This window comes from Rathayibacter sp. AY1A5, from assembly GCF_002930875.1.
Taxonomy (GTDB): Bacteria; Actinomycetota; Actinomycetes; order Actinomycetales; family Microbacteriaceae; genus Rathayibacter.
The window spans coordinates 55,654-110,876 of record NZ_PSTM01000002.1; the positions used below are offsets into that span (position 1 = coordinate 55,654).

Sequence of the window (55,223 nt, forward strand, 5' to 3'; positions counted from 1 at the left end):
TCTTCAAACTGGTTCCGACCCGTGACGCGGGGGCTCTTCGGACGACTCTGCGCGACGAGCAGCAGGCGGGCAGGGACCACGTCGAACGCTGCGCCGAGCTGCTGACCTGGGAGCTGACCACCTGTCGCGAAGGAGCCGACGGCCGGACGCCGGTGGTGGTCGGCATGGGCGACGCCGCGTTCGAATGGCTGTCGGGCACAGGACCGGACACCCGGATCGCCGAAGCACTGGAGAAGGCTCTCGGACCCGACGCCCGGTCGTTCGTGAGGAGGATGCCCCACTACACGTTCGGATCGGCCACCAACCACGAGAGGACGACAGCGCTGACCCGCATCCTTCGGGAGGTTCTCGACGACCTCTGAATCCGCGGCTGATGCTCTCGCTGGTCGCGACTGCTGCCGGACTCCGGGGTCCCGACGCCCTCCTGCGGTCCGCTGCCGACGCCTCGTGGTCGTGGTCCCGGGTGGAGGGAGAGGGCGCCCGGGCGAGGTCGTCCGCTCAGGCCGCGGGAGTCGGACGCGGAGGCGCCGTACTGCCGCGTTCGACGATCTCAGGGCCGAGGAGGCGCACGACGTACGCCTCCTCGGTGTCGGTCGCGCCTTCGATCCGGCGGACGAGCTGACGCACCGCCATGCTCCCGAGCCGGTCGGGTGCGCTCTCCACGAAGGAGTAGGGGAGCGAGAAGGTGCGCGCGAACTCCTCCGAGAACCGGCCGAGCACGGAGACGTCCTCCGGGCTCCTCGTGCTCCGCGCTCCCAGAACGCTCGGAAGTGCCGCTGCGGCCGCCTCGTTGTTGACGAGCAGCCCCGTCGCCCGCGGGTGCGCGTCGAGCAGATCTCCGAGCGCTCGGCCGACGTCCGGCTGGGTGGAGGGCGCGAACGACGTGTGCAGTCGGATGCCGTGGGCGTCGGCGGCCTCGAGAGCGGCGTCCTGCAGGCGCCAGACGTAGGCGCCGCCGCGATCGACGACGTGCTGGGGCGGGGACACGAGCACGAGCTCCCGATGCCCGAGGGCGTGGAAGTGCTCGATCATCGCGCGACCGGTCTCCTCGAAGTCGAGGTCGAAGACGTCGACGCCGGAGCAGTCCCTCGGCAGGCCGACGAGGGCGCCGGGCTGCCGGGCGTTGCGCAGGATGTCCAGCCGCGGATCGTCCACGGCGACATTGAGCAGGACGATCCCGTCGACCATGCGGGAGTCGCTGATGCGTCGCAGTGCGCTCGTGCCGTCCGCGTCGGTGACCAGCAGGATGTCGTATCCGAGCTCGCGGGCCATGTTCGAGACGCCGAGGGTGTACTGCAGCATCGCGGGGGCGAACTCGTCCTCGAGGAACTGCGCCAGCAGGCCGATGACCCGGGTCTGCGAGGTCGCCAGCGATCGCGCGCCCGCGTTGGGCGTGAACTCCAGGCGACGAGCCGCAGCGAGCACTCGTCGGCGCACTTCGGCCGAGATCGGGCGGTTGCCCGAGAACGCGTAGGACGCGGTGCTGCGGGAGACGCCCGCTTCGCGGGCGACGTCTGCGATGGTGGCCACTGTCGTTCTCCTCGGAGGCTGTCGGACGGCGAGGACCGGTCGGACTGCTGCCGGCTCTCCGCTCAGGTGCAGGAGAGCACGCGGCGGTCGCACCTCATGCTCCTGCATCCAGGGGCCGCTGCCGGTCCGGGTGGGGGGCGCCCCAGCTGCGCCCAGCCTGCCGTGGCATGCCCCGCACACGCTCGAGGCGCCCCGTACGGATACGGGGCGCCTCGAGGTCCGGGTCAGTTCAGGGTGAACTGGACGGTGGTGGTGTTCCCGGCGACGTCGTGGACGACCATGGTGTTGGCACCCTTGACCGCGCCGAAGACGCCCGGCTTGATGAAGTTCACGTCGGACCACGCGTTGTCGGTGAGATCCTTCACGCGACCGTTGATGACCGCCCTGTCGATCCTGCCCGCGTCGTACAGCTTGAAGCTCACCTGGTCGTAGACGCCCTTCTCACCGGTGGTGAAGGAGGGCTCGGTCTTGACCGTGGCCGTCGGCGCCGTGCTGTCCAGCGTCACCGCGAAGGTCTTCGTGGGCGCGATGTTGCCCGCGAGATCCTCCGCGTTGTACTTGACGGTGTAGTTCCCGTCGGGCAGCTGCACCGTGGCCGAGTGCGATCCGGTCCTCGCTCCACCGGCGACCGGGGACTGCGTGCTCGTGACGAGCTTGCCGTCCTTGTAGATGTTGGCCACGATGCGCTTCAGTCCGCGGTCGTCCGTCGCGTCGACCTGGACGGCCAGTGCGGAGAAGGGGCCCGCCGTGGTGGGCGACACCAGCGTGACCGCCGGCTTGGTCGTGTCGGCGACGGCGACCGGCGTGAGCGTCCAGAACCGGTCGGCGGTCTGGGCGTCGGTCGCGGTGCTGGTGGTGGCTCCGTCGGTTCCGAGCACGATGGTCCCGTTCCGGTTGTTCCCCGAGGAGTCCTGGAGCGCGGCTCCGGACGCCTCGTCGAACGCGTACTGCGCGACGGTGCCCGCCGCCGCCCGGCCGCCGGCCAGAGCGGCCACGTCGGCCGCGGACAGCGCCCGGTCGTAGACGGCGAAGTCGTCGATCGCGCCGTCGTAGGCCGGGTCCCCGTACTGCGACTTGCCCAGGTAGTTCCGGTTGGTGTTCCCGAGAGCCGACGGCTTCACCGTCATGTTCGGGTTCGTGGCGACGACCGTGCCGTTGAGGTACATCGTGCCCTGCGTGCCCGAGACGGTGACGACCACGTTCGACCACTGGTTGAGCGGGAAGTTCTGACCGCCGTAGGTCAGTCGCTGCTCGCCCCCGGCGCCGGTGTTCGTGATGGCGAACCGCGGTCCGGCGCCCCCGGCGTTGAGGGTGAGGAACATGTTGACGTTCTGGCCCGTGCCGAAGTCGAAGACGCGGGAGTAGTTCGTCAGCGACGCAGGCTTGATCCAGGTCGAGACCGACCAGTCGCCGGTGAGTCCGCTGACGATTCCGCTGGGGAGCGACCCGTACGACGCCGTCTTGCAGAAGTCCAGTGCCGTGCCGAACCTGCCCGGCTGGCGGGCTCCGCTGACCTGGCAGTTGGAGGTCGGTGCGCCGTCGGACCACTGGATGACCGCAGCGCCCGCGTCCTTGCTCAGGTTGAGGACCCCGAGCGTCTTGCCCGTCGCGTAGTTCGCTAGGCGGACCTTCCCCTTCCCGTCGGGGATGAGCTGCCACAGCTGCTCGTCTCCGCCGTTCGCGTCGGCGATCACCGCGGCTGCTCCGTTGGACGTTGCGGCGCCGGCGATGGTCAGGGCGCGTCCGCTGGGCGTGTGGATGACGCGGTAGAGGCCCTGGCCCGCTGCCGTGATCCTCCACGCTTGTCCGGTCGAGGTCGCGGAGTCGGCCTGGACGACCGGCGTCCCGTTCGCGGTCGCGCCGCCCTGCGTGGCGAGCTGCAGACCGGAGTTCGCGTTGTCCACGGTGTAGTCGCCCGCCAGGCTGGTCGGGCTCTTCTCCGGGGTGACGATCACCTGGTAGCCGTAGGTCGGGTTCATCACGATGGGCACCGTGATCGATCCGTCGCTGGCGACCTCGTAGGTCGTGTTCGAGATGGTGACCGGGCCGTCGGTCTTCACCGTGCGGCCGTAGGAGGCGGTGAAGTCCACCTGGACGTCGACCTTCGAGCCGAGCGACAGCTCGTCGAGCCCGTTGACCTTGATGGACGTGGCTCCGGTGTTGCCGCCGGCGATGACGCGCACTTCGTCGCCCTCGTCGCTGACGGAGGCGGCGCCGTCGAGCGGGCTCTCGTTCGACGGCGGCGTGGTGGTCACCATCTGGCCGCTCATCTGGGCGTACCAGGTGTAGAGCCAGTACGCGCCGTTGGGGTCGCCGTTCCGTCCGGTGAGGAGGTCGCCCAGGGCGCCCGACTGGTTCCAGAACGGGAGCTCGGCGCGGGTGATCCCGTAGCGCTCGAGCTTCGCGATGTAGCCGACCAGCGGGCCGGACAGGCCGACCTCGGCGGGTGCCGCGTACTCGGTGATGTCGATGGGCGGCTCGGGGAGGTCGAGGTCGTCGAGGATGGCCCGGACCTTCTCGACGTCGCCCTTGATCTTCGAGGAGCGGATCAGCTCGTGCCACTCGAGGACGTCCGGGAGGGTGTCGGTCGCCTTCGCGTGCTCGTAGAACGCGCGCATGTTCGTGATGTTGTCGGAGTAGGCGGGGCCCTGGATCGGCATCTCGGGGTCGAGGGTGCGGATCAGACGGTAGGTCTCGGTCCAGAGATCGAAGAAGGAGCCGTTCGACGCCTGCCAGGTGATATCGGGCTCGTTCCAGATGGCATAGGCGACGATATTCGTCTTGCCGGACGCCTGGGTGTCCTGGACCATCTTCTCGACGGCCGGGAGCCAGGAGGCCTTGTCGTATCGATAGGGCCAGCCGGGCAGGTAGTCCACCAGGCGGACGACGACGCCCGCACCGGCCGACTTCGCGGTGTCGGCGACCGACAGGGCGTCACCGGTCGGCTGCTGGGTGCCCCCCTCGGGCTTCTGCACGAAGGTGTGCGGCTTGATGGGAAGGATCTTGTCGAGGGACGGGACGCCGGCGCTCGCCAGTCCGTACAGGGACCCGCTGGCCATGTGAGTGACGGGACGGAAGGGCTGGTCGGCCTCCACGACGAGCGTGGCTGCGGCTCCGGGTGCCGCTTCCGCGGGAGCGCCCACGGCGAGGACGCTCCCCGCTGCGACGACCGCCGCTGAGACGACTGCTGCGAGGACACGACGCCCGCGGATCCGACGGCGCTGTCGCCGGTCGGCATCCGTGGGAGGCGTCTCGCGTAGAGCGATGGATCTGTTCATCTGCTGTATCTCCATTGATCGAGCGATTGGTCGAACCTGTCCGCACAGTGCTGCATAGATCATCGAACCGGTTCGATGTGGATTAAAGCATTAACTGGCCGAGGCCTCAATACCTCTGAGCTGTTCGAGCCTTTCGCGCCTGATGCGACATGATGCGTTCGTATCTTTCCGACACCTCTGCACCAGAAGTTGCGAAAGCTTATGAGCAGGACCGCGAGTGACGCGGGAAAGAGCTGTCGACGGCGTCTTGTCCTGGGCGCGCGTCCCACGGGGGAGGACCGTGCGGGAGCGGATCCTGGCTGGGCCGCATCGTCGAAGGTTTCGGCCCGGTCCGTTCACCGGGGCGGGGTCGAAGGAGAAGCCCCTCCGCCGCGACGAGCGGCAGAGCAGCGACCCTCAAGCGGTTCGGACCTCTACCGTTGCACCCGTGCCCCTTCTTCTCGCCGGCCTGCTGTCGTGAGAGCGTTCGTCGCCTGGGTCGAGCACCGCCAGATCCCGCTCTACCTCGCCGCGATCGCCGCCGGCGCCGCTCTCGGACTGCTGCTGCCCGCCGCGCACCACCTCGAGGTCGCGATCGAACCGGTCCTCGCGCTGCTGCTGTTCGCCACGTTCCTCGGGGTCCCGTTCGCCGCGATCGCGCGGTCTCTGCGCGACGGCCGCTTCCTCGTCGCGGTCGGGGTGCTGAACTTCGTCGTCGTGCCGCTCGTCGCCTACGGGCTGTCCCGATTCGTCGCCGACACTCCGGTGCTGCTGTTCGGGGTCCTCCTGGTGCTCCTGACGCCGTGCATCGACTACGTGATCGTGTTCGCCGGGCTCGCCGGAGGGGCGTCCGACCGGCTGCTCGCCGCCGCACCGCTGCTGATGCTCGCGCAGATCCTCCTCCTCCCCGTGTATCTGCTGCTCTTCATCGGTCCTGCGGGGGTGGCGGTGGTCGACGCCGGTCCGTTCGCGCGGGCATTCCTGCTGCTGATCGTGGTGCCGCTGTCCGCGGCCGGGCTGGTGCAGGCCCTGGCGCGCCGACACGTGTCCGGCCGGATCGTCGAGTCCACGATGCTCGGGCTCATGGTGCCGCTCATGACGGCCACGCTCTTCACCGTCGTCGCCTCCCAGTCCGGCGCCGTAGCCGCCTCGGCCGGCCGGCTTCTCGTCCTCGTCCCGCTCTACGCGGGATTCCTCGTGGTCATGACCGCTCTGGGGCTGGGTGCTGGACGCGTCTTCCGACTCGACGTGCCCGCGACGCGCGCCCTCGTGTTCAGCGGCGCGACCCGCAACTCGCTCGTCGTGCTGCCCCTCGCACTCGCGCTCCCGGCACCGCTGTCGCTCGCGCCCGTCGTCGTCGTCACGCAGACCCTCGTGGAACTCGTCGGCATGGTCGTCCTCGTCCGACTGCTCCCTCGGCTCGCCCGAGACCGAGCAGTGCGGGCCGGCCCGGTCTGACGCGGACTCACCAGCGCCCGAGACGACTCGGGCCTGCAGAAGGGTCGCCCGGGGAGTCGCCCGGGAGGTGCTCGCTGGTCAGTCCTTCTCCGGTCTGCCCGCAGTCCCCGCGTCAGCGGGCTCATCGGCCGGGGCGACAGGAGCTGCGGACTCGACCGCGGTGGGCTGGACCTCGGCTGATCTCGCATTCCTGGCGGCGAGGCGCTTCTTCTGGGACTTGCCGGTGCTGAACGGGCTCACCCACAGCCAGGAGAAGCGCCGCAGCGACTGGAAGATGAACAGCGACGCCCAGAGGGAGAACACCGTCAGGGCGACCGGGAAGACCGTCGCCGGAAGGGGCGGGACATTCGTCTCGCCGAGCAGGGGGACGAATGCGACGACGACCGCGATCACGAAGAGGTGCAGGAGATAGATCTGGAAGCTCTGCTGCCCCATGGTGACGAAGATCTTCAGTGCGCGGACCTTGACGAGGTACTGGGAGCCGGCGATGCCCGCGATGATCGCGACCGAACTGGCGATCAGGATGACGCCCGGAATGCGGTTGGCGTCGAAGGCGACGATCACCGCGATGATGCCGAGGTAGGCCACCGCGAGCGCGAGCGCCTGCCAGAGCTTCACGCGAGCGGCGAAGCGGTAGAACGTGCGGGGGATGAACATCGCCACGAGGAAGAAGATGAAGTTCTGGAGCACCCGGTCCCAGCCGATGTTGTCGGTGTCCAGCAGGCCGGTGGTCGTCGCCGCGACGGCCAGCAGCCCGGCCACCGAGAGCTGGATCCATCGGGGCACCTTGCGGATCAGCCAGGCGAGGATGCTGAAGATCGCGAGAGCCCAGATGAACCAGTAGCTGCTCGACGGCAGGATGGGGAGCACCAGCACGTTGAGCGGGTCCGTCGGCGAGGTCGCCTCCGACCGTGAGAACGGGACGATGAGGTAGAAGACGACCCGGATGAACGACCACAGCAGGTAGAGGTACACCAGCGCGAGGACTCTGCGGCGCCACAGTTCGGCGAACGTCCACGTCAGCATCCGGGCGGCCGTGAGGCCCGCGATGAAGAAGAACACGGGCATGGGGAAGTAGAGGAGCACGGTCCGGAGCTTCGGGACGTACCCCGCGAGGTCGAAGAATCCGAGGAACAACGACGAGTGGTAGAGCACGACGAGGCTGATCGCGACGCCCTTGGCGAAGTCGATCCACTCCCGCGACTCGGGGCGCTTCACCACGGCGCCGGTCGCACTCGACCCGGTCATCCGCCGCTCCTCGCGTGGGCGCACACGGCGCGATCACTGTTCACCGATTGCTGCGGATCCATTGAGCCCCCAAGATGTCGAATTCGAACCGGATGCGAATGAGCCCCCGGTTCATTCCCCGTACGGGTCCTGAGAGTACGGGAAAGTTTCCGATCACGGACGAGCCGATGGAGTATCGAGGCGGCAAGGGAAGTCCGGACGCCTCGCCGCCGCCTGTCCGCGGAGATCGCCCGTCCGATCCCGGAGTCGCTCGGTGGATCGGGACGGGCGGCGGAGGATCGCAGACGAATGGACCGTCGAGAGACCCGCAGACGGCGCTTTCGTCCAGCCCCGGGGGTCGCGGACCCGAAGAACGAGACGAAACCGGCGTGCGGCCAGGACACCTCGACCTCTCCGGCATACTCCATGACGTGAACGACGCCACCACCGCCCCCAGTCTCGACGGCCGCGAGTTCGTGATGACCTCCTCGACCAACAGCGCGGTCGACCCGGAGTCGCCGTCGCGGTTCCACTACTCCGAGCGCGACGGAGTGGTCTGGGGCGACTACGTCGGCGACACCGTGACCTTCGGCCGGTTCGTGGGCACGCGCACGGGTGACGCCCTGCAGGTCTCGTTCGTGCACCAGCTGATCGACGGCGGGACCGTGGTCAGCGGCACCGGCGGCAGCCGCGTCGAGCTCGACGGGGAGGGCCTGCTACGGCTCGTCGAGGAGTTCGAGATCGACGGCGACGACCACGTCAGCATCTGCGTCGAGGTCTGACGCTCAGCGCGCCGCGTCGCGGCCGTTCCCGGCGGTGGTGAACCGCGTCATGCCGAGCCGGTTCGTCGATCCGGAGCGGTCGGGGATGTCGGAGGGCAGCAGGTAGGCCTTGCGCACCACCTCGTCGAGCACGACGACCGAGACCACCGACTTCACCTCGGGCCGGGCCGCGACCACGCCGGTGACGAAGTCGTGCACGCCGCCGATGTCGAGCGAGCGGACCAGGAGCATCGCGTCGTGCTCGCCGGTCGTGATGCAGCAGTACTCCACGTCGGGCATCTGGAGGATGCCCTCGCGGAACCGGTGCCACGACTGCGGATGCACCGTCACGAACACCAGGGCGCAGACGTCGAGCCCCACCTTCCCCGGATCGACCAGGGCCGAGAATCCGGTGATGACGCCGGATGCGGTCAGCTGCTCGACCCGGTTGTAGACGCTCGCCCGCGAGACGTTCACCCGCTCGGCCAGGGCGGACATCGAGATGCGCCCGTTCTCGCGCAGGACGGCGAGGATGCGCAGATTGAGGTCGTCGAGCCCGCCCGCGCTTTGTCCAGCGACCGCACCGGCGGCCGGATCGGTGATCGACATAATCCACTCCTTCGTCGCTGCGGGCGGCAGTTCGTCCACGATAGCGGCCCTCTGGAAACGGAGTGCGTCGCGATGTGCCATCGTTTCGCAACACGTCCAGCCGAACCCTCGCCAGGAGGCCTCCATGGTTGTCCGCTCCACCCGCACCCCGCGCTCCGCCCCGACGCGAGTGGTGATCGCCGCTGCGGCGGTCTCCCTCGCCCTTCTGGTGGCGGGCTGCTCCTCGGGCCGCGTCGACACCGCCGACGGCAGCAGCGCGACGCTCACCATCAACAAGGCGTTCGACCTCAAGACCGCCGACCCGGGCCGCATGTACGAGCCGACCGGCCAGATGGTCGACAAGGCGCTCTACGAGACCCTCCTCACCTTCGAGGGCGGCGACGTCTCGCAGGTCGTCGACGGCCTCGCGAGCCTCGAGCAGGCCGACGACGCGAAGACCTTCACCCTCACCCTGAACGGCGAGCACACCTTCTCGGACGGCACCGCGATGACCGCCGACGACGTGGTGTTCTCGCTGCAGCGCGTGATCGGCCTCAAGGGCAACCCCTCGTTCCTCCTCGACGGCGTCACCGTCACGAAGAAGGACGACACGACGGTGGTGCTGACCACCGAGAACCCCACGCCCGCCCTGCCGGCGATCCTGGCGAACCCGGCGCTCGGCATCCTGAACTCGAAGGTCGTGAAGGAGAACGGCGGCACCACCGACGAGACCGACACCGCCGAGACGTTCCTCAACACCACCTCCGCCGGCTCCGGCCCGTACGTGCTCGACACGCTCGACCTCGCCTCGCAGGTCGTGCTGACCGCGAACGAGAACTACGACGGCGACGCCCCGGGCTACGGCCGCGTGGTCATCCAGAACGTCGAGGGTGCGACCCAGAAGATCAACGTCGAGGGCGGCAGCGCCGATGTGGCGCTGGACCTCTCGGGCACTCAGGCGGAGGCGCTCGGCGACTCGGTCGCGGTGACCAGCGACCCGTCGGCGAACGTGATCTTCCTGCTGCTCAACCAGAACCCGAGCGTCTCGGCGATCACGTCGAACCCCGACTTCGTGAAGGCCGTGAAGGAGGCCGTCGACTACGACGACCTCGTCTCGATCGCCGGCAACGGCACCGCCCAGGCGTCCGGCGTCATCCCGAGCATGCTGCTCGGCGCCCTGCCCGAGAGCGGCGCGCTCACCCAGGACCTCGACGCCGCGAAGGCGGACCTCGCGAAGAGCGGCTACGCCGGCGAGTCCGTGACGCTCAACTTCCCGAGCGACATCAGCCTGAACGGCATCGACTTCCCGACCATCGCGCAGCGCATCCAGTCGCAGCTGAAGGACGCCGGCATCACCGTCGAGCTCGCACCGGCCCCCGTCGCCACCGAGCTCGACGCCTACCGCAACGGCACCGAGACCATGGGCCTCTGGTACTGGGGCCCGGACTACCCGGACCCGAGCGACTACCTCGTCTTCACCCCGGGCGACGTCGTGGGCCTCCGCTCCGGCTGGACCGACGGTGCGGCCCCCGCGATCTCGGCGCTGGCCGACGCCGCGGCCACCGGCGGCAGCGACGACGAGCGCCAGTCGCGCTTCGAGGAGCTGCAGACCGCGCTGAACGCCGACGGCCCCTTCATCCCGCTGCTCCAGCCCGGCAACAACATCGCCGCGGCGAAGGACGTCTCGGGTGTCGTCTACAACGCGGTGTGGACCATCGACATCGCGGCCCTCGCCGCGCAGTAGCCCGTGTCCACCACCACGACGGCCGTCCGGACCCCGCGTCAGCGCGGGGGCCGGGCGGCCCACCCGTTCCTCCGCTACGCGCTCCGCCGCGTGCTCACCTCGCTGCTGCTGGTGGTGGGCGTGACCCTCGTCACCTTCATCCTGACCAACCTCGTGCCGGGCGACCCCGTGGCGGCCGCCCTCGGCCAGCGCGCTGCGGAGGATCCGGAGATCGTCGCGCAGTTCCGCGCCCAGTACGGTCTCGACCAGCCGCTCGTCGTGCAGTACTTCACCTATCTCGGCAACCTGCTGCACGGCGACCTCGGCGTCTCCACCACCACGCACAACCCGGTGGTCGCCGACCTGGCGAAGGCGCTGCCGGCCACCCTCGAGATCGCCTTCGGCGCCATCGTGCTCAGCGTGATCATCGGCGTGCTGTTCGGCACCGTCGCCGCCTACCGGCGCGGCAGGGCCTCCGACCACGTTCTGCGCGTCGTGTCGCTGGCCGGCCTCAGCGTGCCGACCTTCTGGCTCGCGCTGGTCCTCTACTACGTCCTCTACTTCCAGCTCCGGATCGCGCCGGGATCCGGCCGGCTGAGCAGCGACTTCACCACGCCGCCGACGGTGACGGGCCTCTACACGGTCGACGCCCTGCTCGCCGGCCAGCTCGACACCTTCCTCGACGCGGCGTCGCACCTCTTCCTCCCCGTCCTCGTCCTGACGCTCTACACGGTGGGCCTGCTGACCCGGTTCGTGCGCACCGCGGTGCTCGAGATCCTCGACCAGGACTACGTGCGGGCCGCCCGCGCGAAGGGGCTGCCGAACCGCGCGGTCACCTTCTCCTACGTGCTGCGCGGGGCGAGCATCCCGATCCTCACCGTCGTGGGCCTCGCCTTCGGCAGCCTGCTCAGCGGCACCGTGCTCGTCGAGGCGGTCTTCGGCTGGCCCGGGATCGGCTCCTACGCCTACCAGGCCGCGTCGCACCTCGACCTGCGCGGCATCATGGGCGTCGGCCTGCTCATCGGCGTGATGTACCTGCTCGTGAACCTGATCGTCGACCTGCTGTACGGCGTGCTCGACCCGAGAGTGAGGCTGGCCTCGTGACGGATCCGCGAACCACCCGGTCCGACCCGCGCGACGGCGCTCCGGCCGGTCCGCGCGACGGCGTCGGTGCCGGAGTGCTCGACCCGGTCGCCGCCCCCGGCCTCCGCCTGCGCCGCCCCCGCCTGCGCCTGGGTCGCTGGTCGGCGCCGCTCGGACTCCTCGGCGCCGCCGTCGGCGTGCTCTGGATCCTCATCGCCGTGCTCGCCCCCGTCATCGCCCCGCACGATCCGCTCGCGCAGGACCTGCCCCTCCTCCAGGCTCCCGGCGAGGGCACGCTGATGGGGACCGACGCGCTCGGCCGGGACGTGTTCTCGCGGGTGATCTGGGGTGCCCGGGTCACGATCCCGCTCGCCCTGCTGCTCGTCGTGATGTCGGTGCTGATCGGCGCGATCGTCGGATCCGTCGCCGGATTCCTCGGCCGTGCGGTCGACGAGGTCGCGATGCGCATCACCGATCTCGTGATGGCGTTCCCCACGGTCATCCTGGCGATGGTGATCGCGGCCGCGCTCGGAGCGTCGCTCCTGAACGCGGTGCTCGCGGCGCTGATCGTGTCGTGGCCGTCCTACGCCCGGCTGACCCGCGGTCTCGTCCTCGGCCTCCGCTCGTCGAACTACGTCGTGTCCGGCCAGCTGCTCGGCTTCTCGCCGCTGCGCTCCCTCGTCCGCGACATCGCGCCCAACATCGTCGGCCCGGTGCTCGTCCTGGCGAGCCTCGACATCGGCACGGCCATCCTCCTGCTGTCGGGCCTGTCGTTCCTCGGGCTCGGCGCGAAGCCGCCGACCGCCGAGTGGGGCTCGATGGTGTCGGACGCCATCCAGAACTTCGATGCGTGGTGGATCGGGGTCTTCCCGGGCCTGGCCATCCTCACCGTCGTCATCGCGTTCAACTTCGTCGGCGACGCCCTGCGCGACGCCCTGGACCCGCGGTCGCAGACGATCCGCGGAGGAGGCGCCACGCTGTGAGCGACGCACTGACCATCAGCGGGCTGCGCATCCGCACCCGCAGCCACGCCGTCGTGGACGGCATCGATCTGGCGCTGCGCCGCGGCGGCATCCACGGTCTCGCCGGCGAGTCGGGCTCGGGCAAGACCATGACCGCCCTGGCGGTGCTCGGACTGCTGCCCGGATCGATGACGGCCAGCGGGAGCATCCGCCTCGCCGACGACACCGGCGACGGCACGACGGAGCTCGTCGGCGCGTCCCGGCAGGTGCTCGGCACGGTGCGCGGACGCCGGGTCGCCATGGTCTTCCAGGACCCGTCGACGAGCCTGCACCCGCAGCTCACCGTGGGCCGCCAGCTCACCGACCACCTGCGCCACCACCTCGGTCTCAGCAAGGAGGCCGCGCGGTCCAGGGCCGAGGCCCTGCTCGAGCGGGTGCGGGTGCCGGACGCCCGGGCCTCCCTCGGGCGCTACCCCCACCAGTTCTCCGGTGGTCAGCGGCAGCGCATCGCGATCGCGGTGGCGCTCGCGTGCGAGCCCTCCGTGCTGCTGGCCGACGAGCCGACGACCGCGCTCGACGTGACCGTGCAGGCCGGAGTGCTGCAGCTGCTGCGGGAGCTGGTCGACGACGGCGGCTTGAGCATCCTGCTCGTCACCCACGATCTCGGCGTGATGAGCGCCGTGGCCGACGAGGTGACGGTGATGCGCCAGGGGCTCGTCGTGGAGTCGGCTCCGCGCGAGCGGCTGTTCACCGCACCCGAGGACGAGTACACGCGGGCGCTGCTCGCGGCTCTGCCCGGCTCGAGCTTCGAGGAGAGCCCGGAGGAGCTGGTCGCCGAGCTCGTCGAGGGGCACGAGAGGGCCGCCGCCGCGGACGATCCGGGCGCGGCCACGGCAGGCGACGTCGAGAGGGGTGCGCGATGAGCGCGGGAGTGGTTCTCGAGGCCGATGGCATCGTGGTCGAGTACGGGCGGCGACCGCCGTTGCGTGCCGTCGACGGGGTCGGCTTCCGGGTGGCGGCCGGCGAGGTCGTGGCGCTGGTCGGCGAGAGCGGCTGCGGAAAGTCGAGCCTCGCGCGCGCGGTGGTCGGCATCGAAAAGCGCCGCGGCGGCGATGTTCGCCTGAACGGCGTCGACGTGCCCGCGCTCGGACTCCGTCGGCGCAGTCCGGCGATGACCGGCGTGCAGATGGTCTTCCAGGACCCGAACTCCTCGCTCAACCCCCGTCGCCGCATCGGCGAGCAGATCGGCGACGGCGTCCGGGCGGCGCTCGCCCGGGGCGCCGAGGGCTCGGATCCGGCCGACTGGCTGCGCCGCGTCGGGCTCGACCCGGCGATGGCGAGCCGGTTCCCGCACGAGTTCTCCGGCGGCCAGAAGCAGCGCATCGCCATCGCGCGGGCCCTCGCGGCGCGGCCGCGGATGCTCGTGGCCGACGAGCCGATCTCGGCCCTCGACGCCTCGACCCAGACGAGCGTCGCCGCGCTGATGCGCTCGCTCAGCGTCGAGGCCGGCGCGGGCATGCTGTTCATCTCGCACGACCTCTCGGTGGTCCGGCGCATCGCCGACCGGGTGCTCGTGATGTACCGCGGCCGGGTCGTGGAGTCGGGGGACACCGAGACGGTGTGGCAGAGCCCGCTGCACCCGTACACGCGGGCGCTGCTCGCGGCGATCCCGCTGCCGGACGGGCTGGGGCGGCTGCCGCTGGCCCCGCTCGACGCCGACCGGGCGGCCTGGCTCGAGGAGCTGCCCGACGCGCTGGAGCGGACGGGCGCGTGAGCGCGGTGGAGGAGGCCCGGGCAGGGGAGTCCGCACTCTGGAGCATGCCGAGGGCCGTGAACCGCAGCCCGCTCCCCGGGGACGGCGCGTTCATGACCGCCGGCTGGGCCGATCCGGAGCCGGTGATCGACCCCGACGACCCGGTGCTCGCCTACACCGCGGAGCGCCGGTCGCGACTGGCGCAGGCGCTGCCCGCCGAGCTGCTGATCATCCCCGCCGGCCTGCCGCGGGTGCGCTCGAACGACAGCGACCACCGCTTCCGCCCGGGCACCGACCACGTGTGGCTGACGGGCAACGGAGTCGCCGAGAGCGTGCTCGTCGTCGACACGACGGGAGGGGAGGCCGGCTCGATCCTGTACCTGCGGGCTCCCTCCGGCCGCGACGGCGACGAGTTCTGGCAGAACGACGCCCTCGGCGACCTCTGGGTCGGGCCGCGGCCGTCGCTCGCCGAGACGCAGGCGGCGCTGGGCGTCGAGACCCGGCCGCTGGCCGACTTCACCCGCGACGTGGAGCGGGCTGCGCGGCGGGCCCGGCGCATCCGCGTGCTGCCCACCCTCGACGAGAGCGTCGACGAGCTGGTGCGGAGCATCTGCGGGCCGGAGCTCGGACCGCACCTCGTGCTCAAGTCGACGCTTGACGAGCTGCGCCTGATCAAGAACGACTGGGAGATCGGACGGCTGCAGCTCGCCGTCGACGGCACGGCGCGGGGATTCGACGACTGCCTCGAGGCGTGGCAGGTCGCCCGCGCGATGCCTCGCGGCGAGCGCTACCTCGAGGGCACCTTCGCCCGCCGCGCCCTGGTCGAGGGACAGGGACCGGCCTACGGATCGGTCGTCGCCTCGGGAGCGCACGCCACGACCCTGCACTACACGCGGAACACCGGGCCCCTCGCCGACGGCGATCTCGTCCTGATGGACATGGGAGTGGAGCTGCCCTCGCTCTACGCCGCCGACATCACCCGCACCTTCCCGGTCAGCGGAGAGTTCACCCCGCTGCAGCGGGACGTGTACTCGATCGTGCTGCGCGCGCAGCAGGCCGGCATCGACTCCCTGCGCGCGGGAGTGCGCTTCCAGGACTACCAGGACGCGTGCGGGCGAGCCCTCACCGAGGGGCTGATCGACCTCGGCCTGATCCGCTGCTCCGTCGACGAGGCCATGGCCCCGTCGGCGTCGTACCACCGCCGGTGGAGCATCTCCCGCGCCGGGCACATGCTCGGGATGGACGTGCACGACTGCGACCACGCTCCGCACGAGACGTACCTCGGCGGAGTGCTCGCGGCCGGCCACACGCTCACCGTGGAACCGGGCCTCTACTTCCAACCCGGCGACTTGACGGTCCCCGCCGAGCTGCGGGGCTTGGGCATCCGGATCGAGGACGACCTCGTCGTGACGGAGACGTCGTCGATCCTGCTCTCGGCGGCGATGCCGCGCACGCCCGACGCGGTGGAGGAGTGGATGGCGAGGCTGGCGGGCTGAGAGGTCGGGCGCTCAACGCGATGGGCTGACGCGGCCTACGGGAGCTGCGGGGGCGCGATCAGTTCGAGGAATCCGCCGAGGGCACCTTCGAGGTAGATGATGCGCGTGCCGGCTCGGGCGCCAGCGGTCATCCGGTGAGGTGTCCCGACCGGTCTCCAACCGTGTCCAGCGCAGAGCTCGAGGACACGATCGAGGTCCGAGACCGTGAGCGCGATGTGCACCGTGCCGACCTGTGCGGGCGAGCCGGCGGACTCGAGCTGTCGGGGCGGGTCGTACTGCAGCAGCTCCACACGGTGGGGGCCGAGGGTCACCGTCGCTGCGCGGATCACGGCTCCACGGACGCCGGTGGTCGCCGCCGTGACCTCCACGTCGAGCGTGAAGGTGCGCTCGAGCACGAACCCGAGACCGGAGCACCACAGCACCAGCGCGTCGTCGAGGTCGGCCACGGTGAGACCGGAGTGAGCGACGTCGGAGACGAGCGGTGATGCCATGACATCAGTATCGAGCTCCGACACGCCTGCCTGCGGATGTGCGGCGATCCTCACCCTCCCTGGGTGAGGCCGGTGATGAGGTTGATGGCGACGGCGACGACGAAGGTGCCGAAGAAGTAGGACAGCAGGGCGTGGGCCAGGGCTACGCGGCGTGAGGGGGTGGAGGACTGGGTGATGCTGCTCGCGCTGTAGGCCATCCCGATCGAGAACGCGGTGTAGGCGAAGTCGCTGTAGGACGGGTCCTCGTCCTGGTCGAAGTCGAAGCGGTGGCGGTCGTCGAGGTAGTACATGAGCGCGTACTTGAAGGCGTAGACGGTGTTGACGAGCGCCCAGGCCGCGACGACCCCGACGACCGCCAGGATCGCGGCCGCGGATCCGACGGGGTCCTTCTGCTGGCTGCGGAGGAGCGCGACGACCACGAGGACGAGGCTGAAGAAGGTGGCGGCGATGATGAGCGAGTCGACCAGCTTCCGGGACCGGTCCTCGTGGCGGGCGAGGTCGCGGGTGCGTTCCGGGCCGGCCGGCCACGCCGTCGACCAGGCCCAGACGAGGAACACCGCCGCGGCGATCGCCCAGCCGAGCAGAGGCGACAGATCGGGGACCGCAGTGGACCCTGAGCGCTCGGGCCGGAGATCCTTCAGACGGGCACGATCGGCCCCAGCACATTGAGCGCGACGACGGCCACCAGCTGGACGACGCCCGCGGTGACCAGTCGACCACCGAGGTGCGACGTGTCAGCGGGCCGCTCGGTCACCGAGCCGATCCGTACTGCTCCCGACGTCGTCCGGCACGTGAGTCAGGATGTCGCCCACCTGGCAGCCGAGGACCTCGCAGATGGCGTCGAGTGCTGAGGCACTCACACCATCCTCCTGCGAAGAGGGGGCGGTGTCAGCCGGAGAGGGCAGTGCCCGAGAGCGGGTCGGTCAGTCGTCGTCGCTGTCGGGCGCGGGTGCCTGATCGGTGCTGGTGCTCGAGGTGGAGTCGGACCAGACGGCTTGCGCGCCGGAGTCGCCGATGCGGATGACGTCGATGGTCGCTCCGACGGAGATGGCGATCGCTGCGACGGCGAGCACGATCCCGACGAGGGGGCGGCGGGTGGTGGCGTGGTCGTCGGTGCGTCGCGTGCGGCGGAACCAGAGCCACTGGACCAGGGCGACGAGGAACAGGCCGGCAGCCCAGGGGAGCAGGTGGTCGCCGAGCTCGGTGTGCTTCTCGAGGATCGCGGACGGCTCCGTCTGTCGTTCGAGCGCTTCACCGGCCTGCGTGGTGAGCGGGACGGCGATCAGCGCGGCGAGGGCGATGATCGGGGTGAGGATCCCGAACTTGCGGCGGGCGGCCGGCCAGAGGCTGCCGAGGATGAGCATCAGTGCGGCGAGGGGGAGCAGAACCACGACGGCGTGCACGAGGAGCGGGTGGAGGGGGAGGCCGTTGATCTGCCAGTCGTTCATCGGGGGCGCCTTCGGTCGAGAGGGGGGCTGTCCTCGTGACGCTAACGCGCCCCGCCCTGCGCGCTCTGCCGTTGGACGTGTTCGTGTGAGCCCTCGAACGATCACTCGCCCGTCCTCCGAGCCGACTCCCCGCTTCACCGCCGATATGCGAGGAGCCGACCGAGCGGAGTCAGGACGTGTGCCGGCTCGCCGGTGCGATCAGGCGGCGGAGCCGGTCGGTCACGAGAAGGGCACCGGCGGCGTCGATGGTGAGGACGTCGACGTCGAAGCGGTCGGTGACGGTGTCGAGCGTCCCGACGCCGCCGGCGAGGATCGCGGTCGCGAGGACGTCGGCGGTGACGATGTCCTCGGCGATCACGGACACCTGCACGAAGGGGACGTCACCGGGCTCGGCAGGTCGGCGCCAGACGTGCTCTCCGCGTTCGGCGGTCCCGGAGGTGGCGATCGCGCGGCGACCGTCGCCGAGGGGGACGATGCAGAGCAGCGCCTGCCGGTCGCCGGGATCCACGATCCCGATCGTCCAGCTGTCGGCGGGCGAGGTGAGGACGTCTCCCCCGACATCGAGGAGCCATTCGCCGTCGCCGAGCAGCCGGGCCGCGTGCGCCATGGTGGTCGCTTTGACGGTTCCGGCGAGGTCGATGACCCCGTCGGGCCGGTGCGGGGTGAAGGCGCCGTCCGTCGCCGTTCGCCAGTGCAGCGATTCGGTGTAGGCGGTCCGCATCTGCTCGGACGCGGCCGTCAGCGCGAGCTCGCCGCGGGCGATCCGGGACGCCTCTGACTCCGGCCGGTACAGGCTGAAGCGGGCGTCGGCGTCGGCGAAGACGGCTTCGACGTCGCCGACCGGGGTGTCGTCGGCGGCGCGCAGGCTGACGACGGTGCCCATCGTCGTGAACGTGTGCACGGTCAGAGTCCGGCCTGGTCGATCGCCGATTGCAGGGAGGTGAGGTACCCGTCGCTGGTGTAGGTCGCTCCGCTGACCGCCTGCACGTTCGCGGACTGGGCGGCGAGGACTTCTTGACGCAGGATCGGCGCGGCCCGGTGCGAGATCGACACGGACCGGCCGTCCTTGTCCGTGAGGTGCACGGCCGTGACGTCGGTGATCTGCCCGCCGGCGACGGTGATCGCGACTTGCACAGCGCCGAAGCGAGTCGGAACAGATGAGCCGGTCCACGTGCCGTCGGCCGAGGCGGACGGGCTCGCAGTGGCCGTCGAGCTCGTACCGGCCGACGGGTCGGTGGGCGCGCCGGCGGAGGGCGTCGTCGAGGCGGGGGCGCCGGCCGGGGTCGGCGTGGTCACCGCGGGAGCCGCTCCTTCCGTGGCTGTGGTGTCGCTCGTCCCGGTGGCGAGCGGGGACCCGGTGGCGCCGGCGGATCCCATCTGCCAGCCGACGACGAGGACGGCGAGGGAGGCGAGGACGCTGGCGACTGCTGCTCGTGTTCTCACCAGTCGAACCTCTCCACGTGGATCTGCCGGTCGGGCAGGCCTGCCGCTCGCGCGTCGCGGACGACGAGGTCGGCCCAGGCGGTCGGACCGCAGACGAACAGGTCGGATTCGAGCAGGCCCGGCAGTGCCGAGGTGATCGTCACACCGCGGGCGATGGACTCGGCGGACATCCACGTCGCCAGCCCTGCGGGCCGCCGGCCGATCATCCCGAACAGCGCGCCGCGGCTGCTGCGGACCAGTGTCCGAGTCTCGTCCCAGAGGTAGGTCTGGGAGTCGTCGGTGGCGCGCAGCAGGACGGTGGCCTCGCCGGGTCGGAGGCCGCCGTGCTCGAGGAGCGCTCGGGCGGGGGTGATGCCGATGCCGGCGGCGATGATCGCGAGCCGCGGGGCGGTGCGGGCGACGTCGGTGAAGATCCCGTAGGGCCCCTCGATCGAGACCGCGGTCCCGGAGCGCAGTCGTGCGAGCCGGTCGGTCCCGGCTCCGAGTGCGCGGACGGTGATCCGCGCGCGGGTGTCGGTCGGGACGGCGGAGAAGGAGATCGGGTGGGCGTGCCACCAGGTGCCGTGGCTCCAGAACCGCCAGATCGCGTACTGCCCGCCGATCACGCCGAGGCGGGAGAGGTCGCGGCCGGAGAGGTGGATGGAGAAGACGCCGGGGGCGATCGTCTCGACGGCCTCGACCCGGATCCGGTGCCGCAGCGTCGCGAGTACGGGCATCGCGAACCGGAACCAGGCAATCGCTCCGAACGCCAGGACGTAGAGGGCGATCCAGTAGACGCGCTGCGGGGTGCTCCCGGCGAGGACCTGGCCGGCGGAGAGCTGGTGGGGGACGGCGACGAGGACGGCCGCGTAGCTGAGGAGGTGGATCGCGTGCCACGCCTCGTAGGCGAAGCGGCGGCGCACGGCGACGAGGGAGGTGACGACGACGAGAACCAGCAGGGTGCTGCCGAGCAGCGCCAGGAGCATGTCGGCGCCGGAGTACAGGGCGAGTGTCTCGTTCCACAGCGTCAGCCCGTCGGTGAGGGCGTAGCCGACGGTGAGCAGGGCACCGTGCCCGAGGATCAGAGACAGGGCGGGCTTGCCGAGGCGACGGTGAAGCGCCATCGCGGTGTCCTGGCCGAAGGTGCGGTCGATCCAGGGGATCCGGGCGGCGAGGACGAGCATGACCAGGATCAGGTCGGTGCCGACGAGGCCGGCGACGATCCCTGCGGCCGTGAGAGCTCCGGCTATATCGGTGGCCTCCGCGGGCCCGCCGGCTGCGAGGTAGAGCGCGATGGCGAGGGCGACCGAGACCCAGCTGGCGGTGACGAGCGCGTCCGCGGAACGCAGGCGCCGACGCAGGGATCGCTCGCGGTCGGCCTGCGACCGCCGCAGCGTGGTCGGCGCGTGGGGTGCGGGTGCGTTGGTCGGTCGGATCGTGGTGCTCACGGCGGCGCCCTCCGGTCGGTGTCGCATGCGCCGACCTCGGGTTTCCGGGGGCGCGCTCCTACCGTCGCGGGGGAGTCTTGGTGTCGACTATGAGGGATGCGTGCCGATTCCCCGCCGGAGTCCGATTCGTGTTCGAGGTCTCACATGTCACCGCTCGGGCAGCACGACCGTCACCCTCACTCCGGCGGGTCGACAGTTCTCGATGGTGACCGATCCGTCCGCGGTGTCAACGAGAGCTGCGACGAGGGCGAGCCCGAGCCCGCTGCCGCCGTCGCGGCTGGTGCGCGCCTCGTCGGGTCGAGAGAAGCGCTCGAACGCGTGCGGCACGAACTCCTCCGGGATGCCGTGCCCAGTGTCCCGGACGCTCAGCTCGAGGGTGGAATCGTGCTGCTCGAGGAGGAGGGTGATGCGTCCGGCAGGAGGTGTTGCGGCGATCGCATTCGCGCCGAGATTGTCGAGGATCCGCGAGAACGCGCTCACCGAGAGCGGGTAGGGCGCGTCGGCGCGCTCGATCGCGGTATCGAGCTCGATGTCGGGGCCGGTGCCGCCGGTGATCGTCCTCAGCCGGTCGACGGAGTCCATCAGCTCGGTCTCCAGCTCGCTCGCCGTCGCGCGCGCGGTGACGGGCGGGGCGGCGTCCAGCCGGGAGAGCTCCAGGAGGTTCGTCGCCAGGCGGGACAGGCGGGCGAGGGACCCCTCGGCGGCGCGGATCTCTTCTTCGAGGGCGTCCGCGTCGCCGAAGTGCCGGTGCGCGAGTTCGAGCTGAGTGATGACGACTGCCAGCGGCGTGCGGATCTCGTGGCTTGCCGCGGACACCATCTGCCGCTCCCGATCGGCGGTGTCCCGCGTCCGGGCGATGAACGCGTTCAACGTCTCCGCCAGATCCGACAGCTCATCAGTCGCCGGGCCTACGGGAAGCTCGCCGCCGTGCCGGTCGCCGAGCGACGCGGCGGTGCGGCGCATCCGCTCGACCGGACGCAGGGCGGCGCCGGTGAGCAGCCATGCGGCGAGGGCGGACAGGATCACGAGGGCCGCGGCGCTGACGAGCAGCGTCCGGTCCAGGGCCGCGACGGTCAGGTCGCTGCCGGCGCCGCTGCGAGCCGCCCACAGCTCCCACGTGCCCGCACTCGTGTCCAGGGTCCGGGAGACGATCGTGAACCGGACGTCCTCGTCGGTCATCACCGTCGAGGTGCCGTCGCTGCCGGTGCTGCGCTCCAGAACCTCGTGGACGTCGTGCGGCATCGTATCGACGGGGACCGCTCCGCCGGGAGCGCGCGCGAAGATCAGGATCCCCTCGGCCGGAGGGTCGGGGGTCTCGGTCGGGTCCGATCCCAGATCGGCGAGATACGGGGCGAGGTCGCCCTCGGCGAGGGTCACCTCGGACGCGACGACGATGCTGCGGAACTGCCCGTGCAGCACGAGGGTGATCACGCCGACCCCGATCAGCGCGACGAGGAGGCTGCCGAGGGTGATCCGGGAGCGGATCGACAGGGAGCGCAGCAGCCTCACTCGGCGCGCTCCAGCCGGTATCCGGCGCCGCGGACGGTCGTGATCCGGAGGCCTGTGTCGGCGAGGGCGAGCTTCTTGCGGAGGTAGCTGACGTACTGATCCACGAGGGTCGGCTCGAACGTCTCCGTAGACCCCCACACTTCGGCGAGGATCTCCGTCCGGGTCAGTACCTCATCGAGATGCACGGCGAAGAAGCGCAGCAGCGTGAGCTCCTTGACACTCAGCGCGAAGGGACGCTCTCGGACCGTCGCGCGCACGGACAGGGCATCCAGGCGCAGCGCTCCGATCTGGACCACTGGCTGCGGGCCGCTGGCTCGGCGCCGGATCTGTGCGCGGATCCGGGCGCTCAGCTCGCCGAAGTGGAACGGCTTGGTGACGTAGTCGTCGGCGCCCGAGTCCAGCCCGAAGATCCGGTCCTCGACGGCGTCCCGCGCCGTGATCAGCACGACCGGGACGGTGCTGCCCGACTCCCGCATCCGTCGGCAGACCTCGAACCCGGTCATCCCTGGCAGCATCACGTCGACGACGGCGACATCGACGTCTCCCGCGGTGAAGGCGATCAGCGCGTCGACGCCGTTGTCGACGAGCTGCACGTCGTAGCCGTCCTCCCGCAGTCCCCGCTCGACGAGGGCACCCATCTGCGGGTCGTCCTCGACGACGAGGATCCGGGACATCAGACTGCGCCGGACGTGCCGAGCAGCAGGCCGATCAGGAACGTCGCCGCGAGGGCCAGAGCGCCGCCGACGACGATGCGGATCATCGGGCGCAGAGCCGGGCTGCCGCCGACCCGTGCGCTGATGTATCCGGTCGCGGCGAGGGCGATCAGCACCACGGCGAAGGTCACCGGAACCCTCCAGTCCGGCGGAGGGAGCAGGATCGCCAGCAGCGGCAGCACGGCTCCCAGGAGGAACGCCAGCGCCGAGGCGCCGGCGGCGGCGAGCGGGCTGGCGACCGCTTCCTCGTTCAATCCGAGCTCCGCTTCCAGATGTGCGGTCAGAGCGTCGTTCTCGGTCAGCTCGCGGGCGACCTGATGCGCTGTCTCCGGGGTCAGGCCACGCGCTCGATAGAGCCAGGCGAGTTCTTCGAGCTCCCCGTCGGGATCCTCGGCCAGCTCGACCCGCTCCTTCGCGATCAGTGCGCGCTGGCTGTCGCTCTGGCTGCTCACCGACACGTACTCGCCGAGCGCCATCGAGATCGCACCGCCGACGACCCCTGCGACGCCCGCCGTCAGGATCGGTGCCGTGGCGGTCGTCGCTCCGGCGACACCCACGACGAGAGCGGCGACCGAGACGATGCCGTCGTTCGCGCCGAGCACGCCCGCTCGCAACCAGTTCAGCCGCCCTGAAATCGCGCTGTCGTGCGGTTCCGCGCGGGGCGAGGAGGGCTGAGGCGTGAATGGGGTCGACATGAGGGCCATGCAAGCACCCACCCCTCGGTAGCGCTAGCCAGGCGAGCCTGCCCGATCCCGTCAGTGCTGCACCGGCTGGGAAGAGACGAAGGGGAGAGGCAGAGCCCAGCGCCGGCCGGGAGTTAACCCATGCAGTCAGGGTGACACGGACCCCCGTCATTCGCACTCGGACAGAGTCATCGATGGTGCAGAGCCCCAGTCGAAGCGGCGATCTGCACACCTCGGTGGGCGAGGAGATGCGGACGGTGCCGGCGGGCTGACCGCTGTCAGCCGGTCTGCTGCGGGCCAGCAGGAAGCCCAACGGCTCCTAGGCTGACCCGATGAGTTCCCCGGCACTGACCCGCCCTTTCGTGGGTGTAGCGCGCATCGCCGTCGGTGCAGCCGCGGTCGCGGTGATCCTCCACACCTACGCGCTGAGCATCGCGGCCGGCGACCCGAATCCGTTCGACTACTTCGGCTACTTCACGAACCAGACCAGCCTCCTCGCGAGCGCGGTGCTGATCGTCGCCGGATCGGTCGCGCTCGCCCGCCGTCCGACTCCGGTGTGGCTGAGCTACGTCCGCGGCGCGGCGACGGCCTACCTGATCGTCGTCGCCGTGATCTACAACACCCTCGTCCCCGGTACCGGGACGGCCCCGCCCTGGGTCAGCGCCGTCCTGCACGTGGCGCTCCCCGCGCTCGTCCTCCTCGACTGGATCGTCGTCGCCGACCGCGGACCGCTCTCCTGGCGACGGCTGTGGGTGGTCCTGCCCTACCCGATCGTCTGGGTCGTCGTCGTGCTCGTCCGCGGAGCGACCGACGGGTGGGTGCCGTACGGCTTCCTGCTCCCCGAGAACGGAGTGCCGTCGCTGGTCCTGCACGTCGTCGGGCTGACTTGCGCGGTGCTCCTTGCGGGCGCGCTCGTCTGGGCGCTGAGTCGACGCCGCAGATCGGCCGGTTGATGTCCTGTCCTCCGTCGCCGTGGATCATGAGGCGTGCTGGTTCCCGACGTCGGGCGCGTCACCTCTCGTGCGTCGCGGCTCGGCCGCGGCGGGCTCTGATCACGCGCGACACGAGATCGATGACCAGCAACCCCGACATCAGTTCAGTCTCGCGAACCCGAGCGCCTTGTGCGCGTCCCGTATGGGGATGGTCCAGCGGGCGTCCGGCAGGGCGTCTCCATGCCGGACGACGAGCGGCCCGCTCGCAGGGGGGGGCTTAGCGACGCGCGGATAGTGTGCACTGCGTGGTTGACGTCGCTCGGAAGGGACCCCTGAGTCCGGTGATCGCCGCGATCGCCGTCCTCGGGATGATCGTCGCGCCCGTCGTGCTGACCTACCTCTCCATCAGCGAGAGAGGAATCGGCATGGGATTGATGCCCACCGACGAGGAGGCCGCAGCAGGGAAAGCCTTCCTCCTCGCGGCTGGCATCGTCGCCCTCACCAGCGCTATCAGCGTCTGGGTCCTCACCGTCGTTCGCGCGACAAGCGGGGCCTATGCTCACCACGGGTGGGAAATCGTCTGGTGCATCCTGGCGTTGCCGACCGCACTCGTCGGCTTCGCCCTCGCGGCCATCGCCTCCCACATGCCTTAAGGCCGTCCCTCGACTCCCGAGCGATGATCACGGCGGCGCGATGCCAGGCCGACCGTCGCGCGCGGATGATGATCTGGCGGGCGTCCGGTAGGGGATAGGTCATAGAGGCACTGTCGAACCGACAAAGTTCGTTGATGACGCCTGAGACGAAACCGTGCTCTGAGGGCATTCACTACTGAGGGGGTGATGTCGGGTGGTCGGTGCTGCTGAGGCGACGCTGGTGGATCGTCTTCGCGGCGGTGACCCGTCGGCGCTGGACGTTCTCTTCCGGATGCACGGCCGCGCGGTCTACCGCGCCGCGGGAAGCTTCCTCGCGGACGCCGGCCAGGCGGAGGACGTCGTTCAGGAGAGCTTCTTCCTGCTCTGGAAGCGCCGCACGAGCGTGCGCATCGTGGGGGAGTCGGTGCTGCCCTGGCTGCTGGTCACGGTACGCAACCTCAGCTTCTCGACCAATCGCCGCGAGCAGCGCCGACGCCACCTGCCCCTCTCCGACGACACCGCCTCTCGCGGCGTCGACGCGGAGGCGAGCGACCGGCTGCTGGACGTGCGACGTCTGGTCGAGCAGATGAGCGCGACGGACCGCGCGATCTGGACGGCGTGCATCGAGGACGACCTCAGCTACAGCGATGCCGCTCGCTCCCTCGGCCTGTCCCACGGGACTGTCCGCAACCGCCTCTCGCGGGTGCGGACATCACTGGCGAGAACCCTGACGGAACGGACAGAAGACCATGGACGATCCTGACCTGAGCGACGAGCAGCTCGAGCGCATCAGCGCACGCCTCGCGCACCGCATCCGCCGCCGCCGACGTCTTCGCCAGGCCGCGGCGGTGACGCTCGCCGGCATCGCCGGCGCCGTCCTCAGCGCGGCAGTCCTCACGGCGGTGACGACCGAGCGCGGCACTCCGGTCGCAGCGCCCGTCACCTGCTGGGAACCGGACGGGCAGGGCGTTGCCCTGTCGGGCGAGATCCAGACACCCGCAGAACACTTCACTGCGTCGCTCGCCGCGGCGTGCGCTGCGCTCGCGGGCACCAACGGAGACGGAACGGACGCCGCCTTGTTCTCCCTCGCAGGAACCCAGGTGTGCCAGGAGGGCGGCCGAATCGACATCTTCACGGGACTGACCACCACAGTCGACTGCACCAACCCGCCCACGACCCGGACCGGAGTCGACCAGTGACCTTCCGACGCACGAGAACCCTCGCCCTCAGTACCCTCTGCCTCTCCGCGGCGCTCCTCGCCAGTGGATGCGCGACGAGCGCCAGCAGCCCCGGGTCGCCGTCGACGGCGCAGCTGCCGGGTGAACTGCTCAGCGCCGAAGACGCGACCAAGCCCGTCTACGAGACCACCGCTGTCATCGGCGATCAAGGATCAGGCGGATGGCTGCTCGATCACCCCGTCAGTCTTCGCATCATCGGCATCGACGGCCGGTCGAAGCTCAGCGTCGACGGGCCGTGCAACACGCTGACCTACGACCTCCAGTCCGCGGGTCTGCAGACATCCCTGTGGGTCGTCAGCGGGGGCCCCGCGACGACCTACGTCGGCTGCCTCGCCGCCGCTGGCGAACGAGAGCAGTGGCTGATGGACGTCCTGGGCACCGAGGACGTCAGCCTCACCCAGACCTCCACGACGATGCGCATCCGCTCCGGCCCCGTCACCATCGACGCCACCGCCAGCACGACCCCCATCTCCACCGAGACGCCTGCCCAACCAACGGAGACGACGGAGGCCCTGACACCCACCGTCCCGACACAGGGCCCGCCGGGCACCCCCATCGCCGCCGCCGCCTCTGAGGGGCCGATCATCGACGTCCAGCAGCTGACGAACCCGGCGCTCGACCTGGCCAACGGCACCGGAAGACTCCTCTCGACGCTCAGTGCGGAGGAGAAGAAGCAGTACCCGATCTACGCGGTCGGAACCACGTACGAGGAGCTCGCCGCTTATGACCCCGCTCTCGCGGATCACTACTGGGTCGCACCGGACGAGCCGGTGTGGGCGCTGACCGTGCACGCGCCCGCGGAGAGAACGGACGCGCCCTATGGCTTCGACCTCCATCGGGTGGACGTCTTCACCGCCGTCTACGACGGGATCAGCGGAGAGCTCCTGACGTCACAGGGCGATGTCGACCTCGCGTCTCTCGGTGCGCCCGGCGAGCTGATCACCGCCGGATAGATCCTTAGTTACCGTCCGTATGGGAATCCCCAAACGGGACGCCAGAGGCGATGCGGATGAGGCGAAGCGCGCGATTGCTTGGTGGCGCGCTCGCTACGCTCACGTGATGGTCGGCCTCTCGCAGTGGCGCCGGCGAGCTGACGCTCGCCGTTCGCGCCGCGCCCGGTTCCGGGTTCTGCTCGCTGAGATTTGTGCTGAGTGCTCGCACCCCTGGGTGGAGCACCTCGCGGACGCCGGCCTGGTCGGCAGCCCCGTGTGCTCGGAGTGCGTCTACGAGCTCGAGCATGGGTTCAGTAGCGGACCGATTTGTCACCGACCGGTTCCGATCGATGTGTTGAGTCGCGCTGATGCCGCTGCGGCGGCGGCAGGGCAGGGCCGCAGTGATCAATTGGTCGGAGGAGGCCGGATTCGGGTCGCAAAAGAAGACCGTGACGCCTCATGTCAGCGTCCGGCGAGAGTGGTCAGCAGGTCCTGGATGCTCGTCTTCTCGACAACCGGGTCGGGGCTGCCGGCGCGGACGGAGGAGAGGACGGGGTCGATCTGCTGGTCGACGTAGGTCCAGGTCTGGCAGTTCGCGGCGCTCAGTGCGGGCTCCGCGTCGTCCCAGGCGGTCTCGAGGTCGGTGGCTCGGGCTTTCGCGCCGGCCTGGTCGCCGCTGGTGACGAGGGCGAGGGTGTCGGCGGTGATCGTCTGGAAGTTCTGCACGTCGGCGGTCGGGAAGTCGGTCTGCACCGACGCCTCTGCGTCGGCTGCGGACAGTGTTCCCGACGTGTCGCAGGCCGGGGCCGCGCCTTCGGGTGCAGGGGTGGTGTGCGGCTGGCTGTTGGTGAAGGCGAGCAGTCCGACGACGGCGACGGCGAGGACCGCGAACGCGACGAGCGAGCGTCGCTCCCGAGCGACGGGCGGGGTGTGGTGCTCGGCCGCGCCCTTGTCGACGTCGGCCTTGCTGAGGGAGAGGTACACGACCGTTGCGAGGATCGCGAGCAGGAAGACGATGCTGGTGACGAAGGTGCCGAGCCCGAGGCCCTGCTCGTCGGGGGAGAGGCCGAGCCAGTCGCCGATGTTGGCGCCGAGGGGGCGAGTGAGGATGTAGGCGATCCAGAACGCGAGGACGGGGTTCGCTCCGTAGCGCCAGAGGCCCGTGACGATGGCGATCAGGGCGAGGGGCAAGAGGATCGAGACGCCAGGGCCCCAGCCGGTGAGCTCGAGAGTCCAGTCGCCGAGGGCGGTGCCGAGCGCGAAGGTGACCAGGACGGTGACCCAATAGAACGCCTCCCGCGGGGTGGTGTCGATGCTGTGGATCGAGAGGGTGCGCTCCTTCGAATACCAGACGCCGAACACGATCACGAGCAGCAGCGAGAAGACGAGGGAGCTGGCCCAGAGAGGCACTCCGAGCTGGTCGGTGAGGATGTCGGTGAGCAGGGTGCCGGTGACGCTCATCACCACGACAGTCAGCCAGTACGCGGCGGGCACGTAGCGTCGCAGCCGCATCTGCACGGCGAGCACGACCGCGGTGACGATGATGAAGATCACAGCCGTCGCGATGAGGCCGACGCCGAGGACCATGTTGATCCAGTCGGCGAAGCTCTCACCGACCGTGGTGCAGAGGATCTTGATTATCCAGAACCAGATCGTGACCTCGGGGACCTTGCTGAGCAGCCGCCGGCCGCGGGACGGTGCTGCCGTCGTTGAGATGTCCATGCCCGCAGAGTCCCAGCCGGGACGTGGGCGGCGGCTCGGGATGCGCCGTGCTGCGTTGTGTTTGCTCACAACGACCCGAAGCTCCGCGGTTCGACCAGGTCGGTACCGAGCCGATGGGCTCAGGTTCTGTGCTTTCACAACGGATGCGGGGGAATCCTCCGCACCCGGAGCCCGCGCATTCGTAGCGTGGACTCCTCCGGCGTGCTGCGCGCCGAGCGAGGAGGACGGCACTGATGCCGAACAGCGGACCCCCGGCCGATGGTGCGATCGCCTATCGGGCGGCGCGACGCTGGCCGCTGATCTCGGCGGGCCTCGCGGTGCTGCTCACGGGACTTCTGGCCGCGCTGATCTTCTACCGGGAGCACGACACGCCGTTCGGGTTCGACACCGCGTGGATGAACGAGATCATCGAGCACCGGTCGACGTTCTGGTTGGTGCCGTCGCTGGTGATGAACAGCCTCGGCGGCGGGATCGTCGGCACGATCGTGATTCCGCTCGTCGTGTTCGTGGGGCTGCTGGTCTGGCGGGGTCGGTGGGCGGCGACGTACTTCGCGATCGCCGCGCCGCTGAGCGGGCTGCTGGTGCAGATCCTCAAGAACGCTGTCGGTCGTCCGCGGCCGCTGGAGATCCTCGTGAACGCCGACTTCGGCTCGTTCCCCTCCGGCCACAGCGCGAACGCCGCCACGACCGCGATGGTCCTCGCGATCGTCTTCCCGCTGTGGTGGGTCCGCATCGCCGGAGCCCTTTACACGGTGGCGATGATGCTCAGCCGCACCTACCTCGGTGCGCACTGGATCTCCGACACCGTCGGCGGGCTGCTCCTGGGCGCCGGGGTGGCGTTGATCGTCTGGGCGCCGCTCGCGGTCAGGCTGCACACCGAACGTGCTGCATCACCGTCGTTCCGTTGGCGGCGCTTCTCCGGGCACCGTCCGACCAGATGACGGCGGAAGGCAGCGGGCAGCGCTGCCGGTGAGCGGGTCGCTGTGCGCTTGTTCAACGGACCCGGCGAAGCCCCCAGCCCCGGGTGCCGCAGACTGCCCGACCATGGCGGCATGACGCATCTCACCGATCAGCGCCGCCCTCCGCTCCCTCGGATCCGCTCCCGCCTCCTCGCCGGCCGCTACGCCGCCTCGACGGTGCCCGAGGCGACGGCGCTGTTCTGGGTCCTCAAGGTGCTGACGACGGGGATGGGCGAGACGGCGTCGGACTTCCTCGCGACCGCGTTCGACCCGGTGATCGTGGTCGGCGCGACAGGGCTCGCGTTCCTCGCGGCCCTCGCGCTGCAGTTCGCGGCCCGCCGGTACATCCCGTGGGTGTACTGGACGGCGGTGCTGATGGTGAGCGTCTTCGGCACGATGGCCGCCGACGTGCTGCACGTGGTCGCCGGAGTCCCGTACCTCGTCTCGACTCTCGGGTTCGCGGTGGCGCTCGCCGCGGTCTTCGCCCTGTGGTGGCGGGCGGAGCGGACGCTGTCGATCCACTCGATCACGACGCCGCGCCGGGCCGCGTTCTACTGGCTCGCCGTCTCGGGGACGTTCGCACTCGGCACCGCAGCGGGCGACCTGACCGCGTCGACCCTCGGCTTCGGCTACCTGCCCTCCGCCGTCCTGTTCGCGGCGATCATCGCGATCCCCGCTCTCGCACACCGGTTCACGGGGCGGAACGCGGTCCTCGCGTTCTGGGCCGCCTACGTCGTCACGCGACCGCTCGGCGCCTCGGTCTGCGACTGGCTCGCGGATCCCGTCGCCCAGAAGGGCCTGGGCCTGGGCACCGGCCCGGTCACGCTCGCGGCCCTCGCGGTGTTCCTGCTGCTGGTCGCGGTGATCGCGCTCCGCCGACCGCGCGCGGCCGTCACGGCGACCCCCTGAGCGCTGGGCTCAGGCGTCGCGTCCGGCGCGGTTCTTCTGCCGCCAGTAGGTGAGGGCGATGCCGGCGAGGCTGAGAACGACGATGCCGACGAGGACGATGTCGATGTACTTCCCCACGAAGTCCGCGACGCCGGGGATCTGCCCGAGGAAGAAGCCGAGGAGGATCACGCCGGTGGACCAGACGGCGGCGCCGAGTGCGTTGAAGCCGACGAAGTGGCCGTAGTGCATCTTCCCGACGCCCGCGGCGACGGGGGCGAAGGTGCGCACGACCGGCACGAAGCGGGCGATGGTGACCGCCCAGCCGCCGAACCGGTCGAAGAACGACTGGGTGCGGGCGACGCTCGAGCGGCTGAAGAGCCCGCTGTCCTTGCGCTCGAAGATCCGCGGCCCGCTCGCGCGGCCGATGACGAACCCGAGCTGGTCGCCCAGGAACGCGGCGGCGGCGACCATCAGGATCACCAGCGGCACCGGCAGGGAGATCACGCCGGTCGCGACGAAGACACCGGTGAAGAAGAGGAGGGTGTCACCGGGGAGGAAGAACCCGATCAGCAGGCCCGTCTCGACGAAGGCGATCAGGCAGACCAGGGCGATCGCCCAGGGGCCGGCGCCGTCGAGGAGGGATTGGGGGTCGATCATCGGTTCTCCTTGCGAGAGGTCGGGTGGGGCTGCGTCGCGGGGATGCGGACGTCGACACCGAGGCCGTGGGGGGCGAGGTTGCGGAGTCGGAGCTCGCCGCCGGCGGCGCGGCTGAGACCGGCGACGATCGCGAGCCCGAGGCCGGCGCCGCCGTCGCGGGAGCGGGCGGCATCCGGGCGGGTGAAACGGTCGGTCGCGACCGCGAGGAACGCGTCAGGAACGCCCGGGCCGTCGTCGTCGACGGAGAGGACGATCTCTTCGGCGCGCTCGACGAGGGTCGCGCTGACGCTGCCGCCGTCGGGCGTCGCAGTGACGGCGTTCGCGAGCAGGTTGTCCAGGATCCGGCCGAAATCGGTCGGGGAGATCGGGTACCGGGCGGCGACGATCGAGGCGGGGGCGACGAAGTCGATCGCGAGGTCCCGCTCGCGGGCGAGCATCCGGGCGCGGTCGACGCTGTCGGCTATCTCCTCCCGCAGAGCCGCCGAGGAGGCGTCGCCGGTAGCGATGCCCGCGTCGATCCTCGACAGGATCAGCAGCCCGTCCGTCAGGGACTGCAGGCGGTCGATCGAGCGGCGCGCGTCGACGACATCGGCGTAGAGAGCCGCCGGATCGTCGCGGACCCGCTCAGCGAGCTCGAGCCGGGTGCGCAGCGCGGCGAGCGGGGTGCGCAGCTCGTGGCTCGCGTCGGCGACGAGCCGCCGCTCCCGGTCCGCCGACTCCCGCAGATCCGCGATCAGCGCGTTCAGGGTCGAGGCGAGGTCGGAGAGCTCGTCGCGGGCGGGCCCGACCGGGAGCAGCTCGGTGGAGCGTCCCTGGCGCAGCCGGTCGGCGATCGCGCGCATCCTGCCGACGGGGCGCAGCGCGAGGCCGACCAGGACCCAGGACGTCACAGCGAACGCGACGAACAGGATCGCGAGGGCGATCAGGAGCGTCGTGCTGACGCCGCCGACGACGGCCTCGGCGGTGTCGCGGCTCTCCTCGATCAGCGCCTGCGACGCTCCCGAGCGGACCAGCTCGATCGTGGAGGCATCGAGGATGTGATCGAGCTGCTCGCGCACGACGACCGCGACGATCCCGAAGAACAGCATCGCGACCAGCAGGCTCGACACCGTGATCCGCACCCGGATCGACAGGGACCGCCAGCTCACGGCGTCACCCCGAGGCGATAGCCCGCACCCCGTCGGGTGAGGATCTCGACCGACGCCCCGCCCGCGGCCAGCTTGCGGCGGAGGTAGCTGATGTACTGCTCCGCGATGTTGTGGTCCACGAACTCCGCCGACCCCCACACCTCGAGCAGGATCTCCTCCCGCGGCACGAAGTCCCCGGCGCGCGCCGCGAGCGCGCGGAGGACGCCGAACTCCTTGGGGCTCAGAGGCAGGACGGCGCCGTCGACCGTCGCGGCGTGCGCGTAGGGGTCGACGCGCAGATTTCCCAGCACGACCGGTGCCCGGTTCGTGAGGTGCTCTCTGCGGATCATCGCTCGGAGGCGGGCGGAGAGCTCCTCGAAGTGGAACGGTTTCGCGAGGTAGTCGTCGGCGCCCGCGTCGAGGCCGAACACGCGGTCCTGCAGGGCGTCGCGGGCGGTGAGCATGATCACCGGGAGCGTGGCACCGCTCGCGCGCAGGTGCCGGCAGATCTCGAAGCCACTCATCCCCGGGAGCATCACGTCGAGGATCGCCGCGGAGTAGTCCGCTTCGCGCGCCGAATTGAGCGCGTCGACCCCGTTCGAGAACAGGTCGACGTCGTAGCCGTCGCCGGTGAGGCCCCGCTTGATGAGCTCGCCCATCTCGACGTCGTCTTCGACGACCATCACCGCGTCACGCATCCAGGCCTCCTACGGTCATGCTCGCACCGGTGGCGCGGCGGAACCGGCCTACTCCGCGGAGATATGCGGCTTCTCAGCGGTACGCACTGCATACAAAGGCAGCACGTGCGGCCCGATGGAGCAGCACGCCCCTGGTGCGCAGACGATCTCGGACGCGGGCACCGACATGGACGCCGACCTCCGGTCGACGCGGTGCTGTGCGCTGTGCGCATTTTTGCCTGGAAGCCTTCGGCAACGTACGGGCCTGCGGCGTCCACGCAAGCCGCTGCGCGGCCGGCTCCTCCGACGTTCTCGGCACGCGGTCGCTGCGCTCCCTCACATCGCGCCGACAACCTCTCCTCCTCCGCCCTCCGGGTTGCGCTCCCACCTCCGACCCTGCTCGGCACTACGTGCCTTCCAGGCAAAAAAACGCTGGGAGAGAAGGAAGAACAACAACCTCGCCGCCGACCCCGAGGCCGTGCAGGCGGGCCGCGTGCAGATCGTGAAGCTGCGCGTCATCGAGAACACCGGCGAATACCGCGCGGGGGAGTGGACCCCGCACGACGCCCCGACCACGCACTACGTGGAAGCGAAGTTCGAACTCGGCGAGCACGTGCTCGCCTCCCTCCACAAGGGAGACGCCGTGATCGTCGTCGGCTACGAGCGCACCGTCGCCTGGGGAGAAGGAGAGAACCGCCGCACCGGCCGCGTCCTCGAAGCCGACGCCATCGGCCCCAACCTCACCCGCGCGACCGCCGTCGTCACCACAACCACCCAACGCGCACCCCGCCGCAGCGCCGCCTCCGCGGCTGAGTAGGACTCGGTCCTCCGAGATACTCCGCCATCCGCCGCAGAGTTCGCCGTTCTACGGCCTATATTCGCGGTTCTCCGTAGAGGACGGAGGCGGTCCGGGGTTGGGCTGCTGGAAGCTGCCCACGCCCAGAGCGGCGAGTCCCGCGGACACCGCCGCGCCCAGAAGGCGGAAGACGATCACGAATGCCTTTCCGACGAACTTCAACACGTTTGCCATCACGAGACCATCGCTTTCCGGAACTGATCGCAACGCTAGTGGTTCCGAGCGAATCCCGGTGGGTTCTACTCCCAGCCGTTCGCGATCCGGACCGCGTAGAGGATGACGTGATCCTCCGGGATCGCTGCGCGCACTTCCGGGATCGCCGCGGCGCTCGTCGCCGCGTTGCTGCGCACCACCGTTGATGCCGATTCCGCGCGCGTCCGGTGTGCCAGTTCCCACATGCCTCCATCGTCGCATCCGACGCTGACACGACCCGCTCGAGCGTGGGGGCCGGCGGCGCCGGCCCGTGAGGGGCGACCCCCTCACGCTCCCCGGTGTCCCGTTCCGGGGCGCGAGCTGCACTCGCGCAGCGGCGACGGAGCACCGCCAATGGGAGGTCGCGATGCGGCCCGTTCCATCCGTTTTCCTTACCTTGTTGCTCGGGCGGTTTCGGTGCAGTCGTAGTGTGTCGATCGTCCGAGGACGGCGGGTATGGCTCTGTGGTTTTCGCCGCTGTGACGGCTCGTGAAGAATGGCCGCCCGCCGTCCACCCGATGGTTCGACCGCTAATTGAGAGAAGCGAACAGATCGCTGCGTAAGGAAACGTCGGCGTGACCATCACCACCACCTGAAAGTTGGGAAGGGAGCGGCCATGCCGCAGATCTGGGCCGGGATCGACGCGGGGAAGGGACACCATCACTGCGTCGTTATCGACGCCGACGGCGTCAAGCTCTATTCCGCCCGTGTCGCCAACGACGAGGCGGCGCTACTCGAGCTGATCGCTGCCGTCACGGACCTCGCAGCCGGCGCGGAATGCCTGTGGGCGATCGATCTCAGTAGTGGGGGAGCGGCACTGATCCTCGGCCTCCTCGCCGCTCACAGCCTGCCAGTCGTCTACATCCCCGGCCACGCCGTGCACCACGCGGCAAAGGCGTACCGGGGTGATGGGAAGACCGACGCGAAGGACGCGGCGATCATCGCCGACCAGGCGCGGATGCGCCGCGATCTGCAACTGCTGAGCGTCGCGGATGAGACCCGGATCGAGCTGCGCGCGCTGACCGCGCACCGGAAGGACCTTGTCTGCGACCGGACCCGGGCCATCAACAGGCTTCGCGGACACCTGCTCGAGTACTTCCCCGCGCTCGAGCGAGCCTTCAACTACTCCGCCAGCCGCGCCTCGCTCCTCTTGCTTACTGGTTATGCCACGCCGGACGCGATCCGGAAGATGGGGGAGTCGCGCCTGGCCCGGTGGCTTCGCGCGCAAGGCTGTCGGACCGCGGTCGCGACCGCCTCCACCGCAGTCGCGGCCGCGAAGAGCCAGCAGAGCGTGCTCCCGGGCCAGGCGATCGCAGCGGAACTCGCCCGCCGACTCGCACTCGATGTCATCGCCCTCGAAAGTCGCATCGCGGAGATTGACCAGCTCATCGCCGCCCGGGTCGATACCAGCCGTGCCGCCGAGCTCCTGCGCTCGATGCCGGGCTTCGGGCCGCTGCTCGCGGCCGAGTTCCTCGCATCGACCGGCGCCGACCTCAGCATCTACGTCAGCGTCGACCGGCTCGCCGGCGTTGCCGGCCTCGCCCCGGCGCCCCGTGACTCGGGCAAAATCAGCAGCATTCACCACCGGCCACGCCGGTACGACAGACGGCTGCTGCGCGCCTGCTACCTCGCAGCGATGGTCAGCGTGCAGCAGAAAACCGAGTCACGAGTCTTCTACGACCGCAAACGCGCCGAGGGGAAGTCGCACAAACAGGCCATCCTCGCCCTCGCGCGGCGCCGCCTCGACGTCATTTGGGCGATATTCCGAGACGATCGCCCCTATTCGCCTCCCGCGCCTCCGGGGAAGAACGTGTCGCTGACTATGTCGTCCACGGTGCCGCAGCACGCGTCGTCGGGCGCCGCACTCGCCGCCTAGCGGCACGATCCTCGGTTCCCCGGGTTCAGCCGATGGTGCCACTCCGACGACGGACCGACTCGGGAACGGGGGGAGCAGGCCAGAGATCAAGCTGATACTCGTCCGGCGTTGGGCCGTCGCTGACGAGGTCCCATGCTGCTTGGAAACCTCTGATTGACCAGCGAGCGCGGTAGCTACCTCCGGCAAGTTCGAACCTCACCATGGTGTGGACGAGCGAAGACGGGTAGGTGACATCCGGGAACAGGCTCATCAAGCTCAGCGTCGACGTCTTTGGCTCGAACGGCACCTCGATGATGTCTTCCCACGTTCCAAGTTCCGGCTCTCTGTCCGAGACGACGACGCGAACGCGGAGATAGCCCGTGGCAGAGCCGGTCATCAAGCACAACGATCCTGGCGCGGACGCCCCTACGAGTTCGTTCGAGCTACCTTCGAACGCTTCGTCGTAAATCACGTCGTCGTAGAGCTGACTGTTCAAAAGTATCTGGTGGTAGTCCAGCCCGAGCAGACCCTCAAATGCAACGCTCATGTGCCCCCTATTTGCTCCGGCCTGCTGTTCCACCAGTAGCGGGCAGACCCGCCTGCAGAACCAGCTAGAGGTTTGCTCGCGCCTGACTGATCGGCAGTCGGTTGAGAGCAACCCAGTCGGCAGTTTGCCTCGTCGCCACTGGCCCACCGGGCTCTCCGAACGGATCCACCGGCAGCGGATCCTGCCTGCGCCTCAGCAACTTGCTCAGGATGTCTCTGATTCGCTTCATTCTCCTGGGTCCCCCGTCCGGATCCAGCGGATCCGCAGCTCAGTCAAGCACGCCGTGGCTTCTTCGAGGGCGCCCAGCTTTTGCTTCGTACGCAGCGTGCCTGCGGGCGCACGAGGTCACCGCCTCAGGCCGTGGGCTGGGCAAAACCGGCCGGACGGAGCCGGCTGATGGAGCCTGCGGCGCTGTTGACAACCTGATTGAGATTCTTCACCTCTCCGCGGTTCCAACCTATTTCGCTCCATCGGCTGCGTGCCACCGATCCCGGACGCGCCCTACGGGCTTATTTCGCCCGTGATCGGTGTCACTCCGCCGGCTCCACTCAAACGGTTTTCCCCGCCGGAGAGGCAAAGAAAAACGATCAGCCAGGAGCAGGAGCAACACACATGGACACCCTCGAAGCGATCCTCCGTGACCAGATGGTCACCTACCTCGTCAGCAAGAACATCCTCTGCCCGCGCACCGGGGCCGTTCTCGACTCGCGCACCTGTGTCGTCTTCAACGACGCGGACGGGGATCCCGCGGTCGTCATCTCGCCCGAGGGCTGGCAGCAGATCGCGAAGGAGCCCGCCACCCTCGACCGCCTCGCGGAGCGCGGGATCACCGTCGACATCAACACCGCGCTGGCCGCAACCCGCTGAGAGGAACAGACCATGTACCGCACCGACACCGACACCGGCCTCGCGACCCCCGATCAGGTCGCCCTCATCATCACCGACCAGCGCGCTCACTGGGACCAGAACGCCGACGACAGCGACGACGTGATGCTCGCCGCCGTCCGCAACGCCCACGCCCTGCCGGGCGCCGAGCCCGTCGAGGACGACGGCTCCGCCCTCGCCGCCGCACTGATCGCGTTCCTCACCCCGGACCCCGCCCGCACCGCACCGGTCATCGACGCCGACACCGGATGCGCGACGCCCGAGCAGATCGGCCTCATCGTCGCGTTCGAGCGCAACTACTACGAGGAGCACGAGAGCTACAGCACCGAACGGCTGCTCGCGGGCGTCCGCAACACGCTCACCCTCCCCGGAGTGTGGGTGCTCGGAGGGTTCCCCGTCCGGGAGGACGGCACCGACCACGCCGCCGCGCTGATCGCGTTCCTCATCCCGGCGGTGACTACGTGATCGAGCGCAGCCGTGTCGATGAGCGGCCCGGGGCCGCGCGCGCGGCTCATCAGCTCTCGCGCCTGTCCAGCGGCCGACTCCAGCAGGAGGCCGACCGTGTGCGCCTGCACGGCGAGCGGCTGACGGGGCTGAGTCGGAAGACGAGCCGCCGCCTGATCGAGCAGGAGGAGGCGATCCGAGCGAACCGGATCGCCGCGGCGGACAGCGCCGCTGAGCGGCGGCCCATCGTCGGAGTCGTCATCGCGACGGGCGCTCTTCTCGCGGTCGGGCTGCGGCTGATCCTCACCTCAGGGCAGCTCCCTCCTCTGTTCTGACGAGCGGGCCGCGCTGACTTGTTGTCATGCTTACAAGTCGGACCTCGCCCACCGTCCCGCCTCCGCCCGCGCATCCCGTCAGGGCGAGCAGCAGTGCTCCTGCCAGTGCGATCCCTGCGGTCGTCCGCCTCATCGTGTCCCCCGATCACTCCGCCGCGGCACGTCCCCGGGCGCGTCACCTCGACGCCAACAGCAGCCGCCCGCCCGGACGGAGTCGTCCTGGCGGGCGGGCAGCCCCCGTCCCGGTCACGCGCGCGGGATGACCACCGAGACGCTCGCGCGCGAGGCGCCCGAGACGGCCGTGACCGTGCCGGTGCCGGCGGCGATCGAGCTCTTGCCCGTGCGGAACACCTTGGTCACCGTGGCGCCCGGGGCGACCGCGGCCGAGGACGCCGTGCCGTAGGGCGTCACGACGGTCAGATCGGCGGCCGCGCGGCCGGTGTTCGTCGCCGTCACCGTGACGACGACCTTCCCGAGGATCAGCCGCGAGGTCGCCTTCGCGGTGACGGAGGCGCCGGGCGCAACGCTCGCTCCGGCCAGCGCCGTCGTCACGCCGTCGACGCGCGCGGTGATCGAGACGGTGCCGGCGGTGGAGCCGGTGCGGATCCGGGGGAGCGCGGCGACGCCGTCGGCGCCCGACAGCACCGCGGCGGTCGTCGCTCCGCTCTCGAAGGCCGCCGGCCCGGTGATCGCGAAGCCCACCGAGCGGCCCGCGAGGGCGCGACCGGAGGAGTCGCGCACCAGCACGGACTGCGCGAGGTCGCGCGTCGTCGCGGTCGGCACGCTCTGCAGCGTCCCGCGCGCCTCCGCCGAGGCCGCGAGGGCGATGCCGTTCACCTCGATCTCGGCCACGCCCGTGGACCCGCCGTACTCGCCGGCTCCCCACGCCGTGAACACGAGCCGCAGCGCCGTCGTGGTCACCGGAGCGAACGTCGCGCGGTTCAGCACGTCGCGCTCGCGGCCGGGAGCCGCTCCGCTCACGGGAGTCCAGACGTCGCCGACCAGGTGCTCGACCCGCCACGACCGCGCGGGGATCAGCCCGCGTCCGTCGGCGTCGGCCGCGTCGCTCGCGAACAGCACCGAGGCGCTGTCGACGGTCACGGCGCTCGGCCAGCGCAGCTCGACGTGCTGCTCTCCGACCCGGGGCCAGGAGCCCCAGATCGTCGAGGCGGCGCCGTCGGCGACCGCTCCGACCGAGGTCCACGGCGAGGTGTACGAAGCGCTCGTCGACGAGGCGAGCGGAGCGATGTCGCCGACGTAGTCGGTGCACGGCACGGTCACGGTGACCGTCGCGGTCCGGGTGAGCTCGTCGATCCGGTCGACCCGCACGGACATGCCGGAGTTGAGCACTGCGCTCTCTCCGGCGAGCACGAACTCGTTCGCCTCGCTCGCGTCGCCCGGACGCTCGAGCAGGTCGCCGGCGTACGGCTGGCCCGGGTTCGAGCGCAGGATCTGCACGCCCGAGACGTCGCGGCGCACCTGGAAGGGACTCGTGTACGCGCCGCCGTCGGACGTCGTGTCGGCGCGGTCGTTGTACTGCGCCCAGTAGCGGATGCCCGTGTCCTGCGGGTCGTTCCAGGTGAGCGCACGCCGGCCGGCGGGTCCGGCTCCGAGGGTGTCGAGCGTCGTGGTGCGGGGTGCGCCGCAGACCGGCTGGCGGGTGTTCGGCAGCGTGCCCAGGCGCGCCAGCGACGGGGACGACAGCGGCAGGAACGACCAGGCGCCGCCCATCACGTCGGTCCGGTTGCCGTACTCCTCGCGGCGGCAGTCCGCGGGCAGCGGGGTGGAGGCGTAGTCGCGGGTCGTGGCGCAGTTCACGCTGTAGGCGTGCGGCAGCGAGAGGTTGTGGCCGAGCTCGTGCGCGAGGAAGTACGCGTCCGGTCCGGGCTGGAACGCGCGTCCGCCGTCATCGGGATCGCCGGACTGCTCGCCGTTGGCCCAGTTCGGGCACGGGTCACCCTCAGGCACCATGGCGACCAGGTGCTTGCCCGGTCCGCGCTGCCAGCCGGTCCTCTGCGCGATCCAGTCCTGCAGTCCGCCCGTGTTCGTGCAGCCGATCGGCTGGTCGACGACCTGCCAGTCGACGACCTGGTCGAGCTCGAAGCGGATCGCCCCGCTGGTCTCGCGGGAGTAGAACCGGTCGACGAGGTCGAGGGCGCGGACGGCGTCGGCGGTCGTGTACCCGCCCGGGACGGTGCCCTGCGGAGCGACGAGCGCGATCGTCACGCGGTGCGTCTGCACCTGGGCGCGCGCCGGGATCTCGACGTCGACGAAGTCGGCGTCGAGGGCGAGGGCGGCCTGCTGCGTCGTCGCGTCCGCCTCCGGCTCGATCACGGTGGGCTCGGCGTCCGGAGCCGCGACGGGGCGGTCCGGAGCGGGAGCGGGAGCGGCGGGAGCGGGGGCCACCGGAGCGGCCGCCGCTGGAGCCGCGGCGGGCCCTCCGGCGACGAGCCCGGAGGCCAGCAGCAGTCCGGTGAGCGCTCCAGGGAGCAGGGCGTGTCGTCGTCGCATGGTCGTCCTCTGGGTCGGTCCTCGCTGAGTGCCCCGAGCGGCAGCAGGCGGGGGCACGAGCTCCCGCCGACCTCCTCGCCGCTGAGGAGTCGGCTGACGTTACCGTGAACATCCGTGCAGGAACGGGCAGATGTCCCTCCGCGGCGGCCCCTTTCCGGGTGGGGACCAGAAATGACGAAGGCCGGGAGCGGGACCTCGGCCTTCAGCGACGATCAGATCTCGGTGTGCCCCAGATCCGCCGCGTCCAGCAGTCGGATCTCGGTCTCACATGCAGGGGTCGCAGGTGGGGGAGGGCCGGCCTTCCAGCCGGCCCGCGAGGGGCGATCCCCTCACGCTCTCTAATGGTCTCGGCTGGCCTGGTGCCGGCTGTCAGGCTGGTCCTGGCTTGCTCGGGCGTGACTCATCACACTCTTGACCGCTGTGTCTTGCTGGGGACCTGTCCGTCCGAGCGAGCTAGTTCCGGCGTGACGCTGCGATGGCTTGATAGAAGGTTGTCCGCGACTTCGGCCGCGTGACTCGTTAGAGAGATGCCTCCGCGGCGCATCCCACCCGGATGACCCCTGAGGAGAAGAGGCCGCATGATCGTCGCCCACCGCTATGACCACGTCGTCGGAGTCGACACCCACGCCCGCACCCACACCTACGCGATCGTCGCTACCAAGACCGGCGAGATCCTCGGAACGAAAGCCTTCCCGGTCACGGCGGCGGCGATCGACAGAGCGATCGCCTGGGTGCGAGGCATCGCGGGCGGGTCGGTTCTGTTCGCGATGGAGGGCACTGGCTCCTACGGTGCGTCGTTGGGTCGAGCGCTGCTGCGTGACGAGATCGTGTTCTGCGAGGTCCGGCCGCCGAAGAAGTCGAGCCGCGTCCGCGGCAAGACTGATGAAATCGACGCGATCGCTGCCGCGACCTCGGCTATGGGGATCGAGCTCGAGGCGCTGACTCGGCCGACGGCCGACGGGCTGCGCAATGCACTCCGAGTGACGCTTGACGCCCGCCGAGATATGGAAGTTCGTCGCACGAGCGCCCGGAACCAGCTCAACGCGTTGATTCGTACCGCGGACTTCGGGCTCGACACGAGGCGGGCACTCACCGATCGTGGTGTGCAGCAGCTCGCCAATCTGGACGCTAATCGTTCCGACGTGGCTGAGCGCATCATCCGCGCTGAAGCTGTCCGGCTGGCCTCGACCGTGATCGATCTTGGACGGCAGATGCGACACAACCGCGAAGCGTTAGCTGAGCTGGTCGAGCTTCTCGCGCCCGGGCTGCAGCAGATCTACGGCGTCGGCCCGGTCACCGCCGCAGTGGCAGTCGCGGCATACTCCCACCCGGGCAGGGTGCGGAGCGAGGCTGCTTTCGCAGCTCTCGCCGGAGTGAACCCGATTCCGGCGTCATCGGGGAACACGACACGTCACCGGCTCAACCGTGGCGGTGACCGTCAGCTCAATCGCGCGCTCGACGTGATCGCTCGCGTACGGATGGTGTCCGAGGCGCGCACGCGCGCGTACGTCGATCGACGAACGTCAGAGGGCCGAACTGTCCGCGAGATCAGGCGCAGCGTCAAGCGATACATCGCACGTGAACTATTCAAGGCGCTACAGGTCCGCATGGCGTTGTGCACCTAGCCGTATGAATGGGCGCCGAGCACGATGCGAGGGCGTCTGTTCGGCCGTCGACGAGCGTCAGAGGTGACGAGTCTTACGCGAGGGTGGTGGCGTCCTGATCGTCTAAGCGGAACACTGCGCAGCGCGGCGCGGCCGCTGCGAAATCGGCAGCGCTCGCCTCCGGGCCGACTTCGAAGATCTGAGCGGCGACTTTTCGGCCCTGGCTGTGCTGATGCCAGTACGCGCTGAGGATCGGGCCGCGCTGTTCAAGGGTCATCTCGGTGAAATTCACTGCCTCTCGTCGTCGGCCGCGCTGGATCTCGCCACGGCCGGCAGCCCTCACGTTCTTGACCCAGGACATCTTCTGTCCGGCGACCACGTACCGAGCCCCGTCCACGACAACGATCGAGACGGGTGTGGAGCGCGGCTCGCCGGAGACTCGGCCGACCACGGTCAGAACATGCGGAGGACCGGTGGTGATACCGATGTTGTTGAGGAACACGATCACCCTGTTGGCGTACTTCAGGAACGGGGGAAGGTTCTTGTCTTGTGGCATGTCCTACGACCTCGCTTCAGAACACGCGGCCCGTCGGGCTCGCTGCGGCGTCCAGTATCCACCGGGACCCCGTCGACTCCCTGACCGGCGCCGTGGGGTCTCAGGCCGAGACGACGACCGACCGCTTCATCGCGTGTTTGGTCTTGACTCGAAGCCATAGAAGGGTCCCCCGGGGAGCATGGCTTTAGTGGAAGTTGATCGTGGAGGGCGCAGGTGCCTTCCACGACTCTTCCTGATACGAGTGCGGGTCGTGAGCCTCGCGGGGCGGCTCCCCGAACGGATCCTTCGGCAGCGCCGTCGGCGCTGTGGTGAACTTCGCGCGGAGCGATGCGGCGATGGAGCGAATGCGGTAGATCACGGCGTTCATGTCGTTCTCCCGTTCGGGGTGATCAAGCGTCACCTGCCCGAAGCCTACCGACGTCGTTTCTCCGGCGGGGCGCGAGCTCCGCACGCGCAGCGGTGACGGAGCACCGCCGGCGGGAGCCGCTACGCGGCCGGATTACCCGTTTTCCTTACCTTGTTGCTCGGGCGGTTTCGGCACAGTCGTAGTGTGTCGATCGTCCGAGGACGGCAGGTATGGCTTCCCTGTTATCGCCGCTGCGACGGCTTGTGAAGAATGGCCGCCCGCCGTCCACCCGATGGTTCGACCGCTAATTGAGAGAAGCGAACAGATCGCTGCGTAAGGAAACGTCGGCGTGACCATCACCGCCACGAGGGAAGTGAAGGGAGCGGCCATGCCGCAGATTTGGGCCGGAATCGATGCGGGGAAGGGGCACCATCACTGCGTCGTCATCGACGCAGCCGGCGCCAAGCTCCACTCCGCCCGCGTCGCCAACGACGAGGCGGCGCTGCTCGATCTGATCGCTACTGTGACCGATCTCGCCGGTGTCCCTTCCGCCTCAGTGCACGGCGTTCCGTGTCGCGTGGCCGGCGCTGTTCTCTGTCGCCCTCGCAACCCTCGTTCTCCTGGTCGTAGCGATGCGTCTCGGCACGCCCTCTCGCGCTCGATGGCAGTGGCTGATGCTCGGCTCGGGTGTCGTCCGCGCCGTCACCAGCTGGGTTCCGGCTCTGCGTACCGCCGTGATCGTCGGTTGAGCAGCACACGGCACGACTACACGATCAGGTGTTCCGCAAAGGGATGGTTTACCGGTCGCAGGGGCACCGCCTCACATTGGCGGCTACTGTCCGGCGATCATCGCGAGGGAGGGCGCCCGGCCCTTCTCGATGTGGGTGAAGGCGATCGACTCGGCGAGGCGGTCGTTGCCGGCGCGGATCGCGTCGAGGAGGCCGTGGTGCTCGTCGGACTGCTGGCGCTGGTCGCGTGCGCTGGTGAGGTAGAACAGCCACGTCATCCGCCCAGTGACGGCGCGCATCAGCGAGGAGAGCAGGGCGCTGCCGGCGACTTCGACGATTGCCTCGTGCACGACGGTCGAGGTCTCGGCGACCTCGAGCCAGTCCTCGCTGTCGAGGGCACGGTGCTCCGCGTCGATCGCGTCGAGCAGCGGTTGCAGTGACGCACCGGCGGCGACGGCCTGTGCGGCCAGCCGCGCGGCGAGGGTCTCGAGGCTGAGTCGGACGTCGAAGAGTTCGACGACGTCCTCGATGCTCCACTGGGCGACGCGGGTGGAGCGGCGTGGGAGCATCCGCACGAAGCCCTCGTTGGCCAGCTGCGGCACGGCCTCGCGCACCGGCAGTCGTGAGACGTGCAGCTCGGCGGCCAGTGAGGCCTCGACCAGCCGCGATCCCTGCGAGTGCTGGCCGAGGATGATCTGCCGGCGCAGCGTCCGGTAGGTCTGGCTGGCGAGCGACTCCTCGGTGCTGGCGAGTGTCATGACGGTCCTCCTCGCGACGCCGGTGCGACCATTCAACACGCTCGGCCCTGCCTGTGCGGTCCGCCGGCCACCCCGCTCGGCCCCGCGCTCAGCCGCCGGGCCAGCTGCGCTCCTTCGGCAGCGGGCGGGCGTAGCTGTCGATCCGGCTGGTGCCGAGCCGCTGCCGGACGAGCGTCTCGACGAGCGCGGCCGCCGCCGCGACCCCGTCGACCACCGGCACGGGCAGCCGCGCGCCGACGTGCTCCTCGAGCCCCGCCATCCCCGCGCAGCCGAGGCAGATCACCTCGGCGCCGCGGGCGATCGCGCGCTCGCCCGCCGCGACGAAGGCGTCGAGGGTCGCCTGCGGATCCTCCTCCAGCTCGAGCACGCCGAGGCCGGTATCCTCGATCGCGGCGCAGTGCGCGATCAGGCCGGCGGTGGTGAGGCTGTCCTCGATCTGGCCGACCGCGCGGCGGACCGTGGTGACCACTCCGTAGCGGCGGCCGAGCAGCATCGCGAGGTGCGCGGACGCCTCCGTGATGTCGACGACGGGCACGTCGAGCAGCTCGCGGGCGCCCTCGCGGCCGTGCTCGCCGAAGCCCGCCATCACGACGCCGTCGATGCCGGCCGGCAGCCGCTCGAGGGTGTGCAGGACGGCCGCGGCGCTGAGGAAGCTGTCGTACCAGCCCTCGGCCGAGGCGACGCCCCAGCTCGGCGTGATCGCGACGATCTCGGTGCCCGGCCCGACGGCGAGCCGGGCGCGGGCGGCGGCCGTCTCGGTCATCGACTCGGTCGTGTTGCAGTTGACGACGGCGATGCGCATCAGCGGCCCGCCGCCGCGGGGACGCCGGACAGTCGGACAGCGCTGCCCGCGTCCCGCAGCCGCGCCAGATCGATCAGCGCGGCGGCGACCGCGAGGTCCTGCGCGGCGAGGCCGACGGAGTCGAACACGGTGATCTCGTCGTCCCGGGTGCGGCCGGGAGCGGTGCCGGCCACGACGTCGCCGAGCTCGAGCAGCCCGGCCGCCGCGTCGAGGGCGCCCTCCGCGATCGCGAGGACGAGGTCTCCGGACTTCGCCCGCGCGGTGGCCGCGCTGTCGACGACGAGCGTGCCGAGCGCCATCGCCGCGGAGTCGAGCTCGCGGTGCTCCGGCCGCGGACGGGCGCCCACGGCGTTCACGTGCTGGCCGGCGTGCAGCCAGGCCCCGTGCACGATCGGCTCGACCGACGGCGTCAGCGTGCAGAGCACGTCGGAGCACTCGGCGACGGCCCGCGGATCCGCGGCGCGGGTCACGGGGTGCCCGACCGCCTCCTCGAACCGGTCGAGCGTCGCGTCCGACCGCGACCAGACCACGATCTCGTCCAGGTCGCGCACCGCCTGCAGCGCGCGGACGTGCGCGACGGCGAGGTTGCCGGCGCCGATCAGCCCGAGCACCCGGCTGTCCGCCCGGGCGAGGTGCCGGGTGGCGACCGCGGAGGCGGCGGCGGTGCGCGCCCGGGTGATCAGCGCGCCGTCCAGGACGGCCACGCACTCCCCGGTGAGCAGCGAGGTGACCAGGATGGTCGAGCGCTGCGTCGGCAGCCCGCGCGCTGCGTTTCCGGGTAGGTCCGCCATCAGCTTCACGGCGGCCAGGCCCAGGGCATCGGAGCGGACCGCCATCGGGAGGATCAGCCCGTCGTCCTCGCCCGCGAGGGCCGTCGGCGCGCCCTGGTGCAGCGCCCCGGAGCCGAGGTCCGCGAACACCTGCTCGACCGCGCCGAGCACGTCGACGTCGGGGAGCAGCCCGGCGATCTGCTCGGAGGCGAGGACGAGCGTCATCAGCGCGCGCCGACCGTCGCGCGGCCGGTCAGCTCGGCGAGCGAGGGGGCGCGGGTGACGAGGCCGGCCTCGGCGAGGATCCGCATCCAGCGGTCGGAGGCGGCCTCGTCGATCACGGTCGTGTCCCAGACCCCGCCGGCGGCCATCTCGTCGGCGGCCTCGTGCAGGAGCGCCGAGTCGCGGTCGGGCCAGCGCGCGGCGAGCACCGCGTCGATCTCGGCGCCGGCCTCACCCGCGGTGATCCTCTGCATCGCCGTCTCGATCGCGTCGACGAAGCGCTCGGTGCGGTCGGCGAGCTCCTCGACCCGCTCGGTGCGGGTGTAGTAGACGCTGTTGGGCATCACGCCCGCGTCGAGGTGGCGGAAGACGATCTGCCCGCCGCCGGCCGCGACAAGCTCCTTCGCCGAGAGCAGGTCGAGCACGATCGCGTCGCCGAGGCCGTCGCGGTAGAGCTCCAGCATCATCGCCGTGGACAGGTCGCGCGCCCAGCGGGTGGCGGAGACGTCGAGCCCGGCCTCGCGGATCAGGCCCGCGGTGAACTCGAACGGCGCGCTGCCGCCGGCGCCCGGGGCGAGCACGACCTTGCCGGCCAGCCAGTCCAGCCCGACCGGTCCGGAGCCGTCGCGGGCCACGATCGTCATCGGGAAGCGGTGGTTGAGCTGGCCGACGACGGTCAGCTCGCGGCTCGTTCCGGCGTACATCCCGGGCACCCAGAGCCCGCCGAGGGCGAGGTCGGCGGCGCCGGAGTCGAGGTCGTCGAGGACGCCGGTCCAGGGGTCGCAGGCGGTGGCGGTGACGGCGAGGCCGCGCTCGGCGAACAGGCCGCCGACGTCGGCGACGTACTCGGGGAGGTAGTTCAGTCCGTTGGCGGTGGCCGAGACGGTGAGGGTGTCCATGGTGCTCCTTGTGGTGCTGTCCGGTGGATGGTTGCGCCCAACGGTGCCGGAGCGCCAGGGGGCGGGGTGGGTCAGTGGGCGGCGGCGATCGCGTTCTCGTTGACGTCCTCGAGCGAGCGACCCCGGGTCTCCGGGGCGAAGCGGGAGGCGACGACGAGCACCGCGTACATCACGGCGGCGAGGCCGAAGACGCCGGCGAAGGCGAACGAGCCGTAGAGCGCGACCGCGAGGAACGGCATGACCGCTCCGGCGATGTTGCCGATGCCGTTGACGATCGAGGCTCCGGAGGCGCGGATCGCGGTCGGGAAGATCTCGGCGGTCCAGGTGGCGAGGGTCGTGTTGGTGACCATCGTGAAGAACTGGAAGAGGGCGCCGAGCACGAGGATCGCGGCGGTGCCGTTCCCGAAGCCGGCGAAGGCGAGCGCGGTGAGGCAGCCGAGGACTCCGGCGGCGCCGACGGCGGTGCGACGGCCGACGCGACCGGCGATCAGGGCTGCGGTGGTCGCTCCGAGGAGCGAGCCGATGTTCATGATCATCGTGTAGAGCAGGCTCTCCGAGACGGAGTAGCCGCGCTCGACCAGCAGGGTCGGCATCAGGAAGTTCAGCGTGACCTGCGACCCGAAGGCCATCCAGGACGCGACGCCAAGGGCGGCGGTGCGGCGGATCACCGGGCGGCTGAACACCGCGGCGGGCGAGGCCGACATCTTCACGGGCGGCAGGTCGTCCGGCGAGAGCTCGACGGGCGGACGGGCGGCGGTGGGGGTGAGCGAGTTCGAGGCGAGGATCGCGAGCGAGCGGTTCGCCTCCTCCGTGCGGCCCTGCGAGAGCAGCCAGCGCGGCGTCTCCGGCAGCTTGCGGCGGTAGAAGACGACCAGCAGCGCGGGGACGGCGAGGATCACGAACGACCAGCGCCACACGGAGTCGGGGCCGCCGAGCGGGGTCTCCAGCGGGCCGAGCAGCAGCAGGAACAGGCCGTAGGAGAGGAAGTTGCCCAGGCCCCCGGCGCCGACGTTGACGGCGCCGATCGCGGTGCCGCGGAAGCGGGTGGAGACCATCTCGGAGAGCATGACCAGGCCGATCATGAACTCGCCGCCGATGCCGATGCCGACGATCAGGCGGCTGACGAGCAGCATCTCGTAGTTCATCGCGACGGCGCTGAGCAGGCCGCCGAGCGTGTAGATCAGCAGGTTGAGGCTGAGCGAGAAGCGGCGGCCGTAGCGGTCGGCGAGGTAGCCGGCCAGCACGCGGCCGATCAGTCCGCCGATGACCGTGGCGGTGTTGATCGTCGTGAGCTGGACGTCGCCGATCTGCAGCGTCTCCTTGATGTGGCTGCCCATGGCACCCACCGAGTTCTGCTCGAGGGTGTTGAAGAACTCCCCGGCGAGGATCAGTAGGAAGATCCAGAACTGCGCGCGGGTGAAGCCGATGGAGTCGAGGACGGAGGCGACCGTGTGGCCTGAAGCGGGCGGAGCGGTGGTGCGGGATACAGCAGACATGTGTAGCTCCCAGCAGGGCGAGGGGGAAAGCGGCTCCAGAGTGATGGTCACCGCGAGGACTCCTCTTTTGTATCCCAAATACCGTTTCGGGCAGGTTTCCACGATGCTACAACCTCCCTCTGAGCTGTAGTGACCGCGCAGAAGGGCATACACCTCGAAACGTTCGCTGGCGGTGGTATACAAAAGGGCCTCGATGCGCGCAGAGGCTACATGGACCCGTAATGCGGGAGATGTGGGGCACGAGCCGCCGTCGTCATGCGTCTCACGACCCCGGCTGGCCGCGTCTTCAGGCCCCCCGAGGAGTAGGGGCGGCGACCTGAGAAGCGAACCCGGATCGTCGCGCTCCTCGTGGAGCTGCGCGGGCGCCTTCTCGGCGAAACTATCCGCCACCCCGCCGCTTCACCGTCGGGCCCGTCGTCACCGCAGCTGTCGTCGAGACCGTCGACCACAGCGTTCTTCCGACGCTCGTCCGCAGATCTTGAGCAGCGCCGAGTTCAGCTAATCCTGCGTCCCGTATGGGGATCGTTCAGCGGGTCGCTATGCGGTCGGGCCGCTGCTCTCCGCCGCGTGCCGCGGATCAAGGGAGAGCGTGCTCCCGCTGTCAGCTTGCGCGGACCGACAGGTTCTTGCCGAGCTGGGTCCAGCCATCGCCGGTGGCGTCGCCCGGTACGGCGTCGTCAGGGTGGATCTGTACCGTCCAGTCGTTCTGCTTCGACAGCTTCTCGCCGCAGCCACTCACCGGCTCGTCGCCCTCGTTGACGATGACGCAGTGTCCGGCTCCCTCGCGAGGTAGGGCCAAGTAGAAGTCGAGGCCCTCGACCGAGCCGGCGAACCGGATCGAGTCGGGATCGAGCTTGTCGCCGAGGTTCTCGAGCGAGGGAAGTGCGTCTTGCTCCTGCTGCGCCCTGTCGTAGTCCGAGTACACGGTCGGGTCGTCGTAGATGCTGGTGTCCTGCTGCGCACACCCAGCGAGAAGAGGAAGGGCCATGAGTGCGACCGCGACCGCACCGATCTTGAATCTGTAGGTCGGTCGTTCGTGGCCCATGGCGTCCCCCGTTGCGTTTCGCCCACCCTACTTCGCCTGAACTCCAGAGCACCGGCCCTCATCGCCGCAGCGGAGAGCGCGAGGGCACCCGTTCCGTTGGGGGATCGCTCAGCGGAACGCCGGCGCGGGGAAGAGCGTGGCCGGATCCAGATCGCCGGCGGCGCACTGGGTCCCCCGGAGGAGCTTCAATCGGAAGTGTTAGTGGTCCGGTTTGTCGCTGAAGTGCTCGCGGTCGCTGATGTAATCGATCCGGGTTGCATCGAAAATATCGCTTCCTAAGCGGTCCGCCCCTCTTCTTGTCGAGAGCGTTACCGGATATTGCACAAGTCTTGGCGTGCTGTTTGTGAAGAATGAACAGAACAACATCCGCAGAGGTGAAGTATCCCCGGGAAGGAAGTTTGACCCGCCAGATATGAAGCCCGCGTAGGGCGATTCGCTAAAGAAGAGAATTGATTCTCGGGCCAGAGTATGAGAGCGAAACCAGGAGCGTATTACGACAGAGTTTTGACTCACATAGACTCCGAACAGTCTTGCCCGCACCGCTAAAACAATAGTGACTAGAAGTGCGCACAGAACAATTAAATCTGTAAGCGACCAGTTCCAATTCGGCCCGACTATTCCGAGAAAAGCGGCGCATATAACCGGGTTAACGATCCATGCAATCACTCGAGCCCCATTGCCCGACTTCGGAATTCTTCTCGAAAATAACTTATCATCTTTCATTATTTGTGCCCTATCAATAATCTCTCCTCAACTCGGAATAGTAAAAAAGCTAATTCTAAATTGTGCAGTCATTTCCTCACCCTGCGAGGTCTCAGCCTCGCCGTGCCGGCAGGCGTGAAGCCTGCTCCCTGGGCCGATCGGCGGTGGGCTTAGCGCGTTCCGTACGGGAATCCGTCATCGCGACGAGGGCCGGGTCGCAGGTCACCGAAGTCGTCGGACCAGATTCACGACGAGTAACACCGCGTCTGCGGCCATGCCTGCCGAGCGCCGATCGCCGTTCCGGCGGTGCTTCATGGCCTGCGCGAGCTCGATGGCCGCACGAACGACTTTGCGCAGCTCGGCGTTCTCGGACCCAGGTAGTTCGACCTCAACCACTCGACCAAGGCGGGCCTTCGTGCTGGGGATCGGCGGCTCATCGACGCCAGGCTCACCGTGCCGTGCGTGCTCGTAGGAGGCCGCGGAAAGCGCTTCGAGGGCGGCCACCGCGTCGTTCCCGACGTTCGAGTAGTCCTGCTCCGTCCGAGCTGCCCGGAAGTGTCGCCGCATCTCGTTCAGCTCCCCATCGACGCGCTGCCATCCGGTGGCCTTTCGCGGCGAAATGGGATCGGCCAGTGCGCCGGCGAGCGAGTCGGTCTCACGCTCGTCGAGCATCTCGTGGAGTGCATCGAACTGCTCATTGAGCATGCTGCGCCTGGCCTGCCAGCTGCCGTACCCATCGTTCGCCTGCCAATACTTGCGGAACGTCTCGAAGTCACGGAACGGTGGATCGAAGGTGTCGATGCCAAGGCGCGCGAGGACCGCCTTCAACGCGCGGACGAGTAAGCGTGAGTCGTCATTGCTGAGCGGTGAGCCATGGGTGCCGTGGGCCTCGTACTCTTCGTGCACGACCCGGGCGAGAGGCACCGCGATCTCCACATCGCCGTGCTCCGGGTTCGGTCCGCGCAGGAGCCCCTCGAGGAGATTCACGTCGAGCGCGGACTGCTGAGTCACCTCCGAGCCCCAAGCGTTCGATACCACCTCCTGACCCGAGAGGTAAAAATCCCACGTACGCATGCGCCCACCCTAGCCAGCGGCACCCCGCCCGCTGATCGACCTAGACGAGCGTTCCATCTGTCGCAAGTTCGGGCGTCGGGTGGTGTCCGAAAGAGGATCGCTCAGTGCTTCGGTCTCGTGCAACCATGGCCGCATGTCGACCAGCTCGCGTGTTGTTGTCGTGGATGGCGAGACGTTCGAGGTCACGGCCAGGCCTGATGGGATCCACTTCTCATGGGCTAGTGGCCCCAACCCTGGGTACGGTTTCGGATCCAGCTGGTCAGGGGACTCTCCGCCGACAGATGCGCAAATCCGCCCGATGATCGACAGCTTCCTCTCGCAGATCGATCCCGAAACCGGCTACATCTCCGAGGACTGAAGTCCTGCGTGGATGCCACCTGCGGTGTCCCGTAAGGGGATGGGTTACCGGTCGGGCAGGTGATCCTCCGGATTGATGTCCGCTCGTCGTAGAGGTCCGTCGTAGACGCTGCCGGTGCTCCACATGGCGATGACGGCCCATCCGAGGTCGGCATGTGCGATCGTGCCCTCCGGGATGGTGCGCGAGAAGAGGGCGTAGTCGATCCCCTCGACAGGGAGTACCGAGACGGTCCATCCGTCTCGGTCTTGGGCGAGAGCGAGCGAACGAGCTTCGACTTCCTCGATCACGGCGACCCCATCGCGCTTTCGGGAGTCTGTGGGGAGCGTGCCGAGGAGGAGACAGTCGGCGGCGAGGGAGGCGATCGTCACGGGGTCGGTCACCATCCCGTGTACGTGACCGCGGGGTCCGACGCGAGTCCCGGGGCGCACCATGGTGCGGACCGAGCAGCGCGCGACGTGCAGTCCGCGATCGATCGCGATCGTCGTGTCTTCATCGGTGCCGGCGCCATGAGTCGTGGTCCACAGCTCGCGGCCTGACAGGGGGATGAGCGTCTGCATGTGCTCATCCAAGCCAGTGTCCGTGATCGTGCCAAGGAGTCGTCGCTCATTCACGCTGCCTTACTCCGGTGCTGTCCGTTAGGGGGTCGTCGTCCGGCCGCCGAAGATGGCGTCTCGACGTGTGTCGATTCTCGCGCTCGTCTGCACGGTTCTTCGCGTCAACGCGGCGCTCGTGCAGACGACCGTGGGTATTCAGATGTTCAAGGTCCCCTGCACACACGACCGGGCGCCGCTTCGCCGTTCCGTATGGGGACCGGCCACCGGCACAGTCTGGCCAGTACGGCTAGTGAGCAGCGAGGTAGCACGGAGAGCGCCCGAGTGGGAGGCTTCTGCCGTGAGAAGGATCGTCACGGTGCTGGTGTGCGCAGTCTCGGCCGCGACTCTTGCGGCCTGCTCCAGCTCTGGGATCTCGGTGCAGAGGGCACAGGGCGTCACGGCGATGGTCTCTGCCGCGACCCCGAGTGCCGTGATGGAGGCGAGTTTCACTGGGACGCTCACGACGACCGATCAGGGCTGCCTGGCGGTGAGTGTGGGAGAGACGACGTTCCCGTTGAAGTTCCCGGCTGGTTCGCGTCTCAGCGACGACGGCCAGATGATCGACGTCCCTGGTTTCGGCTCGGTGAGTTCGGGTGAGCTCGTCGAAGGCGGAGGCGGCTACCTCGCGCTGGACGGTGTGCCAGACGAGTGTGCTCCGGGTGGCGAACCCGTCGAGTCGATCGTCTGGCAAAGCCTTCCCGACTGACGCTCGCCATCAGGACTTTCGGGCTACTGCGTCTCCGACGCGAGGCCATGAACGAGCCGACTCGGGACTGCCCTGTACGAGGATCTCCTAACGGACCCCTGCTCGTTGAGCGGCCGGTATCGCCGCGCGAGCATGGGGCCATGTCGAAGAAGATCGAATCCGCCCACCGCAAGCTCGTTGACGCGCTGAAGAAGCACGCCGAGCTCGCCTCCGGGAAGAAGAGCCGACGCGGCCGCATCGAGAGCGCCGCCGCCGTCGTCAAGAGCGCTGCGACCAAGTACGCGGCTCTCGTCTCCGCGCGCACCGACACCGAGAGTCCGTTCAGCGACATCACGGGCCCTCGCCTGGACCGTCCCACGATCGCCTCGCTCACGGCCGCGCGGGACGCGCTCACACGCCGGCTGACGGACACGCCGCTCGGTGCGACTGACTTGTAGCTCCCGCTCCCGTCACCGAAGCAGAATCCGTCCTAACGACGCCCGGTCAGCGATGGTCTAGCTGGCGTCCGGTAGGGGGTCGTTCACCGGGATGGCTCGAGCTCGAGCGCAGCCCGCTTGCGGCGGGAACGGATCCTTCGGAGAACGATGCCGGTCGCCAGGAACCCGAGCCCTGCCGGAATGGTGCCTGCGGTCAGAAGGACGGCGTGGAGCGCGAGTAGGAGGTAGTCGATGGAGGACAACCAGGTCATCGACAGAGGGCCGAGGACGTCCGTTATCAAGAAGGAGAACAGGGAGATGGCCAGTCCACACCAGGCGAGGCTCACTACGGCAGGAGTTGAGGCGACCGGGACGCGCTGACGCGGATGTCTCCGCACCGCAATGTGAGCGGCGACGCCGGCGAGGGCGATCCACGTTCCGACGCCGACCGCACCGAACGCGATACCGAAAACTCCTTCAGAGGGGTCCGAATCGGTCACGCCCGTGGCGACCATGAAGCTGCTGAGCATGAGAACGAGGGCTGCGATCGCGGTGGTGAATCCGACTCCGGAGCAGGTGATGAAGGTGTCCAGTGAGGCTTCGGGTGCGGCGGTCGAGGTCGTCGGAGTTGCCGAAGCGGGAGCGCTGGTCATGATCGGAGGTCCTTGTTGGTGGAACCTCGATGGGGTTCGCCTAGTCGGAGGAGAGTTTGAAGTCGGAGTTTGGCTCGTTGGTGTCGGCCGCGTGCGGTCGATTCGCTCACTCCGAGGATTGTTGCGGCTTCGGGGAGGGTGAAGCCGTCCCAGAGGATAAGCCGGATCAGTTCGGACTGGTTTTCCGGAAGGGAGTTCAGGGCTGCGCGGATGTCGAGGGTGTCTGCGTTGACGGGATCGGTTGGGTGGTTGTCGAAGTGCTGGCGGAGTTTCTGTGTGAGATCGTCGTGTCGGATGGCTCCTCGTGCGGCGTTCGAGTGGACTCGGCGGGCGACGCCGAAGAGCCACATGCGTGCCCGCTCGGGGTCGGCGGGCAATTGCTCGATGCGTCGCCACGCGACGATGAAGGTCTCACTGAGAAGGTCAGCGGCATCAGCGGGAACGGCGACTCGTCGGCCGAAGTAGCTGAGTAGGTCAGCTGCGTTCGCGGCGTGAAGGCTTTCGAGTGCTGCATCCTGGTCGGACCGGCGTCGTCGCGCGATCACTCGTCGGTT

59 protein-coding genes and 1 pseudogene (2 of these 60 only partly in view) are annotated in these 55,223 nt (G+C 69.5%); 26 read left to right on the plus strand and 34 right to left on the minus strand.

Translation table 11 applies throughout. The features are described from left to right. Positions 1-362: the 3' portion of a hypothetical protein gene (locus C5B98_RS01555; RefSeq protein ID WP_104223263.1), read on the plus strand. It extends 373 nt beyond the left edge of the window; the window shows 362 of its 735 coding nt (coding positions 374-735); its start codon lies off the left edge, out of view; its stop codon occupies positions 360-362. Positions 363-498: 136 nt separating this feature from the next. Here the strand turns inward: C5B98_RS01555 and C5B98_RS01560 are convergent, their stop codons facing one another. Next, positions 499-1,530, minus strand: a complete 1,032-nt coding sequence (locus C5B98_RS01560; RefSeq protein WP_104260243.1) for a LacI family DNA-binding transcriptional regulator — start codon at positions 1,528-1,530, stop codon at positions 499-501. Between the two features lie 224 nt (positions 1,531-1,754). Further along, the gene (locus C5B98_RS01565; protein ID WP_219814422.1) at positions 1,755-4,589 is read right to left on the minus strand and encodes a LamG-like jellyroll fold domain-containing protein; all 2,835 of its coding nucleotides are present in this window, start codon (positions 4,587-4,589) and stop codon (positions 1,755-1,757) included. A gap of 675 nt (positions 4,590-5,264) precedes the next feature. On the opposite strand from C5B98_RS01565, the gene C5B98_RS01570 reads away from it, so the two are divergent. Further along, the gene (locus tag C5B98_RS01570; protein WP_258063404.1) at positions 5,265-6,245 is read left to right on the plus strand and encodes an arsenic resistance protein; all 981 of its coding nucleotides are present in this window, start codon (positions 5,265-5,267) and stop codon (positions 6,243-6,245) included. 78 nt (positions 6,246-6,323) lie between these two features. Here C5B98_RS01570 and C5B98_RS01575 read toward each other — a convergent pair whose 3' ends face one another. After that, complete coding sequence (locus tag C5B98_RS01575) at positions 6,324-7,493, minus strand: acyltransferase (RefSeq protein ID WP_104260246.1); 1,170 nt, start codon at positions 7,491-7,493, stop codon at positions 6,324-6,326. Between the two features lie 410 nt (positions 7,494-7,903). Between C5B98_RS01575 and C5B98_RS01580 the strand changes: the two genes are divergently transcribed. Continuing rightward, the gene (locus C5B98_RS01580) at positions 7,904-8,254 is read left to right on the plus strand and encodes a hypothetical protein (protein WP_258060307.1); all 351 of its coding nucleotides are present in this window, start codon (positions 7,904-7,906) and stop codon (positions 8,252-8,254) included. 3 nt (positions 8,255-8,257) lie between these two features. Here C5B98_RS01580 and C5B98_RS01585 read toward each other — a convergent pair whose 3' ends face one another. Then, positions 8,258-8,842 carry an Lrp/AsnC family transcriptional regulator gene (locus C5B98_RS01585; protein ID WP_104223259.1) on the minus strand — a complete coding sequence of 195 codons (585 nt, stop codon included), beginning with the start codon at positions 8,840-8,842 and terminating at the stop codon, positions 8,258-8,260. A gap of 124 nt (positions 8,843-8,966) precedes the next feature. Between C5B98_RS01585 and C5B98_RS01590 the strand changes: the two genes are divergently transcribed. From C5B98_RS01590 to C5B98_RS01615, 6 genes are read left to right on the plus strand one after another with little or no spacing between them, the layout of a single operon-like run. Beyond that, entirely contained in the window at positions 8,967-10,565 is a 1,599-nt protein-coding gene (locus C5B98_RS01590; protein ID WP_104327196.1) for an ABC transporter substrate-binding protein, read from the plus strand. 3 nt (positions 10,566-10,568) lie between these two features. Continuing rightward, the gene (locus C5B98_RS01595; RefSeq protein WP_104223257.1) at positions 10,569-11,648 is read left to right on the plus strand and encodes an ABC transporter permease; all 1,080 of its coding nucleotides are present in this window, start codon (positions 10,569-10,571) and stop codon (positions 11,646-11,648) included. Then, positions 11,645-12,610, plus strand: a complete 966-nt coding sequence (locus C5B98_RS01600) for an ABC transporter permease (protein ID WP_258063303.1) — start codon at positions 11,645-11,647, stop codon at positions 12,608-12,610. The genes C5B98_RS01595 and C5B98_RS01600 overlap by 4 nt, the downstream gene beginning before the upstream one ends. Beyond that, positions 12,607-13,512 (plus strand): ABC transporter ATP-binding protein, encoded by a 906-nt coding sequence (locus C5B98_RS01605; protein ID WP_104327197.1) that lies wholly within the window; start codon positions 12,607-12,609, stop codon positions 13,510-13,512. Before C5B98_RS01600 ends, C5B98_RS01605 begins: the two co-directional genes overlap by 4 nt. Beyond that, the gene (locus C5B98_RS01610) at positions 13,509-14,363 is read left to right on the plus strand and encodes an ATP-binding cassette domain-containing protein (protein WP_104239496.1); all 855 of its coding nucleotides are present in this window, start codon (positions 13,509-13,511) and stop codon (positions 14,361-14,363) included. Before C5B98_RS01605 ends, C5B98_RS01610 begins: the two co-directional genes overlap by 4 nt. A 56-nt stretch (positions 14,364-14,419) precedes the next feature. Continuing rightward, the gene (locus tag C5B98_RS01615) at positions 14,420-15,838 is read left to right on the plus strand and encodes an aminopeptidase P family protein (RefSeq protein WP_219814423.1); all 1,419 of its coding nucleotides are present in this window, start codon (positions 14,420-14,422) and stop codon (positions 15,836-15,838) included. Between the two features lie 35 nt (positions 15,839-15,873). On the opposite strand, the gene C5B98_RS01620 is transcribed toward C5B98_RS01615, so the two are convergent. The 10 genes from C5B98_RS01620 to C5B98_RS01665 all read right to left on the minus strand — a co-directional run bounded on the left by C5B98_RS01620 (position 15,874) and on the right by C5B98_RS01665 (position 23,564). Continuing rightward, positions 15,874-16,329 carry a VOC family protein gene (locus C5B98_RS01620; protein WP_104223254.1) on the minus strand — a complete coding sequence of 152 codons (456 nt, stop codon included), beginning with the start codon at positions 16,327-16,329 and terminating at the stop codon, positions 15,874-15,876. A gap of 50 nt (positions 16,330-16,379) precedes the next feature. Further along, on the minus strand, positions 16,380-16,970 hold the full coding sequence (locus C5B98_RS01625; protein ID WP_104327198.1) for a DUF1345 domain-containing protein: 591 nt from the start codon (positions 16,968-16,970) through the stop codon (positions 16,380-16,382). Between the two features lie 93 nt (positions 16,971-17,063). Continuing rightward, positions 17,064-17,189: a helix-turn-helix transcriptional regulator gene (locus C5B98_RS17440; protein WP_181065426.1), complete on the minus strand. Its 126-nt coding sequence runs from the start codon at positions 17,187-17,189 to the stop codon at positions 17,064-17,066. Positions 17,190-17,252: 63 nt separating this feature from the next. After that, complete coding sequence (locus C5B98_RS01635; RefSeq protein ID WP_104327199.1) at positions 17,253-17,777, minus strand: DUF2231 domain-containing protein; 525 nt, start codon at positions 17,775-17,777, stop codon at positions 17,253-17,255. A gap of 169 nt (positions 17,778-17,946) precedes the next feature. Further along, positions 17,947-18,678 (minus strand): FAD:protein FMN transferase, encoded by a 732-nt coding sequence (locus C5B98_RS01640; protein ID WP_258059425.1) that lies wholly within the window; start codon positions 18,676-18,678, stop codon positions 17,947-17,949. Positions 18,679-18,680: 2 nt separating this feature from the next. Then, positions 18,681-19,220, minus strand: a complete 540-nt coding sequence (locus tag C5B98_RS01645) for an FMN-binding protein (RefSeq protein WP_258063405.1) — start codon at positions 19,218-19,220, stop codon at positions 18,681-18,683. Further along, complete coding sequence (locus C5B98_RS01650; protein WP_258063406.1) at positions 19,217-20,647, minus strand: ferredoxin reductase family protein; 1,431 nt, start codon at positions 20,645-20,647, stop codon at positions 19,217-19,219. The genes C5B98_RS01645 and C5B98_RS01650 overlap by 4 nt, the downstream gene beginning before the upstream one ends. Positions 20,648-20,794: 147 nt before the next feature. Further along, positions 20,795-22,156, minus strand: a complete 1,362-nt coding sequence (locus C5B98_RS01655; RefSeq protein ID WP_104226517.1) for a cell wall metabolism sensor histidine kinase WalK — start codon at positions 22,154-22,156, stop codon at positions 20,795-20,797. Then, on the minus strand, positions 22,153-22,830 hold the full coding sequence (locus C5B98_RS01660; protein WP_104226516.1) for a response regulator transcription factor: 678 nt from the start codon (positions 22,828-22,830) through the stop codon (positions 22,153-22,155). Before C5B98_RS01660 ends, C5B98_RS01655 begins: the two co-directional genes overlap by 4 nt. Further along, positions 22,830-23,564, minus strand: a complete 735-nt coding sequence (locus C5B98_RS01665; RefSeq protein ID WP_258063407.1) for a VIT1/CCC1 transporter family protein — start codon at positions 23,562-23,564, stop codon at positions 22,830-22,832. Before C5B98_RS01665 ends, C5B98_RS01660 begins: the two co-directional genes overlap by 1 nt. 320 nt (positions 23,565-23,884) lie before the next feature. Here C5B98_RS01665 and C5B98_RS01670 point away from each other — a divergent pair, with 320 nt between their 5' ends. The 5 genes from C5B98_RS01670 (at position 23,885) to C5B98_RS01690 (ending at position 27,307) form a co-directional block, all read left to right on the plus strand. Continuing rightward, on the plus strand, positions 23,885-24,505 hold the full coding sequence (locus C5B98_RS01670) for a Pr6Pr family membrane protein (protein ID WP_104226514.1): 621 nt from the start codon (positions 23,885-23,887) through the stop codon (positions 24,503-24,505). 284 nt (positions 24,506-24,789) lie between these two features. After that, positions 24,790-25,137: a hypothetical protein gene (locus C5B98_RS01675; protein WP_181065427.1), complete on the plus strand. Its 348-nt coding sequence runs from the start codon at positions 24,790-24,792 to the stop codon at positions 25,135-25,137. Positions 25,138-25,357: 220 nt separating this feature from the next. After that, positions 25,358-25,879, plus strand: a complete 522-nt coding sequence (locus C5B98_RS01680; protein ID WP_146076859.1) for an RNA polymerase sigma factor — start codon at positions 25,358-25,360, stop codon at positions 25,877-25,879. Beyond that, on the plus strand, positions 25,866-26,315 hold the full coding sequence (locus C5B98_RS01685; protein ID WP_104268938.1) for a hypothetical protein: 450 nt from the start codon (positions 25,866-25,868) through the stop codon (positions 26,313-26,315). Before C5B98_RS01680 ends, C5B98_RS01685 begins: the two co-directional genes overlap by 14 nt. Beyond that, entirely contained in the window at positions 26,312-27,307 is a 996-nt protein-coding gene (locus C5B98_RS01690; RefSeq protein WP_104327203.1) for a hypothetical protein, read from the plus strand. Before C5B98_RS01685 ends, C5B98_RS01690 begins: the two co-directional genes overlap by 4 nt. A 441-nt stretch (positions 27,308-27,748) precedes the next feature. On the opposite strand, the gene C5B98_RS01695 is transcribed toward C5B98_RS01690, so the two are convergent. Further along, the gene (locus tag C5B98_RS01695; RefSeq protein ID WP_104327204.1) at positions 27,749-29,008 is read right to left on the minus strand and encodes a hypothetical protein; all 1,260 of its coding nucleotides are present in this window, start codon (positions 29,006-29,008) and stop codon (positions 27,749-27,751) included. 233 nt (positions 29,009-29,241) lie between these two features. Between C5B98_RS01695 and C5B98_RS01700 the strand changes: the two genes are divergently transcribed. Together C5B98_RS01700 and C5B98_RS01705 are read left to right on the plus strand one after the other, a co-directional pair. Further along, positions 29,242-29,949: a phosphatase PAP2 family protein gene (locus tag C5B98_RS01700; protein WP_181065428.1), complete on the plus strand. Its 708-nt coding sequence runs from the start codon at positions 29,242-29,244 to the stop codon at positions 29,947-29,949. 111 nt (positions 29,950-30,060) lie between these two features. Next, entirely contained in the window at positions 30,061-30,876 is an 816-nt protein-coding gene (locus C5B98_RS01705) for a hypothetical protein (protein ID WP_104308044.1), read from the plus strand. Positions 30,877-30,885: 9 nt separating this feature from the next. Here C5B98_RS01705 and C5B98_RS01710 read toward each other — a convergent pair whose 3' ends face one another. Genes C5B98_RS01710 through C5B98_RS01720 form a run of 3 tightly spaced genes read right to left on the minus strand, consistent with a single transcriptional unit; the run spans position 30,886 to position 33,337 of the window. Continuing rightward, positions 30,886-31,512 carry a DedA family protein gene (locus C5B98_RS01710; RefSeq protein ID WP_104226507.1) on the minus strand — a complete coding sequence of 209 codons (627 nt, stop codon included), beginning with the start codon at positions 31,510-31,512 and terminating at the stop codon, positions 30,886-30,888. Beyond that, entirely contained in the window at positions 31,509-32,660 is a 1,152-nt protein-coding gene (locus C5B98_RS01715) for a HAMP domain-containing sensor histidine kinase (RefSeq protein WP_258063408.1), read from the minus strand. The genes C5B98_RS01710 and C5B98_RS01715 overlap by 4 nt, the downstream gene beginning before the upstream one ends. Next, positions 32,657-33,337, minus strand: coding sequence for a response regulator transcription factor (locus tag C5B98_RS01720; RefSeq protein WP_104223238.1), 681 nt, complete (start codon positions 33,335-33,337; stop codon positions 32,657-32,659). The genes C5B98_RS01715 and C5B98_RS01720 overlap by 4 nt, the downstream gene beginning before the upstream one ends. A 355-nt stretch (positions 33,338-33,692) precedes the next feature. Between C5B98_RS01720 and C5B98_RS01725 the strand changes: the two genes are divergently transcribed. Then, positions 33,693-34,133, plus strand: coding sequence for a hypothetical protein (locus C5B98_RS01725; protein WP_146076860.1), 441 nt, complete (start codon positions 33,693-33,695; stop codon positions 34,131-34,133). Between the two features lie 278 nt (positions 34,134-34,411). Here C5B98_RS01725 and C5B98_RS16780 read toward each other — a convergent pair whose 3' ends face one another. After that, on the minus strand, positions 34,412-34,570 hold the full coding sequence (locus C5B98_RS16780; protein ID WP_181065429.1) for a hypothetical protein: 159 nt from the start codon (positions 34,568-34,570) through the stop codon (positions 34,412-34,414). Between the two features lie 410 nt (positions 34,571-34,980). Between C5B98_RS16780 and C5B98_RS01730 the strand changes: the two genes are divergently transcribed. Beyond that, the gene (locus C5B98_RS01730; RefSeq protein ID WP_258063409.1) at positions 34,981-36,240 is read left to right on the plus strand and encodes an IS110 family transposase; all 1,260 of its coding nucleotides are present in this window, start codon (positions 34,981-34,983) and stop codon (positions 36,238-36,240) included. Between the two features lie 25 nt (positions 36,241-36,265). Here the strand turns inward: C5B98_RS01730 and C5B98_RS01735 are convergent, their stop codons facing one another. Continuing rightward, complete coding sequence (locus C5B98_RS01735; RefSeq protein ID WP_104308748.1) at positions 36,266-36,766, minus strand: hypothetical protein; 501 nt, start codon at positions 36,764-36,766, stop codon at positions 36,266-36,268. A gap of 612 nt (positions 36,767-37,378) precedes the next feature. On the opposite strand from C5B98_RS01735, the gene C5B98_RS01740 reads away from it, so the two are divergent. From C5B98_RS01740 to C5B98_RS01750, 3 genes are read left to right on the plus strand one after another with little or no spacing between them, the layout of a single operon-like run. Then, complete coding sequence (locus tag C5B98_RS01740; RefSeq protein WP_104308045.1) at positions 37,379-37,633, plus strand: hypothetical protein; 255 nt, start codon at positions 37,379-37,381, stop codon at positions 37,631-37,633. Between the two features lie 12 nt (positions 37,634-37,645). Further along, on the plus strand, positions 37,646-38,116 hold the full coding sequence (locus C5B98_RS01745; RefSeq protein WP_104326317.1) for a hypothetical protein: 471 nt from the start codon (positions 37,646-37,648) through the stop codon (positions 38,114-38,116). Beyond that, positions 38,113-38,430 (plus strand): hypothetical protein, encoded by a 318-nt coding sequence (locus C5B98_RS01750; RefSeq protein ID WP_146076861.1) that lies wholly within the window; start codon positions 38,113-38,115, stop codon positions 38,428-38,430. Before C5B98_RS01745 ends, C5B98_RS01750 begins: the two co-directional genes overlap by 4 nt. Before the next feature lie 246 nt (positions 38,431-38,676). On the opposite strand, the gene C5B98_RS16785 is transcribed toward C5B98_RS01750, so the two are convergent. Continuing rightward, positions 38,677-40,941: an Ig-like domain-containing protein gene (locus C5B98_RS16785; RefSeq protein ID WP_181027133.1), complete on the minus strand. Its 2,265-nt coding sequence runs from the start codon at positions 40,939-40,941 to the stop codon at positions 38,677-38,679. A 578-nt stretch (positions 40,942-41,519) separates the two neighbouring features. On the opposite strand from C5B98_RS16785, the gene C5B98_RS01760 reads away from it, so the two are divergent. Then, a complete protein-coding gene (locus C5B98_RS01760) occupies positions 41,520-42,566 on the plus strand; it encodes an IS110 family transposase (protein WP_104327207.1) in 1,047 nt (348 codons plus the stop codon). Between the two features lie 73 nt (positions 42,567-42,639). Here the strand turns inward: C5B98_RS01760 and C5B98_RS01765 are convergent, their stop codons facing one another. After that, positions 42,640-43,101, minus strand: coding sequence for a nitroreductase family deazaflavin-dependent oxidoreductase (locus C5B98_RS01765; protein ID WP_104226502.1), 462 nt, complete (start codon positions 43,099-43,101; stop codon positions 42,640-42,642). Positions 43,102-43,285: 184 nt separating this feature from the next. Further along, entirely contained in the window at positions 43,286-43,501 is a 216-nt protein-coding gene (locus C5B98_RS01770) for a hypothetical protein (RefSeq protein ID WP_146076862.1), read from the minus strand. 334 nt (positions 43,502-43,835) lie between these two features. On the opposite strand from C5B98_RS01770, the pseudogene C5B98_RS01775 reads away from it, so the two are divergent. Next, positions 43,836-43,985 (plus strand): annotated as a pseudogene (locus tag C5B98_RS01775) (transposase); the annotation flags it as partial. A gap of 294 nt (positions 43,986-44,279) precedes the next feature. On the opposite strand, the gene C5B98_RS01780 reads toward C5B98_RS01775, so the two are convergent. From C5B98_RS01780 to C5B98_RS01810, 7 genes are all read right to left on the minus strand, one after another. Beyond that, positions 44,280-44,933, minus strand: coding sequence for a GntR family transcriptional regulator (locus tag C5B98_RS01780; RefSeq protein WP_104224667.1), 654 nt, complete (start codon positions 44,931-44,933; stop codon positions 44,280-44,282). A gap of 88 nt (positions 44,934-45,021) precedes the next feature. Continuing rightward, positions 45,022-45,735, minus strand: a complete 714-nt coding sequence (locus tag C5B98_RS01785) for an aspartate/glutamate racemase family protein (protein ID WP_104226500.1) — start codon at positions 45,733-45,735, stop codon at positions 45,022-45,024. Next, entirely contained in the window at positions 45,735-46,730 is a 996-nt protein-coding gene (locus C5B98_RS01790) for an ornithine cyclodeaminase family protein (protein WP_104327208.1), read from the minus strand. The genes C5B98_RS01785 and C5B98_RS01790 overlap by 1 nt, the downstream gene beginning before the upstream one ends. Next, the gene (locus tag C5B98_RS01795; protein ID WP_104327209.1) at positions 46,730-47,626 is read right to left on the minus strand and encodes an ABC transporter substrate-binding protein; all 897 of its coding nucleotides are present in this window, start codon (positions 47,624-47,626) and stop codon (positions 46,730-46,732) included. Before C5B98_RS01795 ends, C5B98_RS01790 begins: the two co-directional genes overlap by 1 nt. Before the next feature lie 71 nt (positions 47,627-47,697). Next, positions 47,698-49,122 (minus strand): MFS transporter, encoded by a 1,425-nt coding sequence (locus C5B98_RS01800; RefSeq protein ID WP_104262279.1) that lies wholly within the window; start codon positions 49,120-49,122, stop codon positions 47,698-47,700. A 601-nt stretch (positions 49,123-49,723) separates the two neighbouring features. After that, positions 49,724-50,167 carry a hypothetical protein gene (locus C5B98_RS01805; protein ID WP_104262280.1) on the minus strand — a complete coding sequence of 148 codons (444 nt, stop codon included), beginning with the start codon at positions 50,165-50,167 and terminating at the stop codon, positions 49,724-49,726. Positions 50,168-51,091: 924 nt separating this feature from the next. Beyond that, positions 51,092-51,943 carry a hypothetical protein gene (locus C5B98_RS01810; RefSeq protein WP_104262281.1) on the minus strand — a complete coding sequence of 284 codons (852 nt, stop codon included), beginning with the start codon at positions 51,941-51,943 and terminating at the stop codon, positions 51,092-51,094. 133 nt (positions 51,944-52,076) lie between these two features. Here C5B98_RS01810 and C5B98_RS16550 point away from each other — a divergent pair, with 133 nt between their 5' ends. Continuing rightward, positions 52,077-52,301: a hypothetical protein gene (locus C5B98_RS16550; protein WP_104262282.1), complete on the plus strand. Its 225-nt coding sequence runs from the start codon at positions 52,077-52,079 to the stop codon at positions 52,299-52,301. A 44-nt stretch (positions 52,302-52,345) separates the two neighbouring features. Here C5B98_RS16550 and C5B98_RS01815 read toward each other — a convergent pair whose 3' ends face one another. Beyond that, the gene (locus C5B98_RS01815; RefSeq protein ID WP_104267731.1) at positions 52,346-52,912 is read right to left on the minus strand and encodes a hypothetical protein; all 567 of its coding nucleotides are present in this window, start codon (positions 52,910-52,912) and stop codon (positions 52,346-52,348) included. A gap of 280 nt (positions 52,913-53,192) precedes the next feature. Between C5B98_RS01815 and C5B98_RS01820 the strand changes: the two genes are divergently transcribed. Beyond that, on the plus strand, positions 53,193-53,600 hold the full coding sequence (locus C5B98_RS01820; RefSeq protein WP_104267732.1) for a hypothetical protein: 408 nt from the start codon (positions 53,193-53,195) through the stop codon (positions 53,598-53,600). A 140-nt stretch (positions 53,601-53,740) separates the two neighbouring features. Beyond that, complete coding sequence (locus tag C5B98_RS01825) at positions 53,741-54,037, plus strand: hypothetical protein (protein ID WP_104262285.1); 297 nt, start codon at positions 53,741-53,743, stop codon at positions 54,035-54,037. 83 nt (positions 54,038-54,120) lie between these two features. Here the strand turns inward: C5B98_RS01825 and C5B98_RS01830 are convergent, their stop codons facing one another. The 3 genes in view from C5B98_RS01830 to C5B98_RS01840 are tightly spaced (each overlapping or abutting the next) and all read right to left on the minus strand, a layout consistent with a single transcriptional unit that may run on beyond the window. Continuing rightward, on the minus strand, positions 54,121-54,669 hold the full coding sequence (locus tag C5B98_RS01830; protein WP_104262286.1) for a hypothetical protein: 549 nt from the start codon (positions 54,667-54,669) through the stop codon (positions 54,121-54,123). Next, positions 54,666-55,214, minus strand: a complete 549-nt coding sequence (locus C5B98_RS01835) for an RNA polymerase sigma factor (protein ID WP_181065430.1) — start codon at positions 55,212-55,214, stop codon at positions 54,666-54,668. Before C5B98_RS01835 ends, C5B98_RS01830 begins: the two co-directional genes overlap by 4 nt. After that, positions 55,211-55,223 carry the 3' portion of a hypothetical protein gene (locus C5B98_RS01840; RefSeq protein WP_146076863.1) on the minus strand. 641 nt of this gene lie beyond the right edge of the window, so the window shows 13 of its 654 coding nt (coding positions 642-654); its start codon lies off the right edge, out of view; its stop codon occupies positions 55,211-55,213. The genes C5B98_RS01835 and C5B98_RS01840 overlap by 4 nt, the downstream gene beginning before the upstream one ends.

What these genes read in the sequence shown, in the direction of transcription:
- C5B98_RS01825 (WP_104262285.1), top strand. Translation starts at nt 53,741, where the DNA reads ATGTCGAAGAAGATCGAATCCGCCCACCGCAAGCTCGTTGACGCGCTG.
- C5B98_RS01565 (WP_219814422.1), bottom strand. Translation starts at nt 4,589, where the DNA reads ATGGCCAGCGGGTCCCTGTACGGACTGGCGAGCGCCGGCGTCCCGTCC.
- C5B98_RS01670 (WP_104226514.1), top strand. Translation starts at nt 23,885, where the DNA reads ATGAGTTCCCCGGCACTGACCCGCCCTTTCGTGGGTGTAGCGCGCATC.
- C5B98_RS01805 (WP_104262280.1), bottom strand. Translation starts at nt 50,167, where the DNA reads ATGGGCCACGAACGACCGACCTACAGATTCAAGATCGGTGCGGTCGCG.
- C5B98_RS01765 (WP_104226502.1), bottom strand. Translation starts at nt 43,101, where the DNA reads ATGCCACAAGACAAGAACCTTCCCCCGTTCCTGAAGTACGCCAACAGG.
- C5B98_RS01685 (WP_104268938.1), top strand. Translation starts at nt 25,866, where the DNA reads ATGGACGATCCTGACCTGAGCGACGAGCAGCTCGAGCGCATCAGCGCA.
- C5B98_RS01800 (WP_104262279.1), bottom strand. Translation starts at nt 49,122, where the DNA reads ATGTCTGCTGTATCCCGCACCACCGCTCCGCCCGCTTCAGGCCACACG.
- C5B98_RS16780 (WP_181065429.1), bottom strand. Translation starts at nt 34,570, where the DNA reads ATGTGGGAACTGGCACACCGGACGCGCGCGGAATCGGCATCAACGGTG.
- C5B98_RS01710 (WP_104226507.1), bottom strand. Translation starts at nt 31,512, where the DNA reads ATGATCGACCCCCAATCCCTCCTCGACGGCGCCGGCCCCTGGGCGATC.
- C5B98_RS01740 (WP_104308045.1), top strand. Translation starts at nt 37,379, where the DNA reads ATGGACACCCTCGAAGCGATCCTCCGTGACCAGATGGTCACCTACCTC.
- C5B98_RS01735 (WP_104308748.1), bottom strand. Translation starts at nt 36,766, where the DNA reads ATGAGCGTTGCATTTGAGGGTCTGCTCGGGCTGGACTACCACCAGATA.
- C5B98_RS01575 (WP_104260246.1), bottom strand. Translation starts at nt 7,493, where the DNA reads ATGACCGGGTCGAGTGCGACCGGCGCCGTGGTGAAGCGCCCCGAGTCG.
- C5B98_RS16785 (WP_181027133.1), bottom strand. Translation starts at nt 40,941, where the DNA reads ATGCGACGACGACACGCCCTGCTCCCTGGAGCGCTCACCGGACTGCTG.
- C5B98_RS01610 (WP_104239496.1), top strand. Translation starts at nt 13,509, where the DNA reads ATGAGCGCGGGAGTGGTTCTCGAGGCCGATGGCATCGTGGTCGAGTAC.
- C5B98_RS01830 (WP_104262286.1), bottom strand. Translation starts at nt 54,669, where the DNA reads ATGACCAGCGCTCCCGCTTCGGCAACTCCGACGACCTCGACCGCCGCA.
- C5B98_RS01720 (WP_104223238.1), bottom strand. Translation starts at nt 33,337, where the DNA reads ATGCGTGACGCGGTGATGGTCGTCGAAGACGACGTCGAGATGGGCGAG.
- C5B98_RS01795 (WP_104327209.1), bottom strand. Translation starts at nt 47,626, where the DNA reads ATGGACACCCTCACCGTCTCGGCCACCGCCAACGGACTGAACTACCTC.
- C5B98_RS01785 (WP_104226500.1), bottom strand. Translation starts at nt 45,735, where the DNA reads ATGCGCATCGCCGTCGTCAACTGCAACACGACCGAGTCGATGACCGAG.
- C5B98_RS01665 (WP_258063407.1), bottom strand. Translation starts at nt 23,564, where the DNA reads ATGTCGACCCCATTCACGCCTCAGCCCTCCTCGCCCCGCGCGGAACCG.
- C5B98_RS01585 (WP_104223259.1), bottom strand. Translation starts at nt 8,842, where the DNA reads ATGTCGATCACCGATCCGGCCGCCGGTGCGGTCGCTGGACAAAGCGCG.
- C5B98_RS01695 (WP_104327204.1), bottom strand. Translation starts at nt 29,008, where the DNA reads ATGGACATCTCAACGACGGCAGCACCGTCCCGCGGCCGGCGGCTGCTC.
- C5B98_RS01635 (WP_104327199.1), bottom strand. Translation starts at nt 17,777, where the DNA reads ATGAACGACTGGCAGATCAACGGCCTCCCCCTCCACCCGCTCCTCGTG.
- C5B98_RS01730 (WP_258063409.1), top strand. Translation starts at nt 34,981, where the DNA reads ATGCCGCAGATCTGGGCCGGGATCGACGCGGGGAAGGGACACCATCAC.
- C5B98_RS01705 (WP_104308044.1), top strand. Translation starts at nt 30,061, where the DNA reads ATGACGCATCTCACCGATCAGCGCCGCCCTCCGCTCCCTCGGATCCGC.
- C5B98_RS01700 (WP_181065428.1), top strand. Translation starts at nt 29,242, where the DNA reads ATGCCGAACAGCGGACCCCCGGCCGATGGTGCGATCGCCTATCGGGCG.
- C5B98_RS01745 (WP_104326317.1), top strand. Translation starts at nt 37,646, where the DNA reads ATGTACCGCACCGACACCGACACCGGCCTCGCGACCCCCGATCAGGTC.
- C5B98_RS01780 (WP_104224667.1), bottom strand. Translation starts at nt 44,933, where the DNA reads ATGACACTCGCCAGCACCGAGGAGTCGCTCGCCAGCCAGACCTACCGG.
- C5B98_RS16550 (WP_104262282.1), top strand. Translation starts at nt 52,077, where the DNA reads ATGTCGACCAGCTCGCGTGTTGTTGTCGTGGATGGCGAGACGTTCGAG.
- C5B98_RS01810 (WP_104262281.1), bottom strand. Translation starts at nt 51,943, where the DNA reads ATGCGTACGTGGGATTTTTACCTCTCGGGTCAGGAGGTGGTATCGAAC.
- C5B98_RS01590 (WP_104327196.1), top strand. Translation starts at nt 8,967, where the DNA reads ATGGTTGTCCGCTCCACCCGCACCCCGCGCTCCGCCCCGACGCGAGTG.
- C5B98_RS01790 (WP_104327208.1), bottom strand. Translation starts at nt 46,730, where the DNA reads ATGACGCTCGTCCTCGCCTCCGAGCAGATCGCCGGGCTGCTCCCCGAC.
- C5B98_RS01620 (WP_104223254.1), bottom strand. Translation starts at nt 16,329, where the DNA reads ATGGCATCACCGCTCGTCTCCGACGTCGCTCACTCCGGTCTCACCGTG.
- C5B98_RS01660 (WP_104226516.1), bottom strand. Translation starts at nt 22,830, where the DNA reads ATGTCCCGGATCCTCGTCGTCGAGGACGACCCGCAGATGGGTGCCCTC.
- C5B98_RS01760 (WP_104327207.1), top strand. Translation starts at nt 41,520, where the DNA reads ATGATCGTCGCCCACCGCTATGACCACGTCGTCGGAGTCGACACCCAC.